The sequence below is a fragment of the Aquisalibacillus elongatus genome, assembly GCF_003843875.1.
Taxonomy (GTDB): domain Bacteria; phylum Bacillota; class Bacilli; order Bacillales; family Alkalibacillaceae; genus Aquisalibacillus; species Aquisalibacillus elongatus.
The window spans coordinates 1-57671 of the sequence record NZ_RKRF01000007.1 but is presented as its reverse complement, the minus strand read 5'-3'; the positions used below and the strand labels follow the sequence as shown (position 1 = coordinate 57671).

Sequence of the window (57671 nt, the reverse complement as noted above, 5' to 3'; positions counted from 1 at the left end):
TTTCTATACAGTGCGTTTTCCATTTTTAATAACTCGTCTATTGTCGAATACTTTGAATCACTCGGTGTGAAGCTGAAAGAAGAAGATAAAGGGCGTATGTTCCCCGTTAGTGACAGTGCAAAAACCGTGGTGAGCACACTACTTAAACAACTTGATGTACACGGGGTAGACCAGCGTCTAAACACAAAAGTCGAAGCTGTTCACTACGGCGATGAGACGCACGAAATCATTTTAGAAGACGAAAAAATTCCAACCTCATGTGTTGTGATCGCCGTTGGAGGTAAATCCGTTCCAAACACAGGAAGCGAAGGACAAGGCTACACCTGGGCGAAAAACGCCGGACATACGATCACGGAGTTGTACCCAACCGAGGTACCACTAACATCCGATGAACCGTTTATTAAAGATAAAACGCTGCAAGGCTTATCGTTATACGACGTCGAAGTCACTGCCCTAAAGCCAAACGGCAAACCCATTCAGTCACATCGATGGGATATTTTATTCACACACCAAGGCATCTCAGGCCCTGCTGCGTTAAGGCTAAGCCAATTTGTCGTGAAAGCGTTGAAAAAATTCAAGGTCGATACAATTGATATATCCGTGGACTGCTTCCCAGATGAAGGGGAGCAAAACCTAGTAGACAAGCTCATGAAAGAAGCCAAGGACAACCCTAATAAATCAGTCAAAAACGCTTGGAAGAACTTTTTGACCGAACGTTATTTGCTGTTTTTAATGGATCAAGTCGGACTAGACCCAAGCACGACTTATCACCATTTGAAGAAAAAGGACGTAATGGACCTAGCCCACGCCATGAAACAATTCAAGGTCAAAGTCAATGGTACTCTGTCAATCGAGAAAGCATTTATTACAGGAGGCGGCGTTTCGTTAAAAGAAATCGTCCCAAACGAAATGGCCTCCAAAATTATGGACCGCCTGTACTTTTGTGGCGAGATCCTCGACATTCACGGCTACACCGGCGGCTTTAACATCACCGCCGCCTTCTCAACCGGCTTCGTCGCCGGCCTACACGCCGCACAACGAGCCAATGCTTAAGAATGAGGCTTTTGCGCCTGCGCGCAAAAGCCTCTTTTTTGTCTTATTAACGTTAAACTTTCGCCAATTTAAGTTTAGGCCCTCTCAATTAACGTTTAAGCTTCTCCTATTAACAAAAACACGTTTCTAATTAACGTTTACCCGCTTCCTTTTTACAAAAAGAGGCTTCCTTTTGATGGTTACATCAATTTAACTAAAAAAAGAGCAAGATCATTTTAAAAGAACTGCCCTTATTATAAATTTAGCTATAGAATATCAATATGAGGCTTTTGCGCCTACGGGCAAAAGCTTCTTTTTGTGTCTTATTAACACCCTTTAAAGTTTACGCTCTCGCTCACCTCTTTAATCCAAAAGAGCAAACTCCAATGTCGGAATTTGCTCTTATTCTATTATTAATATTTATATTAACTCAAAAATAGTCACACACACTAAAATAATTGTTACAGAGAAAGGTAAGCATCCCCAAAAAGAGCACCCTGCACATCCTTCGAGCATTTCTTTTTGAGTTAATGATTCTTTCTTTTTATTTTTATTTTCCAAAAATACTCAAACCTTTGCTTCATATAAATAAAGATTCCTAGATTAATGAAAAAGTCCATTCACTTTTTAACCCATATGGCTTTTGTATAAGCGATCTTCATCCCCGCTCTTTCCATATTGTTTTGACTAACTGAACCAAAATTTGCTTGTCCTACAATCAAATCACATTTTCGTAATTTAGCTTGATAGATACGATGCTTAATTAAGGCACTATGGATGCCTTTATTTCTAAAGTTTGGTACAGTCGTTGCTGCAGCTAATGAAGCTACACCGTTGTTTGTGAATAAAGTCCCCACACCAACCGGTTCACTTTCATAGCTAGCTAAATAAAATGTCCAATCAGTATTGTTATAAAGGATTTCATTATTCTGTTCTACCCCATTTTTCAAGAACGACGGCATTTGGAAACCTTTCGTATAGATTTCTGCAAAAGTATCAAATTCATCTCTTTTTAGTTCGCAGATAGTGATTTTTGGTTCTTTTATTTCAAAACTTGTTTCTAATTGATTGGATAGTGACGCGTAAAGAGTTGTATGAAAGTCATTTTGATAATATCCAGCTTCACTTAGATAGGTTAGTAATTCTGGAGAAGATGAGGCTGGTGCTAATTCAAATCGAACCGGTATCTCTTTCTGTCTATAGAATTCTATTATCTGATCTATTTGTTCTACATCTCTTTCTGTTAGCCCTTTTACCGTATTGAAGGATGGGCCAGGAATATTTTTCACCGAAAAAGCTGTTGCATTCCCGAATTTATGCATTTCTACGTTCATTGGATTTCCTTGTCTTTTTTGAATCTCTTTTAATCGAGAACTTAACGCCTCAATTTCCGAATCTTCCAACCGTAAAGCCAAATCTTTACTCACTACCAAACTCATATTATATCGCTCCAAACATTAATTATATCGCACTCATCATACTGATCTTTATTTCTCTACAATAAATTCGACAAAAAAGGACGTTAACCCTTCTTGGCTTAACGTCTTTAGATAGTATGAATCCTTTGTATTTTTATTAAGTTTGGGCCCTTCCTATTAAAGTTTAAGCAGTCCCTTTTTACGTTTAACCGTTTTCTATTAACGTTAGAGCTTCTCCTATTAACAAAAACACGTTTCTAATTAACGTTTACCCGCTTCCTAATTACATTAAGAAACTTTATATTAATGTTTACATCCAATTTAATTAAAAAAAGAGCAGGTTCTTTTTATAAAAAACTGCCCTTAATACAGATTCGCTATAATAACTTAGACATATAATATTCATCTAGGTACTTGCCATCTATAAATAATGACTTTCTTTTTATTCCCTCGATTTCAAAACCCATTTTTTTATACAGATGTACGCCCGCTTCATTATAAGTAACAACAGTTAATTCTAACCGTTGTAGTTGTTGTTTAATTGCCCACTCTTCCATTTTCATAAATAGTAAAGTTCCAACGCCTTTTCCCCTACTATCGGTATGTATCCCTGTAACAATATAACCTGAATGTTTATTTCTCCTTGCATTACCACCTATAACTAATAAATAACCAACTAATTTATGATCTTCTTCAGCTACTAGTAAAGTAGAGTTTTCACTATCTCTAATACTCTCAATCATTTTTACTTGATTTTCAGTTGAGATATTTCTCTCACCAGATTCCCAGAGCATGTATTGTGAAGTTTGATCTACAGACTGTATAAGATTTGCTAGTTGCTCTGCATCAATTATATCTGCTTCTCTTGCAATCATAATAATTTCCCCTCTACTTTAAGCCTGAATACTCTTATTTGCGTTATGAACACCTAAAACTCCTAATATTACATTAAATACTATGGCAGTCCCGTTCGTGAATCCTACAATATATAATGGTAGCAATAACATTAAGCATACAATCAGAAATAATATATACGAAAATTTCAAGGTACTAAAATTTAAAGCTCGACCCTTTATTATAAAAAAACTAATGAGGAAAGCTGCACTAAACAATAACAGAAATACAGAAACAGCAAACGCAAGATCTATAATAAATTCAGCCACCATTAGTTCATAAGATTCAAAAGGTATAATCGAGATTAAATAAACTCCAACAACACCTATAAATAATATTAGTATTTGACCCTTTCTTTTCTCATTAAAGATCCAAGCATAAGGGAATTTCTTGCGAATGACATCTACACCTTTACTAGAATAACGATCAATTATGTATAATGTAATTTGAAACCCCAACAATGAAAATAATAGCAACAACGCACCCATTAAAGGGAATCTTTGATATAAATCTAACATTCTAGTTTTTTACCTCCTAAATAACTAAAAGTTTACTGAAACCAGCAACATATAAAATTTATAAAATCCCACTTAAACTAGAAAAGATTAAAATATTCTCGTCTTTACCCGCAGGTTTGTCCTATTTACCAGAAAGTTTTTCAAATTTACCTGCAGGTTTTTAAACTTTATACGCAGGTTTTCCAAATTTATCAGCAGGTTTGGGCAAATTACCTTACTTCCTAATAATAAAAACCCCACCACAATGTGAAATTGGGTAAAAATCACACGCGCAATGATCTCCTAGAGAAGAATCCAACTCGTCGTAAACCAAATAAAACTCATCGAGATCCCAATGATTAAGATTATCTTGTCGACACTGTTCTAGCTTCTCTCTAGATTCAAAAGAAATATCACCAATGCATATTTTCCCTTCACTATTTAAAAGGGGCAGTAAGTGAGAAATAAATCGAATTTTTTCATCATCTGTTAAGTGGTGCAAAGTATATGTACTAATGATAAAGTCGTACTTTTCTTTATTAATTCCAGGCGGCAAACCATTCGTAATATCCCATTCTAATAAGTTTGCAGCTGGCATTTTTGACTGAGCAATAGAAATCATTTTTGAAGAAAAATCCACGCCATCAATGTGATGACCATTTTCATACAATTTACTAGTTAATGTTCCGGTTCCAAAGCCTATGTCTAAAACGTTAGAATTTGGTTTGGCCATCACTTCATTAAAAATAGAATTCAATATTTCTTTATACCCTGCAAAAGGATACCGACCATTTTCCTCACTGACTTGAACCGTCTGATCATAATGGTCAGCCCATAAATTAAAACCTTTATTGTTCAGCATAATACTCCTCCAATTCAATCTTGTAGCAACACTCTATTAATAAACGCCTTTTTGGCTTCTGTATAACCCTCACGATTATTATTAAATTCCAGTGCTAACTGTTGTTTAATAATAGAATATTCTTCAACAAGGTGCGGGTTAGCTCTTAATTTATCTCGAAATAAAAGTTGTTTTTCCCAACGGTCTTCTCCTGTTTGCATTAAATGCAGGTGTGATACCCGTTTATTGTTTTTCACTTTCACAAAAAACCTTCGCCAAGGTCGCTTATCTAATTCGGGAGGTACATAGTGCCAGTCATCTATGGCCAACGTCTCCACTATTTTGTCTATAGGTTCTAAAGATGGCAGAGAAGCCATTAAATCAATAATTGGCTTTGCAGGCAAATTAGGAATGGCCGTACTTCCAATATGTTCTACTTTTTTAACATCAAATTCCAAAAGAGAATGGTAGACTTCATCCCCTTCTTGGATTCCTTTCTCAATCCACATAGGATCTGGCTTCACAATCTTTACTGCCTCATAAGCCCATACTGGTACCTTATTATTTTCTTCTTTCATATTTACTCCGCCCTCCATCATAGAAACCTCATCAAAGAATTTAACTTTGAATTTTTTCTACACCTTTGGCCTGAAATTGACTAGGTGTAAATCTAGTCCTACGTTTAAAGGCATTATAAAAGCTCGATATACTTTTATAACCTACTTGATAACCAACTTCTGTACTATTTAAGGTAGTAGAGGTTAGAAGCTCTTTCGCCTTCTCGATTCTAACGTTTTCTAGATACATACGCGGGGTCAATTCCGTCCTGTTCTTAAACAGACGATTTAAATAGAAAGGACTGACTCCTACACCTGATGCTATATCATTTAAATGAATGTCTTTCCAATAATTAAGTTCTATCATTTTCTGAGTATCGACTATAATAGATTCAAGTGGGTCATATGTTGTTCTCTTTAGATCAGGGCGACATCTCTTACAAGGGCGATAACCATCTTTTTGTGCATTGGCAGCATTTAAAAAGAATGATACATTTTTGTACTTTGGCGTTTTTGACCTACAAGATGGTCGACAAAAAATCCCTGTTGTCTTAATAGCATAAAAGAACATTCCATCATACTCAGGGTTACACGAAACGGTTGCTTCCCACATGATTTCCTTAGAAAAACTATTTTGGTTCAACATGAGAACTTAACACTCCCTTTTGGGCGAAAAGTCTTTTAATAACCTTCATATAAACCACATATATAGTAACGACTATTAATGGAACAAAGATATATAGTTGAAAAAATGGTACCACTAGTAAACATAAAATGAAAGATACTAACGACGCCCACCATTCTATCTTGTACTTCTTCAGCAACTTTAACCCAGCTGCCATTGAAAATATGTAAACTAAAATTCCAAGAGAAGTGGGGATAAACAAAATATCGTTAAATGTCATTGATAAGAACTCTGTTATTAATACACCTGCGATCGCAAAGGAGATCACAAGTAAAACCACACGTCTGGGAATTTGAGTTGATGTATCTAGTCTTGAAAAGTATTTTGGAAATGCACCATCCCGACTTAACGAATAACCTAATTGAGCAAGACTAGCTACAAATGCATTTACTGTACCTGTGCAAATAATTAAAGCTAGTATAGCCGTTACAATTTTAGCGCCTATTCCAACTGTTTCTTCCATCATAACACCAATAGGTGATAGGTTACTTTCTATACTTCCATAGGTTGCTGTACCAATAGTGACCAAACTTAACGCCAAGAACAATACACCAATGATGATGGCACTAATAACTGTACTTTTCGCAATATCTTTTTCAGGCCTTTTAAAATTATTCGCCAGACTACAAATGGCCTCCCAACCAAAAAATGACCAAAAAATAATAGTTATCGCACTTCCAACAGAAAACCACCCGCTCGGAAGGAAAGGGCTAAAGTTGTCCCAATCTATATGTGGTAATGACACCAAGACAGTTAATAATAAAAGAACCAATAAACATGCACTTAGAATTAACGCGACTTTACCACTAACCGTTAAACCATAATAATTTGAAACTCCAGCAATTACCAAAATGAAGATGGCAATGAGAGTTGTTTCAAAATGCGAAAACCCAAATGCTTGACTAACATAAAAAGCACCAGTTAAGGATACAATTGTTTGTCCGACTACTGCTGTTACAAAGTAAAACCATCCTACAATATTGCCAAGATGATATCCAAAAGAGATTCTTACAAAAGTTGCAGTTCCACCAGCATCAGGATATTTTCGAGCCAAGCTAGCAAACGTATAAGCCAGCGGAAAACTAATTAAAATCACAACTAGCCACGAAATTATGGAAGCAGGTCCAGCCATTGAAGCCGTTACCCCAGACACAAAAAGAACGCCTGATCCCAAAACAGCTGCAATATATAAAGCAATTCCTTGATATAATCCAATAGGTTTATCTTGCATAACTCCTCACCCCTTATTATTTTAAGCGTACCAAGTATGAGGTGAGATTTCTTCCGAGTTCTTGCGGTTTAATTTTTTAAGCATACATGAGTGAATTAATCTTTTGAATTCATCTACTTCTTTAGAAGTTTAGGTGGACGATTAAGCATTACATATCATAATAATATTCTGATCTGGGTCACTAACGTTAAAATAAGCCAAATCATCAAATTCAATAATGTCGGTTTCGATTTGATAACCTTGCTTTTGCAGATCCTCATAAGATTTCTGAATATCATCGGTATGAAAATTAAACAACGGATATTGAGAAGCCTTAATGTCTTTTGTTTCACCATTCGGCCCTGAATCTAACGTTAAACCAGTATGGTGGTTCAGTTGGAAATTATAAACTGGATCGGAAACCTTACTTAAGTCAACGTCATGACCGAGCAATTGACTATACCAATTAACCGACTCTCTCAAATCACTTACATGAATAAATACTGTATTGATCTGACTTTTTATCACACTTTTCATCACTGACTCCCCCTTTTATTCATGACACCTAAATATATAAAAATACTTACCACAATTATACAGAAACTCACATTTTGAGCAATGCCAATAACATTTCCCCAGCTACTCGCACCATTGACATTAAGCTGCAAAATTAACCCAACCACTAGAAGCAATAAAGCATAAGGCGACCACTTAATCAAATGACCTAACCCACCGCCTAAACTACCGCCGACAATAGATGCCCCGTACCATATCGCATAAGTTTTAATTTGACCAACCCAAGATACTGATACTGGCGGAACTTCTTGAACAATAACATGGTTATAATAAGCTCCAATGACAAAGTAAAACGTTATTGCTACTACTGTATATAAACCACCTAATAATAGAGCCTCTTTTAGTTCTCGCCCAAACCAATATCCCACGAACATAGCCATCATAAACCAAAAGGGTAAGGAGTTAATCATAACGGCTAAGTAGAAAATGATCATCTCAAATTTCGTTACATCCTGAACCATATAAGGAATATGATCCGATATAACTGAAAATAGTCCGACCACAAATCCCACTGCCATAGAAAATAAAATAAATGGCTTCTTCAAGACATTTCCCTCCATTAAAATAAAAGTTGACCAGCCTATAATGGTCAACTTTATCCCTAACGCTATCTAAACTCCATCCTGTTTAACTCTAAATTTTCTAGTTGTTCTTCGTTATCAATTGTAATTTCACCTTCATACAATGTTTCTTTATTTTCAAGATCAATGACACGAAGTTCTAAATGATTCAAAACATACAAATTACCGTCTTTAATTTTATAATTAAACATAAATTGATCATCTTCATTAGCTTTCTCAAAAACAAAATCTTCTTTAAAATCCCCGCCTTCTATATTAAAAGGGGTGATTTTAATTTCCTCTGGTGTTTGCTCTTCGAAATAAACTGTATTACCATCAAAACCTGAAACAAAACCATTCTCGTTAATCGGTAACTCCAGCTCGGATAGTTCCATTTCGTTCACATCATATTGATAAAATTTAGTTCCAGCGACTTCTACTCGACCTTCATTACTCAGCTGTTCCTCAGTCGACCTAAAAATCAAGTGATCCATAGGCTGATAAGTCACTGAATCGTTGACCTTACTGAATGACATGTGATTGCTATTCTGACTTTTATTTTCTAATAGTTCATTCTGGGTCATTCGGTCTTCTTCTAAATCATAGACCATTTCAATCAGGCCATTACCATTATTGAAATATCCTTCTGCAAAAACCATAATTTTATTTTCATGATATTGCACTTCTAAAATATGAGCATAATCCATGCTCCCTAAATGAAGGGTTTCGTGAACTTCTTCGCCAGACTCTTTCTTAAGATAAGACAGTTCTATATTCGCTGTTTGAAAACTAAAATCCCAACTAGTCTCTGCAACAGCTAACACTTCATCATCTTCGTAAAAATTGTCGTGCAGGTAAGAAACACCTCGCATAAAGCCTTTATGTTCGTCAATCAAACGCTCCTGCACGGGTCCACGCTTACCAACCATTTGCTCAATAAACGATCTTTCAGACATATACTCTGTTCCTTTATAATCCAATGTTAACCACTCAGGCGCTGACTTTCCATCAGCATACTTACCTGATAGAACCACTGACTCCGCTAACGATTCATCCCCACTCACATGTTCTATTTGAAGCTCTGGTAATGAGTTAGCAACCAACGATGTTTGAACCAAATATGAACCAATCCCTACAACTAAAACCGTTAATACAACAATCGTTTTCCAATACTTTTTCATACGATCCCTCCTTACACTCGAATCTTATCGTTTAATAATTTTCGGCTAATAACAATCGATACCATTAGAACGAGTAATGCCATAACAGCAAAAGTGAATAAAATTTCGCCAGGATACATGTAACCATTAAGTAATAATTCATTCACTGCAAATGGTGATGCTAATAGCGCACTGACGACTATTGCGTATAAAATGGCGGCTGCAATTCCCTTAATTCGGTAACTTCTTTCAAGCAAAATCGCTGTAAATAAAACGCCAACAATAACAGCCCCGAAACCGTAAACCAATAAGATTCCATCCAAACTATGCGGAAAGATCATTGATATCAATGGATCTTGAGAGATTAAGTTCACAACATTCATTTCACTCAAGAACGGATCAGAAACTAACGCATTAAAAATCGAATTCTCTATTAACAACGCTAAAAACTGAAACCCGACTAACGTTAATGTCGCCACCACAATCGTTACTAATTTTGAAAAGAATATATTTATACGCTCTGTCGGTAACATTAACAGTCGATAAATAAACGTATTTTTGCCAAACCATTCGCGATACCAAATTAAAAAGATGTAAAACAACATCGCCCCGACACTAATAAAAATCGGACCTAAGAAAAACATGCTATACATTACCATGGCGAATGAAAGCTCCCCTACTTGGTTAAGCGCCTGTGCCTCTGTCATTTGATTTTCAGTCATAAGCGAATCAATTCGATTATTGTACATCCAGACTTCAAAAAACACGCCAATCAGCTGAATCAGTAGCACAAAGCCCATCAATGAAAACAACAACTTACTTATACGATTAAATTCAAAGTTCGTTAATTTTAAGAAATTCCTCATCCGCGATACACCTCCCGCATCACATCAACCACAGATTTGCCTTCTTCCTCACGAATCTCCTCTGTGTTAAATTCTTTATAAATCTCACCTTCATCAAGTAATACAGCTTTATCAATCAAATGTTCGATATCATTGATTTCATGCGTCGTAATAATGACGCCACGGTCTTCAATGAGATGCGTTGTGAATACTTCCGCAATCTGCTCGCGGCTGAACATATCAATCCCTGAAAACGGCTCATCCATTAAAACGTAGTCGACGTCTAACGATAAACCTAACAACAAGTTCGTTTTCGCCGTATTCCCTTTTGATAAAGTCGAAATTTTATCTTCTGGATTTAATCTAAAAAACTTCAAAAATTCATTTGCTCGTTCTTGGTTCCAAACTTCATAATAGTCGTTCATAAAATCCATCGCTTCGTTGATCGTAAAGCCCGGAAGCATAATCGTGGAATCGGGAATAAACGTTATTTTTTCAAACGTCGATTTCGTCACTTTCTTACCATCGACTAAAATTTCTCCCGAATTAATCGGCGTCAGTTTCATAATCGCATTTAAAATTGTCGTTTTCCCGACACCGTTGATACCGATCAAACACGTGATCTCACCTTTATTCGCCGTAAACGAAATTCCTTTTAACACTTCTTTACGCCCGAACTTTTTAACCACATCGTTTACTTCAATCATCTGAATCCCCCTTTTCGTACTTTTGTTTGACTAGATTAAGCGCCTCGTCTAAGGAAACATTGATCGATTTAACCGAACTAACAAATTCACTGACAGCTTGCACAATCAATTCATCCCTTAAGTCTTGTAAAACATTCTCATCAGAGGTCACACGACTCGGTTGATTCTTTTCTGTTTTAATCAAACCTTCTTCCTCCATTTCCTTATAAGCCCGCTGTGCCGTATTAGGATTGATCTTGAGCTGATTGGCCAACTCCCGCCGTGACGGAATCGCCTGACCAGGCTCTAAAAACCCCTTCGCAATCTGGTTCTTAAAATACCGAACCACTTGCACATAGACGGGATCACGGTTATTGAATTGTATATTCATCTAGACACTCCCGTTTTATTAAGTAAGCTTACTCGAGTTCATGTATTAACACCTTAATACACCTTGCGCAAAAAAATATGTATTAATCGCTTAATACACCGATAACTGTATTATATGGTTAATACACTTTGAAAGTCAATCACTTTTTTAAAAAACTTTTTCTTATGGTAAAATGATGGTCGGAAAAAGAGAGGAGCAACACACTATGAAACTCGTATCTTGGAACGTTAATGGCCTACGTGCAGCTGTACGTAAAGGTTTTCTAGATTACTTTCATGAAGTTGATGCGGACATTTTTGCCGTACAGGAAATTAAATTACAAGAAGGCCAGATTGATTTAGAATTAGACGGTTATGAGCAGTACTGGAATTATGCCGAGAGGAAAGGTTATGCCGGGACGGCCGTTTTCACGAAGAAAACACCGGTCAGTGTCACATACGGCATGAACGGCGATTCGCACCCAGAAGGGCGTATTCTAACAATCGAATTTGAGGACTATTATTTTGTCACTCTCTACGTCCCAAACTCCCAGCGCTCACTTGCAAGACTACCGCACCGACTGGATTGGGAAGACGAATTCTATGACTATATTCAGAAGCTCGATCAGGACAAGCCCGTCATTCTATGCGGCGATATGAACGTCGCCCATCAGCCAATCGACGTTCGGAATGACAAGTCCAACCACGGAAACTCAGGATTCACCACAGAAGAACGGGGCAAGATGACGCGTTTGTTAGATAATGGTTTTATTGATACGCTAAGACACTTTCATCCCAATCGCGACGACATCTTCACCTGGTGGTCCTACATGAAAACCGTCCGCGAACGAAATATTGGCTGGAGAATTGATTATTTTATCGTTTCAGAAAGACTAGAGGACAAACTACTAGATTCAGACGCACATACAGAAGTCCACGGCAGCGACCACTGCCCGATTGTGATGGAGATTAACTTATAATGAAACCCCGCAGGCGACCTGCGGGGTTTGTCTATTCCCGAAACATGATGCTCTATTCTCGATTGTCCACCTTCTATTCTCGAATACCTGTGTTCTATTCCCGAAAACAACTTTTTACTCTCGAAAACTACCGTCCAATTCCCGAAAAGAACCATTCTATTCCCGATTCAGAAGCTCCTATTCCCGAAACTCACTTTACTCAATAGCCTCAAGTTCTTCCTCAATCACCCATTTATGATTCGTCACTTGAACGCCGTTTGGCAATTCAAAATCTACCATATAGACAGTTGTCGGTATTGCGTAATCTATCGTATGTACAGCATTACGCATCCCTTTCATATGTTCGGCAGTCGTTTGGACTTCCATCCCGTCTTCAAGATCACCTTTTTCTACGATTTCCTCACGCACGATCCACTTATGATTTTCAACCAACATCCCAGAATTCGTTGATGTGTAGGTCGTCGCATACGCCACCGTATCAAACGCACCCACAATCGTCACCTCAATACCATCCATCATGCCAACCATGTGATCAGCACGACTTACCACCCGCTCACCAACCTCAAACGACGGATCAGTCGCCACCTCAAGATCACTCGGAACTTCAGGTGAACCTCGATACACCATATCCATATGGTGCATCGCCGCCGCATCACCGTAATGAGGGTTAGTCGTCATATAAAAAACAAAAAATACAATAAATAACAACGTAATGATTAAAACATCTTGCTTTTTCATGCTTGTTCAGCCTGTTGCCCTAACTTTTTTAACCAAAGACCAATTAAAATTAACACTACACCTGATGCAAGAAATGCTAGATCATAAAGCAAAGGATTTTCCGCCATCGGATTAACCCTATGCACTTGAAGAATATGGTGGTCTATAATTCCTTCAACTAAGTTGAACACGCCACCACCAATTAAAATACCACTTAAAAAGATATCCCCGTTGTGACCTAGTTCACCTTTTTTGGCGTCACGAAAAATTTTAATCGCACCCCAAACCATCAATGCCGAAAACGCAGCCGTAAATAAACCATCCGTATAAATCTCTAAATGAATATTAGGACTCATAATCATATGGTGCCATTGCAGTAATTGATGAAACACGACACCATCAATTGCACCCAATATCCCTAAACCTAATATAAACCCAGCCGTAAATAAATTCTTATTTTCCTTAGTCACCGTAACCATCCTTTAGTTCATACTCATCACAAGGATAGCCAATACTTAACAATAAAATACAAAAGACACTTAGTTTTCGCACTAAGTGCCTTTTGTTAAATAATTAACCAACTTAAGTTGATACCACTACAATACGTTAAGTTTTTTAAATTTATCGTCAAGTATTAAGTAATTTAAAGTTTTAGAAGAATGTAAAAGATCGTGGAACCAATTCCACGATCTTTAACTTAAACCGCACAACGATTCGGCCCGACTTCCATCTCACGCCGTTCATCCGAATCTGGATTTTTCTGGCCCATATTCGTTTTGCGGATCTCCTCGTGACTATTTGGTTGTGGTGGCAAATTCTTCGTTACGAGTTTATTAAACTCTTCTTCATCCTCAACTTGAAGACGTTCGTTCTTCTGATATAGGGAGGATAACCGATCCTGAATCGTCCCATCATCATTAATCTCTTTCATTTGACCAAAGTGAGCAGGTAGTACAACGAGATCATCCGGCAGATTCTCATAGCGATCATACAACGTCTGACGTAAATCATCTACCCAATCATCAGCCTTACCAGCTAAATCCGGACGGCCAATCGATTCAATAAACAAAATATCTCCCGTCATCAAAAACTTTTCATCTACAATAAAGCTAGTACTGCCAATTGTGTGACCTGGTGAGTAAAAGACCGAAATCTCAACCGAATCTCCCACTCGTAATACCGTACCGTCTTCTAACTCTTGATAACCAAACGTTAACCCTTCATCATCTTTAGGCGGAAAATAATAATCTGCTCCTGTCTCATCCGCTAACGAACGACCACCTGAGATGTGGTCTGCATGCAAGTGCGAATCAAATACATAGCGAATTGAAGCATTCTTCTCATCCGCTAACGACTTAAACGTATCCGTCATTCGCACCGGATCAATGACTGCTGCTTCACCGTTAGCTAATACCATATACGATAGGCAACCCTTACCAATACGGATAAACTGATACAACTCACCGCCATTGGATAAATTACCAATCTTCATAGGTTCAAGATGCTCACTCCAAGCCGTCATGCCACCTTCTAAATACGTGACATTCTCAACACCCTGATCCTGAATCAACTGAGTCGCCTTCTGTGACGAAATCCCTCTAGCACATACAACATATATCTCCTGATCGTTTGGAAGCTTCTCTTTCACATCATCCACGTTATTTTCTAATTGTTTATAAGGAATGTTTAAACTCTCAACATTGCGGCCTTCAATCGACCAATCATTGTGGTCCTCTTCCTTACGAATATCGAGTAAAAACACACGTTCATGATTTAAAATCTTTTGGGCTAATTCTTTGACTGTAATAGCCACTCAAATCCCTCCTATAAACTGATCGCTTTATTTTTATCATACCCTGTTAGGTATATGATTAAACAAGGATTTGCACTAGCCCAATGGTTTTGGATTCTCAAACGCGCTCCATGTAGAGAAGAACGAACATTACTCCACTGGATTTGTGGCTTCATAGATTAATTCTTCCAACTCTTTTTGATACGTATTAGTCTGTTCTTTAGTCCAGTTAAATTCATTTCTCATAAATGCTATAACAGACTCTTTATGGTCAAGCACCCAATCGATTTCGAAAAATAAGGCACCGGTCCGTCTTACAAAAAAGTCGACTGGTTTATACGCCTGCTCTTGGTCAATGGCATACCTTAAACACGCGTAAACAACAGGGTCTAAGTCCGAGTTTGCATTTTTCATATTGTTAAAAACTTCATCGACATTCGTTCCATAACGATAGACAAGCTTTCTAGCCACCGACTCTTTCAAACCATGTTCAACTCCGTAACTTATTCGGTCTTGTAAAAATGACTCAAACCCTTTTGAACCATTAGCATCCCCTCCGGATATTGGCATGTGTTTCGTTTGTGAGTTTGGAAAGCTTAAATCCTCCTCTTCAGAAAGTTGTTTCGTAACTAAATTCACAATATTCTCCGCCATTTTACGGTAACCTGTTAATTTGCCGCCAGCAATGGAAATAAATCCTGAATCCGACTGAAAAATTTCATCTTTCCGAGATATTTCAGAAGGCGACTTTCCTTCCTCATGAATTAATGGTCTAATACCAGCCCAACTTGATTCAACATCATCAGTTGAAATGTTCACCTCAGGAAACATATGATTAATGGCTTCTATAATATAGTCACGGTCATCAACTGTCATTTTAGGTTGAGCTATATCACCTTGATAGGTTGTATCGGTCGTTCCCACATAAGCTTTTCCATCTCTCGGAATAGCGAATATCATCCGGCCATCTGGTGAATCAAAATAAACAGCCTGTTTTAGCGGAAAACGCTGAGCGTCAAACACTAAATGAATACCTTTCGTTAATTGCAAAGTTTTGCCTTTCTTCGATCCATCCACTTCTCTTAGCTCATCAACCCAAGGACCTGCTGCATTCACAATTTTCTTCGCCTTAATTTCTTGTACAGAACCATCCGTCATATCTTCACAGATAACCCCACTGACACTCTTATTTTCATAGAGTAGGTCTGTCACTTTCATATAATTTAGTGCTAAAGCACCTTGTTCAACTGCCTTTTTCATAACTTCTAACGTTAAACGAGCGTCGTCTGTTTTATATTCAACATAATAACCTCCGCCCTTCAGTCCCTCAGACTTTATAAGTGGTTCCAAATTACTGACTTCATGAGGTTTTAACATTTTACGTCTCTCGCCTTTCTTAACACCGGCTAAGAAATCATAGACCTTTAACCCAACACTCGTCGTAAAAGCTCCAAAATTACCACCTTTATAAAACGGAAGTAACATCCACTCTGGTGTTGTCACATGTGGGCCATTCTCATAAACTATTTCACGCTCTTTCCCAACTTCAGCTACAACTCCGATCTCAAATTGCTTTAAATAACGTAAACCACCATGAACAAGCTTAGTCGATCTACTCGAAGTTCCGGCCGCAAAGTCTTGCATTTCGACAACACCTACTTTTAATCCTCTAGTAGCTGCATCTAATGCAATACCAGCACCTGTAATGCCACCACCAATGACAAGTAAGTCTAATGATTCGCTTTGAAAAGTCTCTTTAATAGCTGTTCTGTTTAAGTTTGTAAACTGCATACAATCGTTCCTTTCTTGTTCAAATACTCTTATAAAAACAAAAAAAGAGACCACAAAGTCAATCTATCCTACCAAAGAATAGATTACTGTGGTCTCTCGAAATCTCTGTCCAAAATATTAACTTATCATTAGTATACCACAATGTGGAAAACGTTTAAAGTTACTAGACATTACTTAAATTCTCGCGTTGCATTAACAGCTTTACGCCAACCGTTATACAACTTTTCACGTTGTTCTTCAGCTAACTTTTCTCTAAACGTCCGCTTAACTTTCCATTGTTTAGCAATTTCTTCTTTTTCACGCCAGTACCCGACCGCTAGCCCTGCTAAAAACGCAGCCCCTAAAGCAGTCGTTTCATTAACAACTGGTCGATCAACTGGAACACCTAAGATATCACTCTGAAATTGCATGAGGAAATCGTTCTTAACAGCACCGCCATCAACACGAAGCGTTTCCAAGTCAATACCAGAGTCAGATACCATTGCATCTAACACATCTCTGGTTTGATATGCCAAAGATTCAAGTGTAGCACGAATAAAATGTTCTTTTGTTGTACCTCGCGTTAATCCGAACACAGCACCTCTAGCATCACTATCCCAATATGGTGTTCCTAACCCTACAAAAGCCGGAACAAAATAAACGCCTTCTGTCGATTCAATTCTAGTCGCATAATCCTCACTATCAGAAGTCTGATTAATCATTCGCATTCCGTCACGCAACCATTGAATAGCTGAACCTGCTACAAAAATACTTCCTTCAAGTGCATATTCAACTTTACCATCTATTCCCCAGGCTAATGTTGTTAGTAAACCATGTTTAGACTGAACGCCTTCGTCTCCTGTGTTCATCAACATGAAACAACCTGTACCATATGTGTTCTTGGCCATTCCTTTTTCAAAACAAGCCTGACCAAATAACGCCGCTTGTTGGTCTCCAGCTATTCCAGCAATAGGAACATGATATCCAAAGAAATGGTAATCAACCGTATACCCATAGACTTCAGAAGACTGTCGCACTTCAGGTAACATCTTTCTTGGGACAGATAATATATCTAATAACTCATCATCCCAATCCAAATCATAAATGTTATACATTAACGTTCGGGAAGCATTAGAGTAATCTGTCACATGTTGTTTTCCACCTGTTAATTTATAAACCAACCAAGAATCGATTGTACCAAATTTCAAATCACCGTTTTCAGCTTTTTCTCGAGCACCATCAACATGATCCAAAATCCACTTAACCTTTGTACCTGAAAAATATGGATCTAGTAATAACCCAGTCTTTCTATTAAAAAGGTCTTGATAACCTTGTTCCCTAAGGTCATGACAAATACCTTCCGTTTGTCTTGATTGCCAAACGATCGCTCTATAAATCGGATTACCCGTACGTCTGTCCCAAACTACGGTTGTCTCCCTCTGATTGGTAATGCCAATACTCGCAATTTGAGAAGGTGTAATTTCTGCCTTACGTATTACTTCCGCCATACAATTTAAAATTGAATTCCAGATTTCATTCGCATCATGCTCAACCCAGCCTGGCTTAGGGAAGAACTGCTCGAATTCTTGTTGTGCCATGTCGACAATCTCACCGTTTTTGTTAAATAAGATGGCTCTTGAGCTAGTGGTACCTTGGTCGAGTGCTAGAATATATTGTTCCAATCGAGATTCCTCCCTTTTTCCTCTACTGTCTAATCTGTTGTAAGCAGTCCTTTTCTCACCAGACTAATTAATTATAAAATCGTATACAATGCAGTATTTGCAACCGTAATCATTGTCATTAACACTGTGTTTAAGAACGCACCAACATAAACATTACCTGTTTTTCTGAATAGATAACGGTTAAAAATTGCTGCGATTAATAATACTGGTACAAGACCAATCACTAGAATAGAAGATAGTGATTCACCTGGGTAGCCTGCCGTACCATTCATAAATAATAATCCATAATGATAGACAAGATATAACACTAAACCACCAATAAAGTGTAAAATCGCAATGATATAGCCTTTAATGCCATCATACTTTTCACTGGCCGTATTAACATTGACTGAAATACCGACAATGAAGAAGTAAATAAAGAATAATGGAGCATATTTCAATAAAGCTAATACATGTTGACCCTCAAACGTTTTAACCGCAAATGTCCATAAGCGGAAATCAACTTTGAATAGAGCATCAACTAAATACAGAACTGCATAACCAATCACGACGGTAACAACAGCTGTAACTAGTGAAGCAATGATCGTCTTCACATTCGCTTTAACCCCATAGTTCTCAATCGTCGCACCTTCAGGCTTCTTCGATACAAAGTGATGAGCGACCATAACCATTAAAATAACTAGCGCCACGTTAATCGCCCAATAGACAATTGGATTGACGGTTGGTCCTCCAAAGAATTCAGAGACCTCAATAAAATCACTCTGACTTCTTAAGAACATGTACTGAACTATACCCAAAACTAACATGACGGAAGAACCAGTTTTAATACGTTTATCAACATTTTTCACTAGCGAATAAATCAATGCTAGACCAGAGAAAGAAATCGTGATCATACTGATTTGTCTTAATAAACGCATTCCATAGAAATCTTGCCCATATAAAGCCGAGAAGAACAGCGCTGGGAAAAGGGCACCCAGAATGATAATAATATAGGTAGCAAGTTTCCCTCCATCCGTCTTTGGCTCTGGTAATGAAGCTGGTTTCGTTGTATAGATATTTTTGAAGAACGGTAGCTTAGTTAATAATAGGATGATTGGAATAAACAACATAAAGAAGCCAATTAAAGCAATGAATGATGCATATTCCTTAAACATCCACGTCTGACCGTCTTCGCCAATTTGAACTCGATCGCTGAAGTCAGCAAACGTCATATCATAAAAGTCGATCGCATAACCCGTCGATTCTTTTGAAAAATGATTCCAAGGGTGCGTTTCATTTGGTTGATAGATCACTCGTTGTCCTTCACCCACATCATATACTTTACCTGCCTCTGGATTTTCCGGATTACCTAAAAACCCTTGACCTTCCTCAGTATTGACATAATCCTTTTTCACTACGGATTCTCCACTAGCTGCCGCTTCAGCATCAAAGAAGAACTCATCATATTCAGCTGCAATTTTTCCTGATGCACGTGGGCCGTATAAACCATTAATATCTTCATCTGAGTATTCCATAGATTTCAACCATTGATAATCAGACCCCATCGTTAGAGATGCATAGACCTTTCTAATGCCTGTTTCTTCATAAGACATTTCGTCTAACATCACGGCATGTGTTGAAGAAAAACCACCCATCGAGTGACCAGAAACAGCAATAATACCATTGCCTTCTTCATCTTTTAACACATAATCTTGCTCGTACATATACTGAACCGCATCATGAATAGCATGTGGCCAGAACGAGAAGAATGGCACTGGTTTTTCCATCGTCCCGGTTGAGTGCCCATGATCATATTGATCCAAGGCTAAAACAACATAACCTCTTTTAGACATTTCAACTGCCTGTGCATCCTGCATCTCTGCAGAATTTAAATATCCATGCGTTGTAATTAAAGTAGGCTTAGCCTCTTGATCTGCATCATCTGGTTTATACAACAGACCAGATAGTTCGCCTCTTTCCGTTTCAAAATAAACTCTTGAAACATCTGTTTCTCCACTCGAACTATTAAACTGATAAGCAATAACACTTCCAACTAAAACAATAAGTAACGAAATCACTAATAATACAACAGGATTCCTTAATTTAGCCATATTTTATTCCCCCTATATTCTATTAATCTTAAAAAATTAAAATTGCCCTACTTTGTGTAATTCACCCCTTTCATGCATTAAAGTTTAAAAGAGACTCAAAAAAAGACACACTAAAGCCCTTGGTATAACCAAAGAAATTAATGTGTCTCCGATCTCTTCACAAAATATTAACTTTGCTGATAGTATATATTCTTTTGAAAGCGTTGTCAATTTTATGAATACTTTTTATTATTCCTATGTATTTTAAATCTAAAATATTACCAAAGCTCTCTATTAGAAGTGGTTACCGCATAAGCACCATTTTCAACTGCATTTTTCACATCATCATCTGTTCGAATCAGACCACCAGCGACCACTTTTATCCCTGTTTTTTCATTGATCTCCTTCAACACGCCCGGAACAATACCAGGCAACACTTCTATGTAATCCGGTTGTATCTTCTGACATACATTCAGGTTATGATCTAGCGCATGACTGTCTAGCGCAAATAACCGCTGGATCCCGATAATATTACGTTTTTTAGCAAATGATACAGCATTTGCTTTAGTTGATATAATTCCATCTACCTTCACATTATGTACTAAATACTCAAGACCGTATTCATCACCCTTTAAGCCTTGAATTAAATCCGCATGCATAATGACTTTTTTCTTATACTTCTTCGCATACTTAACAATATTTTCGACCTGGGATAATCGTGTCTCAAGAAAGATAATTAACTCATGATCAGTCTTAAGAACTTTCTCAAAATCTTTCATATTGCGTAGAGCCGGAATAACACAAGAATTCATTCAATCACTCCAAAACAAAGATTTACTAAGACTATTATACTAACACATATATATTAGTGCAGAAAGAATAATTATCTACAAACCTATCAGACAAAATCAAACGATAATTCACTCTCTAAAGCCCTAATAATTGTCCCTTTCTCTTCACCTTTGATAAACTTTTATAAAATACCTTCAAAAATAGGAGGAATGTTGTTGAGTAAAAAAATTGGATTTGTAGGATTAGGAGCGATGGGCTTTCCGATGGCAGTTAATTTAACGAAAGCTGGTTTTGAAGTCATCGGTTATGATGCGTTCAAAGGTGTATATGAGAAGGCAAGCAATGCTGGAATAACGATGGTCGAAACCTTAAAAGAAGTTGCAGAACAAGCTGACGAAGCAATCATATCAATGGTTCGTGATTACGACCAAAATATTGATATTATTTTTGGAGAAAGCGGCCTATTATCTGCCCAACCAAAAGATAAAACCGTTATTGTCATGAGTACACTTGACCCAGATACTATGAATGAATTAGGTAAAAAAGTCGAAGAAGAAAGTGATTTGGATTTAATTTCCGCTTCAGTAAGCGGCGGGGTTTTAGGTGCTCAAGACGCTACATTATCAATCATGACATCTGGTCCAGAGAAAATCGTAGAATCCCTCAAGGATTACTTTGATGCAATCGGATCCACTACACTCTACTACGGTAACGAACCAGGTAACAGCGAAGCAGCAAAATTAATTAACAACATGATTCTAGGCATTAACATAAACGCCGTCGCTGAAGGACTAAAATTAGCGAAGCAATATGACCTGCCTGAAGAAGAGATCTTAAACCTCCTTAAAGTCAGTACAGGCGACAGTTGGGTAGCCCGAAATTGGAGTGATATTTCTGAGTGGACGGCAGACAAAACCTTATCCGTTCTACTTACAGACTTAAAAGCATCATACCATGAAGGTCTCAAGCACCAAGTCCCTTTACCTTTTAATGCCTTATCTTCATCACAATTGTTGGATTCTATGGGAGAAAACAAGCCAAAAGATCAATAATGATAGACAGGAAAGTTCTGTTTGGAACAGATAACTTTCCTGTTTTTTGTATCAACTAATTCTATTACTCTCAAAAAATTGTGTTAATATTTAAATATAAGATGGGAGGATCCAAAATTGGATAGAAAAGTAATCATTACAGTTGGCAAAACTCATAGCGGAAAAACAACTTTCGCAAAAGCTTTAGAACAAGAATTAGATCATTCCTTAATCATTGACCAAGACAACCACGCGGAATTTATCAATACATATTATGAAAAACTACTACCAGAACAAGGCCCAAATACATTTAAGTACACGATCACACAAACCATTTTAGAATACGCCGTTAAACAAACGGATTATCACCTCATCATATGTAACTCCAACTTGAACAAAAATGGACGATTAAACTTAATCAATTACCTCAAAGAACAAGGTTTTACTAGTATTCTCGTATACTTCGACATCCCAGAACAAACCCTGCGTGATAGAATTTCCAACAGCAACCGCAGTAAAGCCATATTTAGAACCGCTTCTAATTTTGACGAAGTTTTAGATAGACAGTTAGATGAATCTGATGGTACAGGGCCTAATGATAATGAAGCTGATTTTCTATTTAAAATAAAGCAAAGTGAAGATCTAAGTAATGTGATTCAATCAATAATAAAATAAAATAAAGAATCCAACTACTATAGTATTGGCAAGCATGTTAACTAACCACTAACACCTTGCGTATACCGACACTTCGGAAAATTACTACACCCATAAAACTGACCTCTCTTGCTGTTTCGTAACACTAACTCTGAACCACAACGCTTACATTTTTCTTTTAGGTCTTCTTGTTGAGTTTGGTTAACTAACTGATCAGGCTGTTCTTCGTTTAATCGTAAAATCATCTCCATTAGTTCTTTTCTTTCAATTAACCTAACGTTATTGGTTTTGGCGAGGTTTATCGCTGCATCCGTAAACTCATTGTTCGTAACGACCCAACCTTCTGTACCATTGTAGTAAGGAATCGCCGAAACCGTTTCTTGTACAGCCTTGATACCTACTCTACTTTTATAACGCTTTGCCTGAACGATAATTTTTTGTTGTTCTTTAGTTAAAATTAAATCTGCACCGTAATCCCCTGTTGTGTTCGTTTCAGAGACTTTGTATCCCTGATGTTTAAATAATAATTTAAGAAAATATTCAAACTGTACTCCAGACATCTTATCTATGTCAGATATTTTGGAGGATTTGATTTTTTTATTATAGTTTATTTTTCTGAACTCCAAAAACCCCATAGTTGCTACTAAGCCTATAAGCCCAAATATGAACGCTAATAGAAAATCACTTGTCATGAAAAAAACAATAGCAAATAAACCAACACTCAATAACATTTTTAATGCACTTTTGAACTCCTGCTCTCTTTTAGCAGCACTCTTTCTACTAGCCATTTATAAACCACCTTCGTACTTTAGTAAAATATCTCCCCTTCCGCATTATTCGACAAATTTATGTAAAATTCCTCCACAAATATCCAAACAATTTCCTTCTAATCCATTTGTTATTAGCACGATCGTTTATAACATGCTTACTAATTCTTTAAATGGTGTAATGGTATTATATGTTAAAATGAGTAGACAGAAAAAAGCGAAGAGTCTATGTAATAGCTAGCTTATGGGGAGAGTAAGAAATGTTATTCTTTATCATAGTGTTATCAATACCAGTTTATATTTTTTGCATTTGGAGTCTCTATGAACCAGAAGAAAGTTTTTTCTTTTTAAGCCGATGGAGGTTTAAAGAAATCCCTGAGCTGTCGGACATACAGATTAAGCTGATAAAAATCAGTAGTGTCATTACTATGATTCTATGGACAATAATAGTTATTATTGTAGCAATTGACGCCTTCACACCTGATCCACCTTTACCACCATCAATGTCTTGAGTCAATTCAATAATTGTGTAATAAAGAGGAGAAATAATATGGATATTCGAGAACTGAAAAGAGATGAAAAATACCCAATAGATTTATTGCTATTAGCTGACCCCTCTCAAACAATCATTGAAGATTATTTAAAGAGAGGAAAATGTTTTATTGCTATTAGCAGTGAAATAGTCGTTGGGGTCTATGTACTGCTTCCTACAAGACCTGAAACAATTGAGTTAGTCAACATTGCAGTTGCAGAAGAACAGCATGGAAGAGGCATAGGCAAACGATTAGTATTGCATGCTATTCAAACAGCTAAAACTGATGGGTACAAAACAATAGAAGTTGGTACAGGAAATTCAAGCATAAATCAGCTTACCCTATATCAAAAATGTGGATTTAGAATAACTAGTATTGATTTAGACTTTTTTACCAAGCACTATTCAGAGGAAATAGTTGAAAATGGAATACAATGTAGGGATATGGTTCGCTTATCACAAGATTTATAAACCTATAAATTTATTAAAGTAGTATCGCTTTTTAACTTACAACTTCCATAAATCTATCAATATACTTACGATCCAACTCATTTAACCCCACTGGCAGGTTGTCAATTGCAAAATACCGCATATCCTCTGATTCACGATAATCAACATCTAACGTCCCACGTACATCCGTCGTATAATAAACCGCCGTCGCAGAATACAACTCATCACCATTCGGCACTTTAAGATAACTATCAGAACCAGAAAAAACATCAACTAATCTCAGATTTTCAATATGTAACCCTGTTTCCTCCAGCACTTCTCTTTTCGCAACCTCTTCAAAACTCTCACCCAAATCCATTAAGCCCCCTGGCAATCCCCATGTTCCGTCACGCCTTTTCTGTAACAACATCTTATTATATTCATCCAAAATAATCACAACAGATCCAGGCAAGATAATGGGCTTATGACCTACATATTGTCTTAAGTACTTAAAATATTCCATAGTGCACCTCGCATTCACAAGACTCTATCAAAATAATTCGACAAAAATTTCCATTCCCCTTTAATAAAAAAAGAAGCAGACATTCCAAGATATCTGCTTCTTATAAGAAACTGTCTAATTTTCCTCTGCTCTAGCTTTCATGATAAATACAACCATAAAAGATATGATCAGTGAAATAATAGGTAGAATAACATTCCAAGATGTAAATATAGTATCCGACTCAGGATAATAGTAACTAGAATACCATAATTCATATAATAGATTAAGCACCAATGTTATTAGAGGTCCCAACCAAAACTTTTTAGTTAAAGCTGCACCCAGCACGCCAAGACCTATTACGATAATCGGTAGTATAACTAATTGCATTAAAAATGGATCGATTGAATCTATTAAGTTCATATTATTCTCCTTATATAATAAGCTATTATTTGTTATTTATAATAATACATGTTAACTCTTCAGTTCTTACTGGCTCTACCCCAATGAATTTGGTTAATTTATAGAACACTTTTTTCAGAAACAATTACCGACATTGATCTTTATCAAAACAATTTAAAATCAATTGTACTCTTTATCTTCATCTTTGAGATGAGCTAATCATAAATTTCTAGTTTTTATCTTTTATAATTTATAATATAATAGTTTACTAATATTATATAGGAGTGATTCAAATGGAAAATGACTTCGACCGTATTAAATGCCCAGATTGCAAGAGGTTTTTCAAGAATAAAGACCGGGTTTTCATTGATGAAATTAATACGATAATTCATCAAAAATGTTATGCTCCCGGAAAAATTCTTGAAGTTAAAGATAATGGAACTTATAAAGATATTCTAACTAAATTACATGAATAACTCTGCAAACCTTTGATAAAGCTAGCTTTGGAGTAATTATTGATAACATATAATATTTAGAAATAACAAGTTTCTCTCCTTTGACAGGGTGGAGGTCGGTGGTTCGAGCCCACTCGGAGTCATAGGGTGCCAAACCTAACTAGACCTCCCTCGCACACTGGCCCGGGAGGTCTTTTCATGTTTTGAAATAATCACACTGCTTCCAGTGTTAAGTTGTGGATGTTCACATTTTGTTACCATAAACTTTTTTAAGTTGTATCAAATACACATAATGATAATTATGTACATATAAGATTAGAGTTAGTACAAAGAATTGATATTTTTTTGTATTAATGAGTCAATGTTTCCCATTAATACTTTGGTTTCTTTTATAATTTCAACGATTTGCTTAAAGTGTTCTAAATCATCATTCGTAAGTTCTTTACCTTTTCGATAGTTAAGCCACTTTTTACATAGAGAGTAACCACCAACTTCAAACTCCCAAACCCATCTATCAATCCCCGTAAAATAACTTGTGTTATTAATCCAAACCTCTAATTCTTTTTGTTTATAAGATACTTTATCAATTACTTTGTTATAGTTAGGATTTACGAAATTAATATTAGTCTCCAGGTTAATTTCCATTAAATGTAGTTTAACTAACTTACTACCATACTTTACGAGGCTACGAAATAACTCTAAATTTCTAGTGATCTTAACCCTTGGGAAATCACTCTTCAAGAATTCGCTATATGTTTCTCGATAACCGTTTGAATAAAAGATTGCATATATATAATAAAATATATCTTCAGGCCCAATTGTTTCTGTTAAATTGCCATTGCCGGTTTTTATAAAAGTTAATCCAAGTTTATCTGTAAGCTCTTTTATGAAATCCTTTGAAATATTCGGTTGCTTGACGTAATTTTTTAAACTTAATTCAGATTTTATATATAATGGAAAATTAGCTGATTGTGTGGTCGATTCAGCAGCCTTAGCTTCAGATATATACCTTGTACAGAAAAAATGATCAGGTTTAGGTGATTTGTTAGATCTAGCCGTTAGCAATGCTAAGTTGTCATCAATATCAATCAGATGGGTCATCACTTCTGGCCTTGGCCTACACATGAACCCTTTTGATCTACCGGTATAATATGTATAACGAATATCAAAGGGCCTATATAAAAACGGAACAACTTTATTTTTTTTAATATTAGATTTTTTCAAATCATCCTGTGCTAACTTAACCTTCCATTCCACAACATCTTTCCTTAATTGATACTTTTCTCTAGCAATTTCAGTTGGTTGTGTTATAAAATCATTTATTGTTTTCCAAGTATCTTCAATGGACCATTGGAGCACAAAATGGTCCCTAGCTGTCACTACACCCACTGAGTTCACAGGAAAAATATCAGTTATTTTCCAACTATCCTTAATGTAATCTGAATATAAATTATCATTTCTTGGTATAAATAAATAATCGGGCAACGATGGTTTCAATTCTATCCAATCTATACTGTCAACAGTATTGTTTTTAAGCCATTTATATTTATATGTTTTATCTCCCCACAAATCCAGGTGAAACACCTTAGAATTAATATTTTTCTTATCACTCCTCTTAACTAAAATAGCAATCGCTACTCCTTGTTGAATATTAAAAACATTTTCATCGATAGAGCCATCAGGCGCTACCTCTCTATATTTCGAATTTCCATGGAGATCTATAATATAAATATAATCAAATGATTTGAAAAGTTTTTCTCTCATCCCTCTAAATGTTGGATTTGACAAGTAACCATGATTTGTAATGAAAGCTAATATTCCACCATCAGTTCTACTTATTAAGTGATGTCCTAATCTTAGAAATTTAACATAGTCGTCATTAAGCCATCTAGGATTTCTTTCACCTAGAGGTTTCCCGTTAATCTCAAAATAACTTTCGGTGGAAGATCCGTCTAAGTCAACACCTCTTAATAAATTTCTTATAAACTCATTTTCATTAGAAGAATCTGCTAGATAAGGTGGATTACCTATTACAATATTTACACTTTGATTATTTTTTACTTCATTAGCTAGATTTGATTCTTCACTTAAAGCATTAAAATTAAATATAGTTCTTTTTTCAAACTCCGGTGCTTCAAGTGCATTTGTTAATAAAATATTTAAGCGCTCATCATTATTAAAGTCATAACCTGTTTCTTTTAATAACAAACCAATTTTCATATGTGCAATAGCATAAGGAGCCATCATGATTTCGAATCCAAAGATTCTAGGTAAAAGACTTTTTGATACATACTTATTCCATTCATTTTTTGAGTCTTCATTAGATTCTGTAATGAAATCCTTATCAAATTGGTTTTTTATTAATTGGATAACTTGCTTTAGAAAAGTTCCCGTCCCAGTCGCTGGGTCTAATATCTGTATTGAGGGTACATCTTTTGTGTCTTCTACAATACCGTATAATCCATTTTTATTTTTTCTTTTACTTTCACGCTTAATTTTAACTTTTCTTGTACTTGAATCGGCCAATCCTTTTTCAAATGAAAAATCATTTTTAAGAATTAAATCTACTGATTTAACTATAAACTCTACAACAGGATCAGGTGTATAAAAAACACCTCTCTCTTTTCTTTGTTCTTTTTGGTATTCATTAAGAAACCCTTCATAAAAATGAATAACGGGGTCTTCTGTTCCTCCCCCAGTTCTTCTACCGAAATCATCTAAAATTTTATCAGTATTTGTTGCAGATAATAGGTAAACAATTTCACCAATTTCAAGCTCATCAAAATCCAACTTTGAATCCTTACCATAACCATGCTCAAAACACTTTTTTAATAACTCTTTTAAAAATGGGTTAGTATTTGGAATTAACTCAACTACTTCAGATATTTCAAAATCATTACTTTTATTCATGATCCTTGCATAAAACAAACCATATGCAACTGTTTGAGCATACATATCTGCAAATTCACTTACTGATAAATCATGGATTAACTCTTCTTTAAAGCTCTCATAAAGGTTATGCAAAGGACCATTTTTACTCTCAACATTATAAACCTCTTGTATTAAGTCTTTTGTCTTTTTTGCTAAAGATGCAAGTTTTGTGGATAAATCTATTGATGTTTTAACTCTTTCTCTATAACCTGAACTAAATGCCGAAGACCAATTGGTAATCCAACCTATACTGTCTTCCTCATTTTCAGGCCATTTTAGCTTTGACAAACCTTCATTTATAGAATGGAAATTTGTTTCTAAACTCGGTTGCCAATAGAATGATTTTAAACTAGGAAGTACTTTACTACTTTCATCGAAATGAATAAATGCAATGGTCCTATTGTCTTTTTCTCCAAAGAAACAAATGAAAATTAGATTTTCTTTATTCCATTTAGGAGATTCAGAATCATTGTTTCTTTTGGAAGGGACTAGACCAAATAGAATTTTGCGCAATGCAGATATAGGTAAATTCTTATGTTCAAATTCAACAATAAAAATTCCCCAAGGCTGATCTTGAACTAGTGGACGAAGTTGGTTTATCTCCGCGCCAAATTCAGATGATAAATTGAAGTCCACAGGGTCGTAATTAAACGAATACTCTTCAGGTTCTATTTCATCTAATAAGATTGGCCACTCTAATTCATCTACTAGATATTCGAGCAATGAGTCTAAATCTTTAATCTTTGAGATATTTGATTCTACCAAATTTACACCCTCTTTTCTCATACTATTTCTAACCATGTCAACAATTTTTGTTTATATTGTAGTGGAACTTGTCCAGGCTTCAAATAATATTTTTGTATATATTTATTAATTCTTTCTTTTATGTTATTGAATTCTTCTTCAGTAATAGTTAATACTCGCTTGTCTTCTTTATCAGATTTAATATTAGACCATATTTCATAAGGGTCCTCAATTACTTCACTTGTATGGAAATCGAATAAATACCATTTAGTTATGCCTTCTTGAACCCAATTACCATTTGAGTCACGGGTAGGGAGGCGATAACAAAAGAAAACACCTTTAGCAAAAGTGGTACTTTTTCCACTGAACATGCGTTTTGGTAGATTACTAATCACTTGATCTATGTTATTATATTCTTTTAGTAGTTTTTCATACTCCAGTCGAAGCTGTTCCTCTCTTGATTCTTGACCTTCATATTGCTGGTTAAATTCTTTCAATGCTTCATAATCGTCATTTGGAGTTAACAACTTTTTCCCTTCAATTCCGAAAGCTTTAGAAATCCTTAATGTTTTTTTTGTAACATTTTTATACAATGTCAATAATTCATTAAGTTCCTTAGGAGGTAGAAAATTCCAATAGTAAATACTTTTACGATCATCTTTTAATGAAGGATAAGTATCTATCAATTCTTTTTCAATTTCAGGATCCATTCTTCTATCAATTCGTCCAATTCTTTGCATTAGTCTAACAGGATTCCAGTGCAAGTCATAGTTTATTAGCCTTGAAGCATCTTGTAGGTTAAGTCCTTCAGCTAAAACGTCAGTAGAAATTAATACTTGAATTTCTTTATTTTGCTCTTGAGGTGTTGAATCATTATAAAAAGGAGCAAAAGATGTTATTACTTCTTCACGGTCTACCTTTGAATTACCATCTAACTGGACTATATTATTTATCCCTATTTTATTTAATTCTTCATATAAATACTTTGCTGTAGATCTAAATTCAGTAAAAATAAGAACTTTTTTATTATCTAATAGCTTATCTGTAGTTAATATTTTTTTTAAAGTAGTTAATTTATCATCTTGGTTAGCAGTAAATTTCATTAATTCCTCTAAAAACGATGCTAATAATTCTAAATCAGAGAGAGAATCATCAACCATAATGTCAAAATCAAATTCGTTGAGACTCATATTTTCCTCAGTATCCCATAGATAGTCAGGGAACTCATCATCTTCAAACTCAATTTCAGTTTCAAATTCTTCTTCCTTACTATTTAAAATGTAGGATAATACATTGTTTCGTCTTTGTTCAAATTTCTTGACTGTGCGTTTTTTTGTTTCACTACTATATTCTAATACAAACTTATATAGCCTTCTAAATAATCTTATACATGTTTCCTCAAAAGCAGCCGGTGAACTTTCAAACCTTTTTAAAAGGAGCATTCTAATTAACTGAACTATTTGAGCCTGTCTTCCCTTTTTCATAGGTTCTATTTCATTTGGATCTCCTAAATAGTATGGAGGATCGTATGGAGAGTATATAGGTAAAGCGAATATTGGTTCATGTTTATTTGTCTTTTCATTATATCTATCAAATGAATTTATAAAAAGGTCTATTAATTTCCCATATGATTTTTGTAGAGAATAATTTGCTACGATAGGTGGCATGCGTTCTGGAAATAATACTTCCGTGCCCCCGTATTGTTTGGAACTTTTCTTTGCATATGCTCTTGACCTTTGAACAACTAATTCATTAACTAACTTATCGTGTTTAAATATATCATCTTTTTCTTCATTAAAATCATTTATATCATTATATGTGTTAGTGTTTTCATGCCTTTTTAATATTAATTGATTTAAAGAATTTTCCATTTTACGAAAGTGTCCCATTAAACTATGGATACCAAGTGGTGCGTCTTTAAAAAAGTTATCTTTTCTTTGAGTAAAAAGTTCAATCATATGTTGTAAATCTAAAAAACTATTATTTATTGGGGTAGCGGTCAGCATAAACAATTTCTTGTTTTGACCCATTCCAACCAAATCAAATAGTTTGCGGTACCGTTTGGAATGCCTATTTCTAAAGTGATGTGCTTCATCAATTATAATACAATCTGCTTGTTTAGCCATTTGCTGTAACATTTCTTGATTTCTTGGTAAAGATAAGTCTGAATGATTTATAATTCTAAATGGTATAAAACCATCAAGAATATGAGGTAAAAATTGCTTTATCTTTGCTTCCCATACTGGTTTTCTTGCAGAAGCTGGTACTAAGAGTAGTACTCTTTTATTTTCCTTCATTAATAATCTTTCTAATAACATTAAACCTACAAATGTTTTACCAAGACCCACTCCATCACACAGAAAAGCTCCGCCATATTTGTTGGTTATTTCCATTAAAGAATTATATCCATCCTTCTGATATTGTTCTAATTTCCCATAAATATTAGATCCAGTTTTTTCCCATTCAGTTATAGTTTTAGACCTATTATTAAAGTACTCATACATAGACTTAATGTAAACTTCATGGGGGGAGTATTCTTTAACATGTCTTTCTATAACTTCAAGAACATCATCATTTATTTCTTCAGCTTGATCCCAGTGGTAATCAAACCAGTCTTGTAATTCGGTTAAGTTATTGTTTACTTGTACATTTAACTCTACATTTTGATTTAAACCTGCATAAGTAAAGTTGCTTGATCCTACTAGCGCCATTCCTTTTGGAACGTTGGCTACTGAAGGTATATTATGATATATATCATCTCGAAAATAGGTTATATATGCTTTTGCATGAAACTTTGTCTTTTTATAAAACCTAAACTCTATTTTTTTTTCTTTTATTGCTTGTACAATAGCTGGGACTCCTTGTAGAAATTCGTTTTTATCTTTTTCATCTTCAACACTAATATCTATTCTTTTTGCTATCTCTTGTAACCCTTCTGAGAACGACTTTTTAGTTCTTCTAGATACCTCTCCCCCAAATAATATCCTAATATTTTCAAGTTTTCTCCATTTTTCCTCTAAATCTAGTAATGCTCCTATTTCAAAATATCCCGTAGCAATATCCATATTAGATGAAACATCACACCATTCTTTAATATAGCGACTGACAGACCATTCAGATTTGGTATTATCAACAATAAATAAATCTTTTGTTGAGTTTTTATCTGTCTCCATTTTATCCATAGCTAACACTCCAATATTTTATAATATGAACAATTCATTTATTTAACTTAATATTTAGTTAGATTTATTAAAGTTTTATTTTTAAGAAATGTTTAATTTCATTTATTCTCTTTTCAATTTTATGTAGATCTTAAAGTTATAATCGTTTCCAATCCATAAGGAATTTGATAATCCAATAATATTACTTTGCACTTTTTTAAAGTCATATAGCTTTGGTACAATTCTAAAGAATCTGTAGCTGATCCCTCATCAAAATAAATTACCTTCTCCATATCTACACTACACTTCCTTAGTAAAAATGCACAGTTTCAAGGTTAACTATAATTACTTTGCATTTTCATTTTTTAAGTTTTCTCATACATTATAAGAAATGAATTATTTTGGGTTTTTAACAAGGGGTAAATCTTTAATCTAGATTGATCCCCTTAAATTTCCACAATATTATTTCAACTCTACTGACTATTTGCTGTAGGTTCAAACCTTATAATTATTTTAGTATAAGTATTGATTTTGAAGAATGTTTCTTATTCCGTATATTGCACCTAAAAATAAACACTTATCATTTCAATGAGAATGCGCCCTTTTATTGAATGTTGGGAAATTTCGAATTGTAAATATAATTAGTCTTGCTAACAGCTTGTTTGTTTTTATTCAATGGCACTACTTCTTTCGATTAATTTAACAATTATTTTTTCTTGTAATTCAACTTTTTTTGTTTCATCGTTTATACCATTGGCTAATTCGATTGCAACCATAATATCTTGCATTCTTTCTAATTTGCCATAGAAATAATTCAATTGTTCTAAGCTTTTATTATAAAGGTGGAAATACATCCCTCCAATTATTTCAAGCAGTACTCCAGATGCAAAGGATATGACAGAAGTGGTAATGTTTTCTTTAAAATAGATAAGCCAAATACCAACCAAAATTGTTATTAATCCTGCAACAATTGCTGTTACACTTGCAGTGAAACTTTTTCTCGCTTGACTTTTATTTATAGTATAATATTCGGTGGTTTGATTAAGGTTTAACTGTATAGTATTAAACACATTATTATTAAATGTAGAATCATTATTTTTAGTCTTTTTCTTCTTCAGTTCTTCTCTTTCCTTAGATAAATTCTTTAATTCAACATCAAATGGATTTTTAACACTCACATATTCATTAGAAAACCCTAATATTGCAGATATTAATAACAGAATTGAAACACAAATAACAATAAAACTAATTGGGATGAAATAATCGCTTAAATCACCATCGTAAAAAAATATTATCATTGCACCAGATAAAAGAAATATTATTGAGATAAATAAAATACTAATTCTAAGTTTATTTTTCTCTCTTAAGTAATTTGCAAGTAATTCTATTAATCCAAGTATAGCTTCTGGAAATACGTTCAAATTTAACCCTCCCATATAACATATTATGTTTAATCAAAAAATCTCTCCTTAGCTTAGGGCATTTCTCAACATACCATATATACTCTAACATAAATATCCAATATCAAATTCCACTGTACTCAAAGTGCATTATTTCATAAAGATTGTTATTTTATTGCGTAGTATTTAGTCTACTATGAAATAGTAGTGTTCATAAAAGAAACGGAAGGGAATTTTTACCCTCCGCAGAACCTTCGTATAACGATAATTATGAGAGCCTCTTAAACAACATTTAATCAGTTTCTCTTATTAATGTTATAGGTATTAATAGTCTATTATTCAGTTATTATAACGTCATCAAACTCCTGTACGATCATAGAGTAGTCATAAATAGGCTTTTGAGTTTCGTCCAAACACCAATCAACTCCTTTCTCCAAAACAACGAAAATCCTTAGATTAACTAAAGTTATGTCCTTTTTCATTCCTATTTTTACTGACAAAAAATTATAAAAACTAAACCAATTTTAGTAGGTCTTTAACTTATAACTACACTATCAGAGATTTTCAAATCTATTCTTTCTTCTTGATCGGCAAATTTTTTGTAATCATACACACACAGCATTTTTCTATAATCTGTAGATTTTTTGTCTGGATAATCTCTTAAATATTCTTCTAAAATATTTAATTGTATTCTATCATTAAATACCCCTATAACTATTGCAAATGTCTTGTTAGATTGAGAAATCCTACTATCATTTATAATTCCTTCAATTGTTGAGTGTTCTTGTGCAATATCAGCTTTTCCATTAAATATATTACTTATCTTACTCTTTTGGATTTCCTTTAATGCTCTGATAGATTCTAATTCCGGTTGAATTTTGCTAAATCCGAATATTGGAAAATATTGAGTCCTTTGTATCCTATGCTTGTCTATTAACTTTAATAATTGGTGATTAGATTCATCAACTATCTTAAAATAATTTTCCATTAATTCAGAAGTTGTTTGAAAGTCATACTTAATAGTTTTTAAAGATCCAATTGCCAATACCTTTTCACTATTAGCTAAAGCATCTACATCTTCTGTAATACTAACTTCTAAATTGCCTCCGGTATAAATTTCTTTAACTACATTTTGAACTTTTCTAATATCCATAGCAGAGATTGGCAAACTTAAACCTGCTAAGTTTTCGTATATTTCTAAAAAGTTATCTGTTTTAATTTTATTAATACGGATAGTAGAAAACCCACTCATATCTATATCATGATCAGTTACTTCGGTATTTTGTGAACCTTCCTCATACTCTACAAGTAAAAAGTTTTTTCTGATCTTTTCTGCTTGGGCTGTATTAGGATCAACATATGTAAATATTGTTTTAAGAATTCCCTTAATATTATCATCGCCTATGTTATACCCTAAAAATATTATTGGGTTATGAATAAACAAAGAAAGTAACTGTGCTCTAATAAGTTCATATCTTTCATCAAAAACATTATAATCGTCCTCTGTAATAATCACTTTTCCTGGATCTTTAACACAACCATGAATTTTATAGACAGATCCATAAGGATTACTTAATAAAATTTCATTTCCAATCAAAGGGTTGAATTCAAAAACATCTTCAATAAAGCTATCATAGTTTGTAGTTATTACTGAACCAATGTTTTTCCTCACCTTCTTCAACTCAGCAACTTCTTGAGTTTTATTCTCTTTTAAAAGGTAATCAGATAACAATCTAGAAATATATAATTTAAAACGGCTAATGTTTTTTCCATTCTCCATATTTTCATAAAATTTATCATTAATATCTTTGAACTTACCATTACGATCATTTATTAAAGTCTCATTAAATTCATTTTCTAAATCAAGTGCAATTTTAGTAAAATCATAGCTTCCCTCTTTCTGATGCTTTGATTTTAAATCAAAATAAAATTCATTAGTTCCTTTTAGTTCTTTTGAGATATAAGAAAGCAATCCATCCCATGTAAATGAATTCTCCAGATATCTAAGGCTAATGCCTGTACCTATAAAAAGAACTGGATGGTTGGTAAAATTTTTGACGAATTCACTTATATGCATCTAATCCCTCTTTCATATTATTAAAATTAATTCAAAATAAATGTTACATTAAACTCATTTAATATAGTTTCTATATAAATCAGTTCCCATAATCGATATTGTAAGTACTATTTAAAATTCATTATCTTATGTGTATAAAATTCGACATCATTTGTAAAATTCCTCCATCTAACCTTATACTAATATTGTGTTGGAATATATTTTCATTGAGACAAAAGTACAAAAAATAAAGCGATTAATTAGCACTCCGCTTATTACTAAATCCTTAAATTTAATTCACTATTTATTTTAACAACTTTTACTAGCTTATCCTGATTAGTAAAATTCAGATCACCCAAACATAGAATTCCTTGAATTGGAATGTAGTTATCTGTTAAATACTCTCCCTTACTATTTTTCACTAAATGAATATAATCTATTAGTTCTTCTAACCCTGTAATCGCATAATCAATACTAGAAGTATTTTTAACTTCACCAATGACTACTTTAACCAGTTGATCTGTTTTTTTCTCATATACCTCAACTAGGAAGTCTGGCCTCCCTTGCCATATATAATTAGATTTAGTACGTCCAAAAACAGATTGCACTAGCTCCTTAGAAGTAGTAAATGAGTTATGTTTTTGTTTAAGATATGGATGATTACTTTCAGCGATTTCGTTTGATGTTACATTGAAAAATAACTCTGCTGATCCAGTAGAATCATGATAGATTTTATAATAATTGGTGTTAGTCTCCCATGAAGCTACCAAGTTTTGTGAACCATCCATTAAGTGTAATTGACTGTTCTCAGTATTTTGCTTAATAATTTGAACGATCCAATATAATTCAAATAGTACATCGACTTTTTTTGGCGAAATAAAAGTCTCTCGCAATAGTAATTCAAGGTCCTCTTTACTATACTGTCCATTTGTATAATTGCGATATAATATAAGCAATTTTGCAGCATCACGATATAATCTATTTCGATGATTTAGTGTTTTCTGTACTATACGATCAGATACGTTTACTTTATCCACTCGTTGCAAATAAATATTCTTTTTAATGGCTTGGCTTACGTTTCCTTTATACGTTTGCCATTCTGAAAACCAGCTTGAATGCTCAAATCCTTTTGTATAGGAATCTTTATATAGAATTGAATATAAGATTTTAAGTAACTGTTTGAGCACTAAATTCTCAGGGGTATTATAGGAACGAACACTTTCAGTAGTAGAGAATGTTGTCCTATCACGATAATTTGTAGTAACCCTTTCTTTAGTAGTCTGTTCCCAATTTATTTGTCCTCTCACTTCACCAATATGCGTCTCGTTATTCATAACTGTTGTAGTCTTAAAGCGTTTTAATAAATAAGGTAGATCTTTTACAAATTCAATAGTTTCATCTTTCAATAAAAAACGAATCACTAATAACTGTTCAATGTTAGAAATATTGAGGTTCATCTTGGATAGAAATGAATTAACTTTTATTTTTCCATCTTTCAAATAACCATGTAAGAAACCCGATATTTCTTCAATTAACTCTTCTTCGGTTACACTCATTAAAATTCACCTAATTCAAAGAAATCATCTAAAAATTCATGTAGTATATTTTGATCAATTACTAAGTCAGTTTCTTTTACTAGTTGCTCGACAAATTCTTTCATTCTGTTAACTGGAATTCCTTCAAACTGTGGTAGCACATATAGAATAATAGCCGATGTAAAATCATCATTATTCTGAGTATATTTAGCAATATCTTCTTGCTGGTCCTATTTTTCTATATTTATTTATTATTTTCCATATTGCAGCTAATGCTTCAACATGCGGATAAGTACTCATCTCCCAAACATCTAGATACTTTTGAATTAATTCACTATTAATATCTTTTGGTATACCTACAGGAATAAATGCAAAACGCCTCATGAAAGCATAACTCATCTCGTATAAAGAGGCCTTATCTATTGTATTCATAGTAGCTATAATACGCCAATCATTAGGAATGACATATGTAAAATCATTCGGTTCTACCGAAGTAGACTCCCCTTGTGGTTGCAAGACAATTGAATTTTCACTTTTCGTTTCAAATGGTAATGTTACTTCGTCTCCTGTAAGTACAGAAAACAATGACCCAAATGCTTTATCAATATCTGCACGATTAATCTCATCAATTATTAACCAAGTATTTGTAGGAGCATGAGTTTCATTGTCCCTCACACATTTTAAGAAAGTACCTTCGCTAAAATACAAGTTTCCATTTCGATCAGGTCGATAACCTCCAATTGTTTCATAAGTTGACCAGTTTGAAGTTGCAGTTACCATCTCCGCCTGTACAGAATACATTTCACATATTTTACTAGCTAACTTAGATTTACCTGTTCCTGGAGGACCGGTTAAAATGATATGTTTACCATTACTTATAGCTGTTTTCACTTGATTCATAAGTACATCTAAGTTTTCAAATACTAATCCATTGGTATTCGATTCTACGTTAAAGTCTATAGTAGGTATTGTTAAACCATCATCACTTTCTTCGACAGGTGTTTGCTTCTTCTTTTTTGGTTTAGTACTACTCCACTTTTCATCAAATGGCTCTTTATAGAAATCAACTTTCTTACTAGGATACTGCTCTTCTAGTTTCTCACGAATTATATAAAGCTTGTCATCTAAATCATTGGTTGTTGCATTATCATTAAGAAGGTCAGCATATGCTTTTACGATCTGTTGTTTATTTCCCCAACTAACAATTCTTTCAAAATAATTAGGCAGTAATAAATGTAGGAGTGCATGTATTATCTGTACTCTTTTTCCAATTTGATTTTGTCGTGTTTCTTCAGCTAACTTCTTTAACTCTGTTGGTTTTGATAAAATTGATTCGCTCGTTTTTAGTGGAAGGTTCTTAATATTTTCCGATACAATGAACAAATAACTCATTTCAAAGTATTTTTGAACATTAAAATACATCCCAGTATTACCTAATCCTTTTTTTAAACTATTAAAAATGGACCAAGACCTATCTATTTCGATACCTTTCCATGAGGCAACTGTTTCTATCTTTTCCATTTTGGTATCATAACTAATTGAAGATGGGAACAAATAATATATGAATAACAGTTCAATAACGAATTTATAAACTTCCTCTGTCTCACCATTCAATTGTTTTTTTAATTTTTCATCAAACGAATTACCTGATTCATCTGGCCTTTCTATAAATATTCTTCTGAACCTTTGCATGTTTTCGCTTGTCCAAATAGCTTCCCCGTCCCAGATTAACGACTTGCTGTTAAGTAAACACTCATTTTTCCACTTTTCTGCTGCATCATAAATTGGCTTTCTATCATTATCTCTTTCACTATAAATGGCCATTTTTTTCACCTTTCTAGAGTTTTTTATAATTTTTTTTACTTAAAACTTTCTCTTTAGTATAGACGTTAGAATTAACTGTCTAATCATACATTCGTTTAATTAGTTATACTAGAGACAAATAGATTTCTCACACTTTTTTAGAGCATTTGGATCTCCAATAATACATTCACTGAAAATTTGATTGTTTTTAAAAGATGATTAAAAAACATTCGTAACAGTATCTAAATTCTAATAGAACAAAAACATCTTTTAGCTAACTTACATGTATAGAAAATTTTACTAAAAAAGTATATAATAAATATTTAATGCAGAATTTAAATTATATGAGGTGTGAATATTGAAGTTATTATACTTTTGGTTTGATAAATATAAAGATATGAATAATTTCGAGGCTAATCTTGGGAGTGAATTCTCTTTTCATTTTAATGGTAAAGAATTAATTTGTGAAGATAATAAGATCTACCTTAATAATTTCTTTGAATTACCTGTAAAAAAATCCAATACAAATAATACTACTAATCTAAACATTTCTGCAATAGTAGGTGAAAATGGTTCAGGTAAGTCAACGCTTCTTGATTTTTTATCTGATATAATGAGTAAAAAACATATAGAATCAAAACATATATTAATCTATTCAATAAATAATAAGATACATATTTTACATTCACCTCAAGTTAAATTCTCAATTAAAAATAATTCTTCTGATTCTATAACCTTTTGTATTTCTCCTTTAATTTTAAATTCTCATCTAACGTTATTATTTTCGAATGTCTTTGATGTTCGTTCCATCGGTATGTTAAAGGAAGAGGGTGAAATCTACTATAGTAACATTTCCACCAATTATTTAATTGGTAAACATGCAAATATTTCAGGATTTTTAAGAAGTGAATTTGAAAAACAAATATTTTTTGTAAATGATTTTAGTGAAGAGTTGAATATTCAAAACATAATGAAGATTCCTAGGGAAATTTATATTGAAGTTTCCATTGACTTAGAAAATGTAACTTTTACCGATGATTTAGAGGATGTAATAAGGTTTTTAGAAGATGGACCATCGATTACTGACTTCTTTACATTTTTGGATTCTGAACAATTTTATATTGAATTCTACAGTGGTTGTTTAAAAGCTTTCTTTATACATATAGATTTATTATTAAGTGAAAACAATTTAACAGAGGCATTTGAATATGATTTCAGAGATTACCTTTATAGATATAGTTCTGATGATAAGAGTATTTTTGATTCTCTTTATAAACAATTTGAGTTCGATATTCCTAATTTGAAAAACAATGTTGATAAAGAATTTTTAAAACAACTCTTTACACTAAAAGAAAATTTCAATACTTTTTTTGAGTGTGTAGAAAATATAAATTTATATTGTAATAATAAAGGTACGTATATTTTAACTGAATCACCACAAACTAAAGAGTTTATATCACTTTATAGAAAGGCCTTAACTAAAACAGGGTTTCTAAAGTTTACTTGGTCCGATATGAGTAGTGGCGAATATGGACTTTTGAATCTTTTTAGCCGCTTTTATGATATATTAGATAATTTAAAAAAAGATGAATTATTACTTTCTGAAAGTGATGATTTTGATACGGAAGTAGAGATAATCTATAAAGAAAATCAACTACAATTCGAAGAAAAAGATTATTCCTTCCCTAAATCTTTTATTTTACTAATTGATGAAGGTGATTTATATTTTCACCCCCAATGGCAAAAAGATTGGCTATATTATTTTATTAAACTAACAAATCTGCTTTTTAACGGCGATGTACAAATTATATTAACAACTCATTCACCTTTCGTGTTATCAGATTTTCCAAATTCAAATGTAATCTTCTTAGAAAATAAAAATAATATTAATGAATCTTATTCCTTTTTAGATAATGGTCCAAAAACTTTTGCATCGAATATCATCGAACTTTTTTCAAATTCATTCTTCATAAAAGATGGGTTAATAGGGAGTTTTGCAAAAGAAAAAATTAATCTTTTCATACGTCAACTATTACAATTATCACCTCAAGAAGTTTACCATGAAAAAGATACAATTAAGAAATTTATAGATACAATTGGTGAACCTTTATTAAAAAATAAGATTCTAGAGATATATAATAATAAACTTGAACTTCACGATAATCATGAGCTAGATAATAGAATTACTACTTTAGAAAATGAATTGTCAAAACTAAAAAAGCAAAGGAAGATGTGATATGATCGATTTAACTATCAATCAATCTATTCTTAAAAAGCATAAAGAATTTATTTTAGGTGAAAATAAAGAAAATAATAATAGATTATACAAAAAGCTAGAAAAATCTTTGACTGAAGAAAAGAACGAAAGTATAAAACAAATTTTGTTATTTTTGATTAATAATATTGAGAATACTATTGTAGGGAATATTTACGAATTAGAACGAATAAGAAGTGAGTTTTGTGAATTAAGAGACAGTCTTCATATAATTGGTAAAGATAGAGTTAATCTGTATAAGAAACTGAAAATTTTTATAAAAGAATATGAATACTTCTACAATTCACCTAATTGGAATGCTTATGCATTTCAACAAGAGCTAGATATTACTGTTTGCCCATATTGTAATACACAATATATATTTAATTTAGAGTATAATACTGGAAGAACAAGAGCTACATTTGATCATTTTTTTGATAAAACCAGGTATCCTTTCTTAGCAATTTCTATTTATAATTTGGTACCATGCTGCAAAGTATGTAATTCTGATTTTAAAGGAAGGAAAGAAACTTCTCTTACTACTCATTACAGTCCTTACGAAACAAATATTAGTAGACATATTACATTTTCAAAAGAAATTTATACTCATCAAGATAGAGAAATTAGTCCTTTAGAATCTAAAGGAAGGAATGAGAATATTGATTATGTATCAGTAATTTTAGGTAATAACAATGAGTTTAATATTAAGATAAACCATATAAACGCAAATGATAATATGAAGAAAAAAATAAAAGGTAATAAGGAGCTATTTTTCTTAGAAGAAATATATAATACATATCATAAACCATACGTACAAGATATAATTATCAAGGCTTATATTTATAATTACACCTACAGGCAGCAATTAACTAATACATATTCTATATTTAATAATCCTGAAGAATTAAAAAGTTCCTTAATACCATCTTTTGATAAAGATCATAAGACACTGTTAGGTAAACTTACTCGAGAAATAATTGAAAAAGAGACTAAACATTTTATGATATAAAATAAAGAACACTTAAATTTGTTCGTCTTTTGATGAGCTTTGCTGCTTCTAGGGTAAGCACTTTTCATGCTCCGTTTTGGATTAATTTTTTTCATTTTTAAATAATTTATTTAGCATTACTTTTACAAATCCATCACTCTTTGCATCGAGTGTATCTAGTTTTCTCCAGATTTCTTCTAATTCTTCACACCATCTGTCAATTCTTCGCTGTTCAAAATTTTCCTTAGCCTCTTCTTTATCAATGAGTTTTAATAATGACTCAGCACGTTTATTTAATTGTGATCTTTTATCATTTCTAACCTGATTCTGGGTTTCTAAATCGTAAGTTAGTCTTTGCCTAGTGTATTCAACAATAACAGGAATAAAAGGCATTATTGCCTTTCCTGTCCCTTTTACTATTGTTTCCCCAACTGAACCCGTTTTCTTAGCATCTATTACTTCCATGTCTTTCACATCAACATTAATAATCTCTTTAGATGAGTTTTCACTCATTCATTCCACCCACCTTACATTAAGAATTAAATTTGAAAACAAAACCACGATAACCCTATTATACATTAATAAATACCCAAAACTATTTCCTTATAAAAGATATCGTTCCATGACCTTCAATTCCTCATATAAATACACTTTTTGTTATAAGTCGTTGCACTACTTAGCAAATACTCACTTAAACATATGCATTCTTCAACTCGTCCCCAATTAGTGCAAGAAAATTAAGAAAAAAGATTTTTAAATCCATTGGCTTGGTCTTTCTAAATATTATGGTATGTACATCTCCTCCTTTGGTTATTCCTAATCTTATTATATTTGTTGAGCAGTACACTTTCATTACTCTCCTAAACCACTCTCTTAATCAAAAATATTAATCGGTAGTCTAGGAACATTAAAACATATTATATCTTAATCTTATTTTCACAAAAAGGATAATTCTCACATCCATAAAACTCACCATATCTCCCTTTTCTTTTTATCATGTATCCTTTACAAGAAGGGCATTTAATTTCATTATGAAGTAAGTTTGGATCTTTAAAAGAGTAGTCACAGTATGGATAATTCGAACATCCTAAAAATTGATTTCTATTAAACGAATTCTCTCTTAATATCAAAGTTCCTTTACACCTCGGACATTTAGGGTTTGATCCATTATACGTTTCACCTGTCACAAGATTAAAGACTAGTCCATGACTTTTTATGAGCTCATTAACAAATATAGACATATCTTTTTCTGGTGTTATTAAATACACATCATTTAATGTTCTTGTTAGGGCTACATAAAATAGCCTTCTTTCTTCTCCAAATTCGAAGTCCTCTTTATTCGACAACACAAATGACAAGATCGGATCATCTGATATCTTATTAGGGAAACCTAACTTATCATTACGTAAATTTATGATAATTACATTACTCGCTTGTAAACCTTTAGACCGGTGTACGGTTAAATATTGAATTCTTAAGTTAGGAAACTTTTTATGCTCTAGCATGTCGTTTCTATCTCGATCTCGGTAAAGTCTTAGTTCTCCATCACTTAGCTGAATGATTCGGTCTTTATCGAAGTTATTACGTCCTAAAACAAAAATATCTGTTTCTTCACCTTTATCTTCAACAATACTTTCAATAGCTTTAGAAAATGCCTTGTAATAATCTTGGTTATAACCATAAATGTACACGGGGTGGTCATTTGATTTATTTGAGACTAAATTTTTCGTGATTTGACTAGGATTCTTCATAATAAATTGACCAGCAATATCAATCAAATCCTGTGAATTTCTATACGTTTTTTCAATTTTTAATTGTTCAGTAGCCTCTTCTGTATATTGATTGTAATTCGAAAAAAGATCTAAATCACTTCCTGCGAACCTGTAAATCGATTGCCAGTCATCACCAACAGATAGAACTTTACTATTTGATTGTTCTTTAATCGCATTGACTAAATTAAAACGACTGACCGAAATATCTTGAAACTCATCTATTATGATATAGTCAAAATTCAAGAAACTATCTTCATCAAGACTATGAGAATCCTCAACAAAAACAGTTGCATGATTAATCATGTCATTAAAATCTATTTCATTATTATCATTTAGTCTTGTTTGATAGTAGCTATAAGCATTCTTAGTCATGCTCAAGAAAAGTAATGATCTCCTTTGTAAGAAAGGGTTTTCTATTTGCTTCAATTCTTCTTCTAGTCGATTAAATTCATCTAAATCAAACCCTTGTGATTTATACAAATTTATAAATGTCGCCATTAACTTCTTAGTTTCTTTAAAGTAGTTTTCTTCTCGTTCTGATAAAAAGATGTTGGTATATACTTCTTTAAGATCAGGTTTATGAAATTCTACTCCAGCTTTTGTTAACTTTTCTTCTATTTTACTAAGTAGTTGATTATCTTGATTATAGTAAGAGTAGGTTTCTAAGAGATTAGTTCCCTTTTCTTTATGTACACTTCTTTTCCAATGAATGCCTTCAAGATACTTTTCCTCCTCAATTTCATTAAGCCATGGGGTTCTAAAATCTTTATTTATTCCGAAATGTTCAATATATAAATCATATTCAGGTAAATAAAAATCAGGTCTGTACTTTTTTCGGTATCGGTCATTTACATCATACGGGTAAATTCTTTCATACTCATACTTTATTCCATTTAAATACAAGAAGTTGGCAATTAGAACCTCTTCAAAACTCTTAACCGTTTCGCGTTGAAGCGTTTTTTTAAGCTCTTTTGTTTCCTCAATTTTTCTATCGATGGTTGATTTTAATGTTTCAAGATTCATATGCTTATAAGATTTATACAGTTCATCTAGATTCTCAATTTCATCATATGAGCTTGGAACTGACTGATAAAAACCAAAATAGTAGATGACATCTTCGACTAATTTAGGATTTTGCTTGACTTTAGATACGAAGAAATCAGTAAGGATCTGATTTAAATTCTCAGTTACCTCTGGTCTATATCCTCTTTGATATGAGATGATATCTAAACCTAACCTATGAAAGGTAGTTGTTTTAACCCCTATTCCTAAGTCTTCAACTATTCTTTCTCTCATTTCCTCAGTCGCTTTTTTAGTAAAAGTGATTAACAAAATATTGTCAGGGTCAATTTTCTTTCTTTGAACCAAATATTTTACTTTTCCTGCAACCGTTAATGTTTTACCGCTACCAGCACCAGCAATAACTAGATTATTATCCTCATCCGTAACAATCGCTTCTCTTTGTTGATCATCTAGGGATTTATCATCGACATTATTTAATAGTTCTTCAGTTTCTTTTATTTCATATTCTACATACGCCATATTCCATTCTCGTACCAGTTTTGAAAGATTCCTATAAGTCTCATAAAAGCTCTTCATCTCTTTAGTCATATTTCTGAACAAGGTTTTATTCTTCAAAAACCTTTTATATATCTTTGAATACCTTTCTTTCAATTCTTCTGTATCAGATGAAGCAATATACTTTGTTTTTAGTTCACCAAAATCTATTAAAAACTGTTCGGATTTATCTTGAACCATCGTGTAAAAGTCACTTTTCATTAGCTTTCTCTTCGTAAAACTTCTATAGAACAAAAATATTAAACTAGCTAATATAATTAGAATGATTATTTCGACCATACAATACCCTACCTTACTTAAAATAAATAAAACTCCCTATAACTGTACCATAATTGTTACTTATTAACAGTGAGTAAAAAAGAGACCTATTGTCATTTACATGATACAGCTTTAAAGAAATAACCATGTATCAATCAACTTAATCACCTCGCAAGGAAAATAACCATACAATAATATGTTCTTATCTTTAAATAAATACACTTTAGTTAGAGGTGATTTAAGTTGGCTAGAGTAGCCTATAATCAGAATGATATTAGTTTGATCGCACGAATGATGAGGGCGGAAGCTGTTGGTGAGGGTAAGTTAGGGATGCTGATGGTTGGAAATGTGATTGTGAATCGACTGAAGGCGGGTTGTTTAGATTTTGAGGAATTAACGTCTATAGAGGATGTTATTTATCAAGTGCAGGGGGGAAATTACTCGTTTGAGGCCGTTCAAGAAGGGGATATGTTTTATAATCGAGCGAGGGGGACAGAGAAAAGGTTAGCGGAACAAGTATTGAAATATTGGAGGCAGCACCCTGCGCAATATGCGCTTTGGTATTTTAATCCGTATGGGGACTGTCCAGATACATGGTTCGGGGAACCGTTTACGGGTCAATACAAAGAACATTGTTACTATGAACCGCAGCCTGGTACATGTGAAAGCGTTTATGGTTGGTAGTATAAATATTTTTTTGCATCCTCTTAAAAAGAGACTAACCAAAGCGGCTAGTCTCTTTTTATTAGCTTAATGATGGTGGTCTGAATGATCATCTTCATCCTGACACATGACTGAATCGTCATGTGGGTGGTCTTCGCATTCTAATTTGTTCATATTTTAAAATGGTATCTACTGTCAAATGACTTTCCCTGAATCACTTGAACCAAGCCTGCTAACAGTACTACGATAACTTCGATTAGAGTTAGATTTCTACCCACCCCCTTGACATATATTCTAAAAACGTTAACATAAAATATATAAAGAACGTTTAAAAATATTTTAACGAAATGAATTCCGTTACATATTGGGGTTATTAAAAAATGACCTTACATGTCTAGCTTATCTCTATTAAAATAAGGGATGAGTTTTTATTCGGCATTTTTGTTAAAATATTTTTAAATGAATTTAATGTATCAAATTTTTTAAACTAAATTTTAAAAGGAGAGTATTTTTCAACTATGAATTACTTGAAGAAAGTATTAGGTCTTAGTTTAGTGTTACTAGTAATGGTTGCACTTGCTGCTTGTGGAGGCAGTGATGACGAATCAGACAGTGCGCAAGGTGACAAAGAACAAGAATCCGAAACTGAAGTGAACACAGATGAATTAGAAATTGGTAAGATTAATTGGGCTGAGAATATTGCAGTTACAAATATGTGGAAAGCTATTTTAGAAGATAAAGGTTATAACGTGACGTTAACTCAGTTGGACATGGGTTTCACGATGAAAGCACTAGAAAATGGTGACTTAGATGCCAGTTTAGAAGTTTGGTTACCTGTTCAAGATGCTAACTACCTAGAAGAATACCAAGATACTGTTAACTTCTCAGATGCTACTTGGTTTGATAACGCTAAAGTTGGACTTATTGTTCCAAGTTATGTAGAAGAAGTAGATAGCATTGAAGATTTAAATGAGCATAAAGATATGTTTGATGGTGAGATTGTTGGTTTTGATCCAGGTGCGGGTACGATGGAAGTTACGAAGCAATTAATTGAAGATTATGACCTAGATTTTGAACTACTACCAAGTACAGAACCTACTATGTTAACTGAAATTGGAGAATCCATTAAAAGTGAAGAACCAATTGTGGCACCACTATGGACACCTCACTGGATTTTCTCAGAATATGACCTTAAGTTCTTAGAAGATCCACAAAATGTCTATGGTGGCGTTGAGAAGATTCACCATGCAACTAGAACAGACTTCGCAGACGATTATCCAAAAGTCAGTGAATATTTCAAGAACTGGAAGATGGATGACGAACAAATTGGTGACTTAATCAACTATGTTGAAAATGCAGAAGAGCCCCTTGAAGGTGCTAAAGATTGGGTTAACGACAACCAAGATGTGGTTGATGAGTGGTTACAAATAGAAGAATAATATAACAAAAGCTGGCCTCCTTGTTTGGAGGCCAGCTTTTTTAACATGTATTGTTTCATAACATTGCTTCTTATAATTTATTTTTCTCTAAATGATATCCTTTGTTAGAGTTTTTAATCACAACATCAAAGTTTTGGTGGTAAGGGTGCATGAAGATTTCATATTGAATTCGACGCTGCCGATGTGATTGCTTTAAATACTGAAGATCCGTTCCTCTTTCAGATACGTCTCGAATCCCTCTTCTTAATAGTTCTGTTTCTCCATCAGTGTATAAGTAGATGTTTAAATCTATTATATTTGGATCTATGAATGCCACACTCATGCCTTCTACAATATTGACTTTGTTTTGTGATGACATTAATGTGCTCTCTACATAAGATGTTTCAATTGAGTAAAAGTCCAAGCCTTCCCTCATCATGTTTATGTCTCGTTCTAAAGCATCTATTTGATGAGCAGCTGGGTGACAAGCTGTCATTTTAAATTGATGGTTCTCATTTTGATACTCATAGTCAATCGTGGTGTATTTCCTGATTTTTGAACCCATGATATACGGATCTGTATTTAAATAATTCACATCTGATTCGTCTAAATGCTCTATTAGTTTGTTCGCAAAAGTCGTCTTTCCTGAAGCACCGTGACCTGAAATGCCAATGATTATTTTTTTATATTGAGTGTTTATGGCCTTGGCAATCTCTTGTATAACTTTTTCCATTGTCTCTCTCCTAAAAAAAGAACGTTATTAATTACTTAACCATGCTGTAACTGTACCAAAGTGCGTTTCTTCACCGTTATTAAACACACTTATTGTTTCGTAATTTTGATCTAAGTTTACTTTTAAATACACTTCGTTCTTAATAGAATTATCTGAATAATCTAGCGTTTGATCACTTTCATATAAAATCTTTAATGTATCCCCATCTGCTTCTAAATCAAAGTCTGTGAAATAAACGGCTTCTTCACCCTGATTAACATTTCTTTCATTAAAATAGAAGTACATCGTATTTTTGTCATCACGATTAGAGTGAAGATGAACTCCATTTTGGTCTTTAACCCCATCAAAAAAGGACTGAATATCTTTGCTTAGATCTTCTTTGTCCACTTCTTTGAAAGACAAAGATTCATCTGAGCTTAGATTACACCCAGCTAATAGTATGATACTCATGGACAACAAGACTAATAGATTCTTCAATATACATTCCACCCTTAAACTTCAGATTGTTTATTTACATAGACTCAATTTTAGCATAAATTTCTAATTTTTTTGATAAAAAAAGCACCAAATTGCTTTCAAACAATCTGGTGCTCTCGATCTATATGTTTTATAAGGGGGTAAAACAATTAATCGTAAGTTCTTGGGTTAATTAGTTACTAGTGACAACGCCTGCATCAGCAGAGTCAACACCATGACGGTAATAATCTTTATATTCAGGTTTTAGTGGTTCTTTGCCTAAGATTAAGTCTGCTGCTCTTTCAGCTAGCATTAAAACGGGGGCGTGGATGTTGCCGTTTGTGACATATGGCATAGCTGATGCATCGACGACACGTACGTTGTCGAGTCCGTGGATTTTCATCGTGTTCGGGTCGACAACCGCCATTGGGTCTGATTCTGGTCCCATTTTGGCTGTACAAGATGGGTGGAGCGCTGTTTCGGCGTCATTTTTTACCCATTCTAGGATTTCTTCATCTGTTTGAACAGATGGTCCAGGTGAGATTTCGCCTGAGTTATATGGTTTGATTGCGGGCTGCTCCATAATTTCTCTTGTTCTTCTAACCGCTTCGATCCACTCTTGTCGATCGCGTTCAGTTGATAGATAGTTGTAAATCATACTTGGATGTTCGCGTGGATCTTTTGAACGAATTTTTAGTGATCCTCGGGCATCCGAGTACATTGGGCCAACGTGGACTTGGAAACCGTGTTTCGTGTCTGCTTTTTTCCCGTCGTAACGAACGGCCACTGGCAAGAAGTGGTACATTAAGTTAGGGTAATCCACTTCATCGTTTGAACGGATGAATCCGCCGCCTTCGAAATGGTTCGTTGCCGCTGGACCTTTTCGGCCGAGTAACCACTGCAAACCAATCCACGGCATGCGTAGTTTATTTAAACTTGGTTGCATGGAAACCGGCTCTGGACAAGTGTACTGGATGTAAGCTTCTAGGTGATCTTGAAGGTTTTCACCGACACCTGGTAGATTCACGATCGGTTTGATTCCAAGTGACTCTAAGTGTTCAGCATCGCCAACTCCAGATAACTGTAGGAGCTGTGGCGTGTTAATCGCACCACCAGCTAAAACAACTTCCCGAGCTTTAACTTGATGTGTTTTGCCGTTACGACGGTACGTTACGCCACTAGCGCGTGTTCCGTCAAAATCGATACTTTCCACAAACGCACGTGTACGGATCGTTAAGTTTTGACGGTTTTTCACCGGGTCTAAATAAGCTCGTGATGCTGAAAAACGTCGACCTTTATAAACGTGTTTATCAAACGGGCCGAATCCTTCTTGGCGGTAGCCGTTCACATCAGGCGTACGGTTGTATCCTGCTTCAACCGCTGCTTCAAAAAAAGCTTGGAATAATGGATTTTTCGCTGGACCGCGCTCTAATTTTACCGGACCATTCGTGCCACGGTATTCATCATCAGCGTCGGCTGCAAGCGCGTTTTCTAAACGTTTAAAATATGGAAGCACGTGGGCAAAGTTCCACGTTTCCATACCCTCGTCAGCTCCCCAACGTTCATAGTCCATTGGGTTACCACGTTGATAAATCATACCGTTAATAGAGCTTGAGCCGCCAAGCACTTTACCACGAGCGTGCTTGATGCGACGTCCGTTCATGTAAGGCTCAGGGTCTGATTCGTATTTCCAGTCGTATAGACTTTTACCAGCTGGGAACGGTAGGGCTGCTGGCATTTGGATTAACAGATCCCATGGATAATCACTGCGCCCTGCTTCTAAAATTAATACACTGCGCTTTCCGTCTGCGCTTAGACGGTTACCCATGACAGATCCTGCACTTCCTCCGCCGATTACTACATAATCAAATGTTTCACTCATGTTATGAACCTCCTTGCAGTCATTCAAATTCGTCGTTAGTATTATTTAAACCAATTGAGCGGTTCTGGCTTCAGATTACGATAAACATGTTTCGTTTCTGTATATTCTTCTAATCCAGGTTTACCTAGCTCACGTCCAATGCCTGATTGTTTATAGCCGCCCCATGGTGCTTGTGCGAAATATGGGTGGAAGTCGTTGATCCAAACGGTACCCATGCGTAGTTGAGCTGATACGCGTTCAGCTTTATCTACGTCCGTTGTCCATACAGCTCCTGCTAGGCCATAAATCGTGTCATTCGCTAGACGAACAGCTTCGTCTTCAGATTTAAAACGTTCAACTGTTAGAACTGGGCCGAAAACTTCTTCCTGTACAATGCGCATATCTGAACGGCACTCTGTCATAATCGTTGGTAGGTAGAAAAAGCCGTCTTGTAGCTCAGAGTCTTCTGGTCGAGCACCGCCAATTAACACTTTGGCACCTTCTTTTTTACCGATCTCAACATACTCTTCCACTTTGGCACGGTGTTCTGCTGAGATGAGTGGTCCTGATTGTGTATCTTCATCAAAACCGTTACCTAGTTTGATGCGCTTCGTTCGTTCAACCAGTGCTTCGACGAATTCATCATGAATCGAATCTTCAACTATTAGACGAGCACCAGCTGAGCACACTTGACCGGCATGGAAGAACACAGCGTTTAACGCTTGGTCTACAGCTGTTTCAAAATCTGCGTCCGCGAATACGACGTTTGGATTTTTCCCACCAAGCTCAAGGGCGATTTTTTTCACATTACCGCTTGCCGCTTGCATGATTTTCTTACCAGTGTCGATTCCGCCTGTAAACGAAATTAAGTCAACGTCATGGCTGACCGCTAATTCGTTACCGACAGTTGCGCCTGCGCCAAGTACAAGGTTCACAACACCTTTAGGAAATCCGACTTCTTCCATTAATTCTGTTACTTTGACAGTTGTTAAAGGTGTGATTTCACTCGGCTTCATCACGATGGTGTTACCTGCTGCTAATGCTGGCGCGATTTTCCACGCAGCTTGAAGAAGTGGATAGTTCCAAGGCGTGATTTGACCACAAACTCCTACTGGTTCACGAACGACTTTACTTTGACTGTTTGGAATCGGTGACTCAATGATTTCGCCGCCGTCTTTGTCAGCTAAACCGCCAAAGTAGCGAAAGACCTCAGCGATATCGTCCATGTCCGCTAGACTTTCTTCTAACGTTTTACCAGTATCAAGCGTTTCAAGCTCCGCTAACTCTTCACGATCTCGCGCGATTAAATTACCGATTTGGTAAACTTTTTTGCCACGTTCACTTGCTGGTGTGTGAGCCCACTCACCATTGTCAAAAGCTTTACGAGCCGCTGAGATTGCTGAATTCGCATCTTCTACGTCCCCTTCAGCAGCAGTTGCGATATTTTCTTGGTTATACGGGTTTATAATGTCTCTTGTATTTCCGGATTGGGATTCCGTCCATTCCCCGTTAATGTACATTTGTTTCATGAGGCTTCCTCCCTATGTTTATTTTATTAAATTATTTTTTAACGTATTTAACATTTTAAATATATCACAGTGGATATTTTTTGTAAACCAGTAGAAATTAAACTTTGATTTTGTACCAAATTAAGGTATAGTTAGAGTTAAGGTAGTTAAATTTATATTTAACCGTTTTAATTTAATAAATAGGAAATTTAGTGAAGAAAGAAGGGTTTTCATTGGCGGAAGATCAAAAGCAACAAAAAGCCGAGGAAATGCTTGAAGATGCTGAACGCACCGTCATCAACGCAATTGCCGAAACGATGGATTTGTATGGGGTGACACCTTCTATTGGAAGGTTGTACGCGACCATGTATTTCAAACATGCTCCATTGACTTTGGATGACATGAAAGATGATCTTGGCATGAGTAAGCCAAGTATGAGTACAGCTGTACGAAAGTTACAAGATATCAACATTGTTAAGAAAGTATGGAGAAAAGGCTCTCGTAAGGACTTATTCATGGCAGAAAAGGATTTCTTCCAATACTTCGCCCATTTCTTTGGTGATAAATGGGAGCGCGAAGCTAAGTTGAATTTGACCGCGATCCAATATGCCATTGACGAACTGCAACAAATTGTAGATGATGATGAGATTGATGAAGAAATGAAGGATCACGCTAGACGAGACATCCAGCAACTAGAGGATTACAAACGCTACTGCCACTGGCTCGAACGACTAGCCGAGTCGATTGAATCCGGTGAGATTTTTGAGTTTTTGCCGATTGAGGAATCGGAAAAAGAGAAAAAGTAAGAATAGGGTTAAGAACGCAGCCTCTCTGAGTAAGGGGGCTTTTTTTTTGTGTTGGAAAATATATAATAAAGTTAGCTAAGTTAGCTAACTTTATTTAAATGGGGGTGTTATGTATGAGAATCAACTCCACTGAACTGCAAAATAATTTCGGTAAGTATTTATTGTTAGCGGCAAATGAAGATATTGTGATTACACGAAACGGGACTGAGATTGCAAGGCTAACAACAAGTGTGAAACATAGTGATGTACCACAGCGGGTTAATGAAAATTTACCTGTATTCGGTTATGGCGAAAAAGCAACTTATCATGAATTTTTACAGTTAAGAAAGGAATCAGATGAGAGGGTTGAGTATATCGATGGCGAGATCTACTTGCTCGCTTCACCAAAAGTATCTCATCAGTATGCGGTTGGTCAATTGCATGCTACCTTCTCTAACTTTTTTGCAGAAAACGAGTGTACGCCATTTGTTGCGCCTTTTGATATTGAATTGAAAAGACCTTCAACCGAAGAAATGAACATGGTTCAACCTGATTTAATGGTCATTTGCGATTTAGAGAAACATTTAGGTGAAGACGATTACTATAAGGGTGTCCCGTCATTGGTTGTTGAAGTTCTGTCGGAAAGCACACGAAAGAAAGATTTGATTCTTAAACTCGACCTCTATATGTCATGCGGTGTCGAGGAATACTGGGTTGTGAATCCTGATAATAAGGAGGTGACGGTTTATCATTTTGAGGGTCAGGATATTGAGGCGTTTAAGACTTATAAAAATGATGAAAATGCTTGTTCTTATATTTTTAACAGATTAAAAGCAGACTTGTCATACGTGTTCAGAAGTTAATTAACCCTCGCGTATATACAAGTATCAGTCAGTGTACTACCATCAGCAGACAAATCTTCATTTTTCAATATGCCCTCTAATTCAAAACCTAGTTTCTCAGGGATGGCACGACTTTTATAATTTGTGAACTCACACTTAATTTCAATCCTATTAAATTTGATTTGTTGAAATCCGAAGTCAATTAATTCTTCCACTGCTTCTAAGATGTACCCATTTCCACTGAATTCAGTATTAATCCAGTAGCCAATTTCGCATTTGGGGATATTCCAATCTACATATTCAAAACTTGTCGTTCCAATAAATTCGTTTGTGTCTTTGTGGAATATAAGAAAACGAAAGCTTGTTCTTTTCAAGAAATTTATATGCGCATTTCTTAAGTTAGCTTCTGTTTCTTCAATAGTAGGTAACTTTTGAGCAAAGGGCAGCCAAGGTTTTAGTTCATTAATCGAGGCCTTTATGGCTTTGTTTACAATTTCACCGTCCCCAGATGGTTTAGGTGCACGTAGTATTAACCTATCAGATTCTAATTTTTTTGGAATATCAAGTAATATTGGATTCATTATTTATTACCTATTTTTTCAAATAATTATTCCTTCAATAATACAACTTCGTCTGCTGCAAATTCTCCTGTTTTCACAAATCCTGTATTTTCATATAGTTTAATAGCTGTTAGATTATTTGGTTCTGTTGCTATTCGTAACTCAACGTTTCCATATTTACTTCTAAAATAGTTTATAAACCTCTCTAAGGTAGATTTTCCATACCCTTTATTCTGATACTTTTGATCAATCATCAATCGTTCAATCCACCATGAATCTAGTGGATAATCATCATCTGCTGGATAAAACACATACATAATAAACCCTATCATTACCTCATCTTTATAGATTGCCATCGGATGCCTCTCTTCACTTTCATAACTAACTTCTAAAAGAGAGTACCAATTTGGCGCTATAAAATCCTTTTGCTCATCATATACCTCTAATTCTACACACTCTATGTAATTGGATTTATTAATATCTTTAAATTGAATCTGCATTAAATTATTCTCCTCTATTTTAAAATTAAATTCATCTTAACATAAATATCCATTTAATATTGATAAAAAAAGAGAATAAGACAAATTCGTCTCATTCTCTGCTTTTAAAATGCTATTCTTCTTCGTTTAATATAATTTCGCTAACTAATTCCACATGCACCGTATGCGGAAACAAATCAACTGGTTGCACAGATTTAAGTTCGTAATTAAATGGTGCTAGTTCAGCTACATCTTCTGCAAATGAGCTTGGGTTACACGATACATAGACGATTCGTTTTGGTTTCGAACGGCCGATTCGACGCATAACTTTGCCACCAGCACCTGAACGTGGTGGGTCTAATAATAAAATGTCTGGTTGTCCGAAGTCTTCTAAAACTTGATCGATTCCACGGCGGGCGTCTTTTGCTAAGAAGTGGGTGTTGTCTATGCCGTTTTCGATCGCATTTCGTTTTGCCGATTCAATGGAACTTTCGACAATTTCAACACCTGCTAATTGATTCACTCGTTTGGCGAATGGTAATGAGAAAGTTCCTACACCACAGAATAGATCAATCATTTTTTCGTGTGGTTGCGGATTTCCGAGTTCTATGGCTAAGTCTATTAGCTTTTCTGCTTGTGTCGGGTTCGTTTGGAAAAAGGTGTCAAACCACAAGCGATATTGGTATCCGTATATCTCATCATAAATGAAGTCACGACCATCTAATACATATACATCTTCTGCTTGTAATTGATCCGCCCAAAGTGTGTTTTCCAACCATAGTAAACTTTTGACTTTATCGTATGGCTGAATCCGTTGAATGAGATCATCGACAACTGGTTTCAGCTCACCTTTTGGTGGTTCAGTTGCGACAACCGCTAGCATGATCTCACCGGTTGTAAACGACTGACGAACCATTAGATGACGAAGTAAACCAACATGTTCTTCCTTTTCATACCCCTTTAGTCCGTGATCCTTTGCCCATTTTGACACTTCTAATGAAGCATTAACCATATCGTCCTTAGCAATTAAACACGTCTCAAGGTCAAAGACATTTTTGAAATTGCCTTGTTCGTGCATCCCCATATGACCTTCTGGAGAAAACGTAAACTCCATTTTATTTCTGTAGTCCCACGGGCGATCCATGCCAATTGTAGGTTTGACTATTTCTGGGTCAAAACCTTGGCTTTCTAATGCTTTCCTTACATACTCGGTTTTATAGTTTAATTGGCCTGAGTAATCCCAATGCTTCCAAACGCATCCTCCACAAATATCAAAATGAGGGCAAGGTGCAATTGTCCGCTCAGGACTTGCATCAATCACTTCTTTTAAGTTTGTTTTACTCCACTTTTTTGTTGGATATAAAGCATCTACTTTTACTTTTTCTCCAGGGATCGTTTGTGGTACGACTAATTTTAATTTCTTTGGATTTCCTAATTCATTCTCACGCCAAACCACTGCTTGTCCTGACCCTTTACGATCTAGACTTTCAATGTTTGCGATGTATTCTACGGGTTCTATATGCTCATCACGGCTCATATGTACAGCCTCCTTGTTTCTCTAACCATATCTTTTCCTAACTCACTAATAGAAAATACCACAAAAGTATGTTTAATGATATAAAAAGACATTAAGTCCTTTAAAAATCTAATGTATTTTATATTGTTAATTTTTCAGACCTTTTTGCAGTTACTTTAGACCATTGGACAAAAAGATAAGAGCTACTAGATTAAATCTAGTAGCTCTTATCTGATGCCCGGCGGCGTCCTACTCTCACAGGGGAAACACCCCAATTACCATCGGCGCTAGAGAGCTTAACTGCTGTGTTCGGCATGGGAACAGGTGTGACCTCTCTGCCATCGCCACCGGACTCTTATGTTATTGGTGCTAAGCACCTTCAAAACTAAATACGAACTGCCAAAGACGAATACGTCTTTTCTTGCGAAGTTAAGTCCTCGATCGATTAGTATCCGTCAGCTCCACGTGT

General features: G+C 34.6%; 51 protein-coding genes and 1 rRNA gene (1 of these 52 running past the window's edge). 12 read left to right on the top strand and 40 right to left on the bottom strand.

The window, feature by feature from the left end:
- Positions 1-1053, top strand: partial view of a BaiN/RdsA family NAD(P)/FAD-dependent oxidoreductase gene (locus EDC24_RS00820; protein ID WP_124218971.1) — the 3' portion only. The gene continues 207 nt to the left of window position 1, outside the view; 1053 of the gene's 1260 nt are visible here — the last part of the coding sequence; the start codon falls outside the window, past its left edge; its stop codon occupies positions 1051-1053.
- Between the two features lie 599 nt (positions 1054-1652).
- Here the strand turns inward: EDC24_RS00820 and EDC24_RS00815 are convergent.
- From EDC24_RS00815 to EDC24_RS00755, 13 genes are all read right to left on the bottom strand, one after another.
- On the bottom strand, positions 1653-2471 hold the full coding sequence (locus EDC24_RS00815) for a GNAT family N-acetyltransferase (RefSeq protein WP_124218970.1): 819 nt from the start codon (positions 2469-2471) through the stop codon (positions 1653-1655).
- 356 nt (positions 2472-2827) lie between these two features.
- Positions 2828-3325 carry a GNAT family N-acetyltransferase gene (locus EDC24_RS00810; RefSeq protein WP_124218969.1) on the bottom strand — a complete coding sequence of 166 codons (498 nt, stop codon included), beginning with the start codon at positions 3323-3325 and terminating at the stop codon, positions 2828-2830.
- 18 nt (positions 3326-3343) lie between these two features.
- The gene (locus tag EDC24_RS00805) at positions 3344-3862 is read right to left on the bottom strand and encodes a hypothetical protein (protein WP_124218968.1); all 519 of its coding nucleotides are present in this window, start codon (positions 3860-3862) and stop codon (positions 3344-3346) included.
- A gap of 214 nt (positions 3863-4076) precedes the next feature.
- Positions 4077-4703, bottom strand: coding sequence for a class I SAM-dependent methyltransferase (locus tag EDC24_RS00800; RefSeq protein WP_211342325.1), 627 nt, complete (start codon positions 4701-4703; stop codon positions 4077-4079).
- A gap of 14 nt (positions 4704-4717) precedes the next feature.
- Entirely contained in the window at positions 4718-5260 is a 543-nt protein-coding gene (locus EDC24_RS00795) for a GrpB family protein (protein WP_124218967.1), read from the bottom strand.
- 40 nt (positions 5261-5300) lie between these two features.
- Complete coding sequence (locus EDC24_RS00790) at positions 5301-5885, bottom strand: bifunctional transcriptional activator/DNA repair enzyme AdaA (protein WP_170158431.1); 585 nt, start codon at positions 5883-5885, stop codon at positions 5301-5303.
- Positions 5869-7155: an APC family permease gene (locus EDC24_RS00785; RefSeq protein ID WP_124218966.1), complete on the bottom strand. Its 1287-nt coding sequence runs from the start codon at positions 7153-7155 to the stop codon at positions 5869-5871. The genes EDC24_RS00790 and EDC24_RS00785 overlap by 17 nt, the downstream gene beginning before the upstream one ends.
- 141 nt (positions 7156-7296) lie before the next feature.
- Positions 7297-7671 (bottom strand): VOC family protein, encoded by a 375-nt coding sequence (locus EDC24_RS00780; protein WP_124218965.1) that lies wholly within the window; start codon positions 7669-7671, stop codon positions 7297-7299.
- The gene (locus EDC24_RS00775) at positions 7671-8255 is read right to left on the bottom strand and encodes a hypothetical protein (protein WP_245997933.1); all 585 of its coding nucleotides are present in this window, start codon (positions 8253-8255) and stop codon (positions 7671-7673) included. The genes EDC24_RS00780 and EDC24_RS00775 overlap by 1 nt, the downstream gene beginning before the upstream one ends.
- Before the next feature lie 62 nt (positions 8256-8317).
- Positions 8318-9451 carry a hypothetical protein gene (locus EDC24_RS00770; RefSeq protein ID WP_124218964.1) on the bottom strand — a complete coding sequence of 378 codons (1134 nt, stop codon included), beginning with the start codon at positions 9449-9451 and terminating at the stop codon, positions 8318-8320.
- 11 nt (positions 9452-9462) lie between these two features.
- Positions 9463-10296 carry a hypothetical protein gene (locus EDC24_RS00765; RefSeq protein ID WP_124218963.1) on the bottom strand — a complete coding sequence of 278 codons (834 nt, stop codon included), beginning with the start codon at positions 10294-10296 and terminating at the stop codon, positions 9463-9465.
- Positions 10293-10982: an ATP-binding cassette domain-containing protein gene (locus EDC24_RS00760; RefSeq protein ID WP_124218962.1), complete on the bottom strand. Its 690-nt coding sequence runs from the start codon at positions 10980-10982 to the stop codon at positions 10293-10295. Before EDC24_RS00760 ends, EDC24_RS00765 begins: the two co-directional genes overlap by 4 nt.
- Entirely contained in the window at positions 10975-11352 is a 378-nt protein-coding gene (locus EDC24_RS00755) for a GntR family transcriptional regulator (protein ID WP_124218961.1), read from the bottom strand. The genes EDC24_RS00760 and EDC24_RS00755 overlap by 8 nt, the downstream gene beginning before the upstream one ends.
- A gap of 205 nt (positions 11353-11557) precedes the next feature.
- Here EDC24_RS00755 and EDC24_RS00750 point away from each other — a divergent pair, with 205 nt between their 5' ends.
- Positions 11558-12310: an exodeoxyribonuclease III gene (locus tag EDC24_RS00750; protein WP_124218960.1), complete on the top strand. Its 753-nt coding sequence runs from the start codon at positions 11558-11560 to the stop codon at positions 12308-12310.
- 195 nt (positions 12311-12505) lie between these two features.
- On the opposite strand, the gene EDC24_RS00745 is transcribed toward EDC24_RS00750, so the two are convergent.
- From EDC24_RS00745 to EDC24_RS00715, 7 genes are all read right to left on the bottom strand, one after another.
- Entirely contained in the window at positions 12506-13048 is a 543-nt protein-coding gene (locus EDC24_RS00745) for a DUF1541 domain-containing protein (RefSeq protein WP_124218959.1), read from the bottom strand.
- Positions 13045-13497, bottom strand: a complete 453-nt coding sequence (locus tag EDC24_RS00740) for a DUF2243 domain-containing protein (protein ID WP_245997932.1) — start codon at positions 13495-13497, stop codon at positions 13045-13047. The genes EDC24_RS00745 and EDC24_RS00740 overlap by 4 nt, the downstream gene beginning before the upstream one ends.
- Before the next feature lie 227 nt (positions 13498-13724).
- Positions 13725-14840, bottom strand: coding sequence for an MBL fold metallo-hydrolase (locus EDC24_RS00735; protein ID WP_124218957.1), 1116 nt, complete (start codon positions 14838-14840; stop codon positions 13725-13727).
- Between the two features lie 129 nt (positions 14841-14969).
- Entirely contained in the window at positions 14970-16610 is a 1641-nt protein-coding gene (locus EDC24_RS00730; protein WP_124218956.1) for a glycerol-3-phosphate dehydrogenase/oxidase, read from the bottom strand.
- Positions 16611-16780: 170 nt separating this feature from the next.
- Positions 16781-18271 carry a glycerol kinase GlpK gene (glpK, locus tag EDC24_RS00725; protein WP_124218955.1) on the bottom strand — a complete coding sequence of 497 codons (1491 nt, stop codon included), beginning with the start codon at positions 18269-18271 and terminating at the stop codon, positions 16781-16783.
- A 71-nt stretch (positions 18272-18342) separates the two neighbouring features.
- Positions 18343-20361: an alpha/beta fold hydrolase gene (locus EDC24_RS00720; protein WP_124218954.1), complete on the bottom strand. Its 2019-nt coding sequence runs from the start codon at positions 20359-20361 to the stop codon at positions 18343-18345.
- 257 nt (positions 20362-20618) lie between these two features.
- Positions 20619-21152, bottom strand: coding sequence for a glycerol-3-phosphate responsive antiterminator (locus tag EDC24_RS00715; protein ID WP_124218953.1), 534 nt, complete (start codon positions 21150-21152; stop codon positions 20619-20621).
- Between the two features lie 195 nt (positions 21153-21347).
- Between EDC24_RS00715 and EDC24_RS00710 the strand changes: the two genes are divergently transcribed.
- Together EDC24_RS00710 and EDC24_RS00705 are read left to right on the top strand one after the other, a co-directional pair.
- Positions 21348-22184: an NAD(P)-dependent oxidoreductase gene (locus tag EDC24_RS00710; protein ID WP_124218952.1), complete on the top strand. Its 837-nt coding sequence runs from the start codon at positions 21348-21350 to the stop codon at positions 22182-22184.
- Positions 22185-22301: 117 nt separating this feature from the next.
- Positions 22302-22838, top strand: coding sequence for an ATP-binding protein (locus EDC24_RS00705; RefSeq protein WP_124218951.1), 537 nt, complete (start codon positions 22302-22304; stop codon positions 22836-22838).
- Positions 22839-22879: 41 nt separating this feature from the next.
- Here the strand turns inward: EDC24_RS00705 and EDC24_RS00700 are convergent, their stop codons facing one another.
- Positions 22880-23605 (bottom strand): restriction endonuclease, encoded by a 726-nt coding sequence (locus tag EDC24_RS00700; protein ID WP_245997931.1) that lies wholly within the window; start codon positions 23603-23605, stop codon positions 22880-22882.
- A gap of 239 nt (positions 23606-23844) precedes the next feature.
- On the opposite strand from EDC24_RS00700, the gene EDC24_RS15535 reads away from it, so the two are divergent.
- Together EDC24_RS15535 and EDC24_RS00695 are read left to right on the top strand one after the other, a co-directional pair.
- Positions 23845-24096 (top strand): DUF6199 family natural product biosynthesis protein, encoded by a 252-nt coding sequence (locus EDC24_RS15535; RefSeq protein WP_483964196.1) that lies wholly within the window; start codon positions 23845-23847, stop codon positions 24094-24096.
- Between the two features lie 38 nt (positions 24097-24134).
- A complete protein-coding gene (locus tag EDC24_RS00695) occupies positions 24135-24587 on the top strand; it encodes a GNAT family N-acetyltransferase (RefSeq protein ID WP_124218950.1) in 453 nt (150 codons plus the stop codon).
- Positions 24588-24618: 31 nt separating this feature from the next.
- Here EDC24_RS00695 and EDC24_RS00690 read toward each other — a convergent pair whose 3' ends face one another.
- From EDC24_RS00690 to EDC24_RS00655, 9 genes are all read right to left on the bottom strand, one after another.
- Positions 24619-25068, bottom strand: a complete 450-nt coding sequence (locus EDC24_RS00690; RefSeq protein WP_124218949.1) for an NUDIX hydrolase — start codon at positions 25066-25068, stop codon at positions 24619-24621.
- Between the two features lie 114 nt (positions 25069-25182).
- Positions 25183-25467, bottom strand: coding sequence for a DUF2651 family protein (locus EDC24_RS00685; protein ID WP_124218948.1), 285 nt, complete (start codon positions 25465-25467; stop codon positions 25183-25185).
- A 755-nt stretch (positions 25468-26222) separates the two neighbouring features.
- A complete protein-coding gene (locus EDC24_RS00680; RefSeq protein ID WP_170158430.1) occupies positions 26223-29597 on the bottom strand; it encodes a type ISP restriction/modification enzyme in 3375 nt (1124 codons plus the stop codon).
- 17 nt (positions 29598-29614) lie between these two features.
- A complete protein-coding gene (locus tag EDC24_RS00675; RefSeq protein ID WP_211342324.1) occupies positions 29615-32758 on the bottom strand; it encodes a helicase-related protein in 3144 nt (1047 codons plus the stop codon).
- Positions 32759-33405: 647 nt separating this feature from the next.
- Entirely contained in the window at positions 33406-34158 is a 753-nt protein-coding gene (locus tag EDC24_RS00670) for a TRADD-N-associated membrane domain-containing protein (protein ID WP_124218946.1), read from the bottom strand.
- Positions 34159-34672: 514 nt separating this feature from the next.
- Positions 34673-36214, bottom strand: coding sequence for an SIR2 family protein (locus EDC24_RS00665; protein WP_124218945.1), 1542 nt, complete (start codon positions 36212-36214; stop codon positions 34673-34675).
- Between the two features lie 257 nt (positions 36215-36471).
- Complete coding sequence (locus tag EDC24_RS00660; protein WP_124218944.1) at positions 36472-37749, bottom strand: hypothetical protein; 1278 nt, start codon at positions 37747-37749, stop codon at positions 36472-36474.
- Entirely contained in the window at positions 37749-37889 is a 141-nt protein-coding gene (locus EDC24_RS15075; protein WP_170158429.1) for a hypothetical protein, read from the bottom strand. The genes EDC24_RS00660 and EDC24_RS15075 overlap by 1 nt, the downstream gene beginning before the upstream one ends.
- Before the next feature lie 46 nt (positions 37890-37935).
- Entirely contained in the window at positions 37936-39552 is a 1617-nt protein-coding gene (locus tag EDC24_RS00655) for an AAA family ATPase (protein WP_124218943.1), read from the bottom strand.
- Positions 39553-39889: 337 nt separating this feature from the next.
- Here EDC24_RS00655 and EDC24_RS00650 point away from each other — a divergent pair, with 337 nt between their 5' ends.
- A complete protein-coding gene (locus EDC24_RS00650; RefSeq protein WP_124218942.1) occupies positions 39890-41767 on the top strand; it encodes an AAA family ATPase in 1878 nt (625 codons plus the stop codon).
- A 1-nt stretch (position 41768) separates the two neighbouring features.
- Positions 41769-42794 (top strand): hypothetical protein, encoded by a 1026-nt coding sequence (locus tag EDC24_RS00645; RefSeq protein WP_124218941.1) that lies wholly within the window; start codon positions 41769-41771, stop codon positions 42792-42794.
- An 81-nt stretch (positions 42795-42875) separates the two neighbouring features.
- Here the strand turns inward: EDC24_RS00645 and EDC24_RS00640 are convergent, their stop codons facing one another.
- The gene (locus EDC24_RS00640; protein WP_124218940.1) at positions 42876-43286 is read right to left on the bottom strand and encodes a hypothetical protein; all 411 of its coding nucleotides are present in this window, start codon (positions 43284-43286) and stop codon (positions 42876-42878) included.
- Between the two features lie 404 nt (positions 43287-43690).
- On the bottom strand, positions 43691-46402 hold the full coding sequence (locus tag EDC24_RS00635; RefSeq protein ID WP_124218939.1) for a UvrD-helicase domain-containing protein: 2712 nt from the start codon (positions 46400-46402) through the stop codon (positions 43691-43693).
- A gap of 222 nt (positions 46403-46624) precedes the next feature.
- Between EDC24_RS00635 and EDC24_RS00630 the strand changes: the two genes are divergently transcribed.
- Complete coding sequence (locus EDC24_RS00630) at positions 46625-47065, top strand: cell wall hydrolase (RefSeq protein ID WP_124218938.1); 441 nt, start codon at positions 46625-46627, stop codon at positions 47063-47065.
- 497 nt (positions 47066-47562) lie between these two features.
- Positions 47563-48483: a glycine betaine ABC transporter substrate-binding protein gene (locus EDC24_RS00625; protein WP_124218937.1), complete on the top strand. Its 921-nt coding sequence runs from the start codon at positions 47563-47565 to the stop codon at positions 48481-48483.
- Between the two features lie 70 nt (positions 48484-48553).
- Here EDC24_RS00625 and EDC24_RS00620 read toward each other — a convergent pair whose 3' ends face one another.
- The 4 genes from EDC24_RS00620 to betB all read right to left on the bottom strand — a co-directional run bounded on the left by EDC24_RS00620 (position 48554) and on the right by betB (position 53041).
- Entirely contained in the window at positions 48554-49195 is a 642-nt protein-coding gene (locus tag EDC24_RS00620) for a uridine kinase family protein (protein ID WP_124218936.1), read from the bottom strand.
- A 27-nt stretch (positions 49196-49222) separates the two neighbouring features.
- A complete protein-coding gene (locus tag EDC24_RS00615; protein WP_124218935.1) occupies positions 49223-49672 on the bottom strand; it encodes a hypothetical protein in 450 nt (149 codons plus the stop codon).
- A 172-nt stretch (positions 49673-49844) separates the two neighbouring features.
- Positions 49845-51533 (bottom strand): choline dehydrogenase, encoded by a 1689-nt coding sequence (gene betA, locus EDC24_RS00610; protein WP_124218934.1) that lies wholly within the window; start codon positions 51531-51533, stop codon positions 49845-49847.
- A gap of 41 nt (positions 51534-51574) precedes the next feature.
- On the bottom strand, positions 51575-53041 hold the full coding sequence (betB, locus tag EDC24_RS00605; RefSeq protein ID WP_124218933.1) for a betaine-aldehyde dehydrogenase: 1467 nt from the start codon (positions 53039-53041) through the stop codon (positions 51575-51577).
- A gap of 248 nt (positions 53042-53289) precedes the next feature.
- Between betB and cudC the strand changes: the two genes are divergently transcribed.
- Both cudC and EDC24_RS00595 read left to right on the top strand, forming a co-directional pair.
- Positions 53290-53826: a choline uptake/conversion transcriptional regulator CudC gene (gene cudC, locus EDC24_RS00600; protein WP_124220322.1), complete on the top strand. Its 537-nt coding sequence runs from the start codon at positions 53290-53292 to the stop codon at positions 53824-53826.
- A gap of 113 nt (positions 53827-53939) precedes the next feature.
- Entirely contained in the window at positions 53940-54668 is a 729-nt protein-coding gene (locus EDC24_RS00595; RefSeq protein WP_124218932.1) for a type II toxin-antitoxin system prevent-host-death family antitoxin, read from the top strand.
- On the opposite strand, the gene EDC24_RS00590 is transcribed toward EDC24_RS00595, so the two are convergent.
- The 4 genes from EDC24_RS00590 to rrf form a co-directional block, all read right to left on the bottom strand.
- A complete protein-coding gene (locus tag EDC24_RS00590) occupies positions 54665-55228 on the bottom strand; it encodes a GNAT family N-acetyltransferase (protein ID WP_124218931.1) in 564 nt (187 codons plus the stop codon). The two genes, EDC24_RS00595 and EDC24_RS00590, sit on opposite strands and share 4 nt — an antisense overlap.
- A gap of 26 nt (positions 55229-55254) precedes the next feature.
- Positions 55255-55707, bottom strand: coding sequence for a GNAT family N-acetyltransferase (locus EDC24_RS00585; RefSeq protein ID WP_124218930.1), 453 nt, complete (start codon positions 55705-55707; stop codon positions 55255-55257).
- 112 nt (positions 55708-55819) lie between these two features.
- Positions 55820-57223: a 23S rRNA (uracil(1939)-C(5))-methyltransferase RlmD gene (rlmD, locus tag EDC24_RS00580; protein WP_124218929.1), complete on the bottom strand. Its 1404-nt coding sequence runs from the start codon at positions 57221-57223 to the stop codon at positions 55820-55822.
- Positions 57224-57438: 215 nt separating this feature from the next.
- Positions 57439-57554: ribosomal RNA gene (rrf, locus tag EDC24_RS00575) — 5S ribosomal RNA — on the bottom strand.
- Positions 57555-57671: the final 117 nt, after the last annotated feature.

What these genes read in the sequence shown, in the direction of transcription:
- EDC24_RS00815 (WP_124218970.1), bottom strand. Translation starts at nt 2,471, where the DNA reads ATGAGTTTGGTAGTGAGTAAAGATTTGGCTTTACGGTTGGAAGATTCG.
- EDC24_RS00810 (WP_124218969.1), bottom strand. Translation starts at nt 3,325, where the DNA reads ATGATTGCAAGAGAAGCAGATATAATTGATGCAGAGCAACTAGCAAAT.
- EDC24_RS00805 (WP_124218968.1), bottom strand. Translation starts at nt 3,862, where the DNA reads ATGTTAGATTTATATCAAAGATTCCCTTTAATGGGTGCGTTGTTGCTA.
- EDC24_RS00800 (WP_211342325.1), bottom strand. Translation starts at nt 4,703, where the DNA reads ATGCTGAACAATAAAGGTTTTAATTTATGGGCTGACCATTATGATCAG.
- EDC24_RS00795 (WP_124218967.1), bottom strand. Translation starts at nt 5,260, where the DNA reads ATGAAAGAAGAAAATAATAAGGTACCAGTATGGGCTTATGAGGCAGTA.
- EDC24_RS00790 (WP_170158431.1), bottom strand. Translation starts at nt 5,885, where the DNA reads ATGTTGAACCAAAATAGTTTTTCTAAGGAAATCATGTGGGAAGCAACC.
- EDC24_RS00785 (WP_124218966.1), bottom strand. Translation starts at nt 7,155, where the DNA reads ATGCAAGATAAACCTATTGGATTATATCAAGGAATTGCTTTATATATT.
- EDC24_RS00780 (WP_124218965.1), bottom strand. Translation starts at nt 7,671, where the DNA reads ATGAAAAGTGTGATAAAAAGTCAGATCAATACAGTATTTATTCATGTA.
- EDC24_RS00770 (WP_124218964.1), bottom strand. Translation starts at nt 9,451, where the DNA reads ATGAAAAAGTATTGGAAAACGATTGTTGTATTAACGGTTTTAGTTGTA.
- EDC24_RS00765 (WP_124218963.1), bottom strand. Translation starts at nt 10,296, where the DNA reads ATGAGGAATTTCTTAAAATTAACGAACTTTGAATTTAATCGTATAAGT.
- EDC24_RS00760 (WP_124218962.1), bottom strand. Translation starts at nt 10,982, where the DNA reads ATGATTGAAGTAAACGATGTGGTTAAAAAGTTCGGGCGTAAAGAAGTG.
- EDC24_RS00755 (WP_124218961.1), bottom strand. Translation starts at nt 11,352, where the DNA reads ATGAATATACAATTCAATAACCGTGATCCCGTCTATGTGCAAGTGGTT.
- EDC24_RS00750 (WP_124218960.1), top strand. Translation starts at nt 11,558, where the DNA reads ATGAAACTCGTATCTTGGAACGTTAATGGCCTACGTGCAGCTGTACGT.
- EDC24_RS00745 (WP_124218959.1), bottom strand. Translation starts at nt 13,048, where the DNA reads ATGAAAAAGCAAGATGTTTTAATCATTACGTTGTTATTTATTGTATTT.
- EDC24_RS00730 (WP_124218956.1), bottom strand. Translation starts at nt 16,610, where the DNA reads ATGCAGTTTACAAACTTAAACAGAACAGCTATTAAAGAGACTTTTCAA.
- EDC24_RS00720 (WP_124218954.1), bottom strand. Translation starts at nt 20,361, where the DNA reads ATGGCTAAATTAAGGAATCCTGTTGTATTATTAGTGATTTCGTTACTT.
- EDC24_RS00715 (WP_124218953.1), bottom strand. Translation starts at nt 21,152, where the DNA reads ATGAATTCTTGTGTTATTCCGGCTCTACGCAATATGAAAGATTTTGAG.
- EDC24_RS00700 (WP_245997931.1), bottom strand. Translation starts at nt 23,605, where the DNA reads ATGGCTAGTAGAAAGAGTGCTGCTAAAAGAGAGCAGGAGTTCAAAAGT.
- EDC24_RS15535 (WP_483964196.1), top strand. Translation starts at nt 23,845, where the DNA reads ATGTTATTCTTTATCATAGTGTTATCAATACCAGTTTATATTTTTTGC.
- EDC24_RS00695 (WP_124218950.1), top strand. Translation starts at nt 24,135, where the DNA reads ATGGATATTCGAGAACTGAAAAGAGATGAAAAATACCCAATAGATTTA.
- EDC24_RS00690 (WP_124218949.1), bottom strand. Translation starts at nt 25,068, where the DNA reads ATGGAATATTTTAAGTACTTAAGACAATATGTAGGTCATAAGCCCATT.
- EDC24_RS00685 (WP_124218948.1), bottom strand. Translation starts at nt 25,467, where the DNA reads ATGAACTTAATAGATTCAATCGATCCATTTTTAATGCAATTAGTTATA.
- EDC24_RS00675 (WP_211342324.1), bottom strand. Translation starts at nt 32,758, where the DNA reads ATGGATAAAATGGAGACAGATAAAAACTCAACAAAAGATTTATTTATT.
- EDC24_RS00665 (WP_124218945.1), bottom strand. Translation starts at nt 36,214, where the DNA reads ATGCATATAAGTGAATTCGTCAAAAATTTTACCAACCATCCAGTTCTT.
- EDC24_RS00660 (WP_124218944.1), bottom strand. Translation starts at nt 37,749, where the DNA reads ATGAGTGTAACCGAAGAAGAGTTAATTGAAGAAATATCGGGTTTCTTA.
- EDC24_RS00655 (WP_124218943.1), bottom strand. Translation starts at nt 39,552, where the DNA reads ATGGCCATTTATAGTGAAAGAGATAATGATAGAAAGCCAATTTATGAT.
- EDC24_RS00645 (WP_124218941.1), top strand. Translation starts at nt 41,769, where the DNA reads ATGATCGATTTAACTATCAATCAATCTATTCTTAAAAAGCATAAAGAA.
- EDC24_RS00640 (WP_124218940.1), bottom strand. Translation starts at nt 43,286, where the DNA reads ATGAGTGAAAACTCATCTAAAGAGATTATTAATGTTGATGTGAAAGAC.
- EDC24_RS00635 (WP_124218939.1), bottom strand. Translation starts at nt 46,402, where the DNA reads ATGGTCGAAATAATCATTCTAATTATATTAGCTAGTTTAATATTTTTG.
- EDC24_RS00625 (WP_124218937.1), top strand. Translation starts at nt 47,563, where the DNA reads ATGAATTACTTGAAGAAAGTATTAGGTCTTAGTTTAGTGTTACTAGTA.
- EDC24_RS00620 (WP_124218936.1), bottom strand. Translation starts at nt 49,195, where the DNA reads ATGGAAAAAGTTATACAAGAGATTGCCAAGGCCATAAACACTCAATAT.
- betA (WP_124218934.1), bottom strand. Translation starts at nt 51,533, where the DNA reads ATGAGTGAAACATTTGATTATGTAGTAATCGGCGGAGGAAGTGCAGGA.
- betB (WP_124218933.1), bottom strand. Translation starts at nt 53,041, where the DNA reads ATGAAACAAATGTACATTAACGGGGAATGGACGGAATCCCAATCCGGA.
- cudC (WP_124220322.1), top strand. Translation starts at nt 53,290, where the DNA reads ATGCTTGAAGATGCTGAACGCACCGTCATCAACGCAATTGCCGAAACG.
- EDC24_RS00595 (WP_124218932.1), top strand. Translation starts at nt 53,940, where the DNA reads ATGAGAATCAACTCCACTGAACTGCAAAATAATTTCGGTAAGTATTTA.
- EDC24_RS00590 (WP_124218931.1), bottom strand. Translation starts at nt 55,228, where the DNA reads ATGAATCCAATATTACTTGATATTCCAAAAAAATTAGAATCTGATAGG.
- EDC24_RS00585 (WP_124218930.1), bottom strand. Translation starts at nt 55,707, where the DNA reads ATGCAGATTCAATTTAAAGATATTAATAAATCCAATTACATAGAGTGT.
- rlmD (WP_124218929.1), bottom strand. Translation starts at nt 57,223, where the DNA reads ATGAGCCGTGATGAGCATATAGAACCCGTAGAATACATCGCAAACATT.